This is a genomic window from Fructilactobacillus sp. X2R5C3 (assembly GCF_059901325.1).
The window spans coordinates 1-57,380 of sequence record NZ_JBWXUY010000003.1; the positions used below are offsets into that span (position 1 = coordinate 1).

61 protein-coding genes, 5 tRNA genes, 1 other RNA gene and 1 other annotated feature (1 of these 68 running past the window's edge) are annotated in these 57,380 nt (G+C 39.1%); of the genes, 57 read left to right on the plus strand and 10 right to left on the minus strand.

Annotation, left to right across the window (positions count from 1 at the left end; translation table 11 throughout):
- Positions 1-4: 4 nt before the first annotated feature.
- The 4 genes from AC6UDE_RS04840 (at position 5) to glnA (ending at position 2,186) form a co-directional block, all read left to right on the plus strand.
- Positions 5-77 (plus strand) — tRNA-Asn (locus tag AC6UDE_RS04840).
- Between the two features lie 56 nt (positions 78-133).
- Positions 134-206, plus strand: a tRNA-Thr gene (locus tag AC6UDE_RS04845).
- Positions 207-450: 244 nt separating this feature from the next.
- The gene (locus AC6UDE_RS04850) at positions 451-834 is read left to right on the plus strand and encodes a MerR family transcriptional regulator (RefSeq protein WP_500694500.1); all 384 of its coding nucleotides are present in this window, start codon (positions 451-453) and stop codon (positions 832-834) included.
- Positions 835-845: 11 nt separating this feature from the next.
- Entirely contained in the window at positions 846-2,186 is a 1,341-nt protein-coding gene (gene glnA / locus AC6UDE_RS04855; protein WP_500694499.1) for a type I glutamate--ammonia ligase, read from the plus strand.
- Between the two features lie 35 nt (positions 2,187-2,221).
- On the opposite strand, the gene mscL is transcribed toward glnA, so the two are convergent.
- Entirely contained in the window at positions 2,222-2,596 is a 375-nt protein-coding gene (gene mscL / locus AC6UDE_RS04860) for a large-conductance mechanosensitive channel protein MscL (protein WP_500696900.1), read from the minus strand.
- A gap of 130 nt (positions 2,597-2,726) precedes the next feature.
- On the opposite strand from mscL, the gene AC6UDE_RS04865 reads away from it, so the two are divergent.
- The 4 genes from AC6UDE_RS04865 to AC6UDE_RS04880 all read left to right on the plus strand — a co-directional run bounded on the left by AC6UDE_RS04865 (position 2,727) and on the right by AC6UDE_RS04880 (position 5,273).
- Entirely contained in the window at positions 2,727-4,211 is a 1,485-nt protein-coding gene (locus AC6UDE_RS04865) for a peptide MFS transporter (RefSeq protein ID WP_500694497.1), read from the plus strand.
- A 128-nt stretch (positions 4,212-4,339) separates the two neighbouring features.
- Positions 4,340-4,422 (plus strand) — tRNA-Tyr (locus AC6UDE_RS04870).
- 8 nt (positions 4,423-4,430) lie between these two features.
- Positions 4,431-4,502: transfer RNA gene (locus tag AC6UDE_RS04875), tRNA-Gln, on the plus strand.
- Positions 4,503-4,571: 69 nt separating this feature from the next.
- The gene (locus AC6UDE_RS04880) at positions 4,572-5,273 is read left to right on the plus strand and encodes a GntR family transcriptional regulator (RefSeq protein ID WP_500694496.1); all 702 of its coding nucleotides are present in this window, start codon (positions 4,572-4,574) and stop codon (positions 5,271-5,273) included.
- Positions 5,274-5,314: 41 nt separating this feature from the next.
- Here the strand turns inward: AC6UDE_RS04880 and AC6UDE_RS04885 are convergent, their stop codons facing one another.
- On the minus strand, positions 5,315-6,049 hold the full coding sequence (locus AC6UDE_RS04885; protein ID WP_500696784.1) for a WecB/TagA/CpsF family glycosyltransferase: 735 nt from the start codon (positions 6,047-6,049) through the stop codon (positions 5,315-5,317).
- An 89-nt stretch (positions 6,050-6,138) separates the two neighbouring features.
- Between AC6UDE_RS04885 and AC6UDE_RS04890 the strand changes: the two genes are divergently transcribed.
- The 7 genes from AC6UDE_RS04890 (at position 6,139) to AC6UDE_RS04920 (ending at position 13,765) form a co-directional block, all read left to right on the plus strand.
- On the plus strand, positions 6,139-7,605 hold the full coding sequence (locus AC6UDE_RS04890; RefSeq protein WP_500696785.1) for a nicotinate phosphoribosyltransferase: 1,467 nt from the start codon (positions 6,139-6,141) through the stop codon (positions 7,603-7,605).
- Between the two features lie 10 nt (positions 7,606-7,615).
- Complete coding sequence (nadE, locus tag AC6UDE_RS04895; RefSeq protein WP_500696786.1) at positions 7,616-8,455, plus strand: NAD(+) synthase; 840 nt, start codon at positions 7,616-7,618, stop codon at positions 8,453-8,455.
- A gap of 65 nt (positions 8,456-8,520) precedes the next feature.
- Positions 8,521-10,689 (plus strand): Tex family protein, encoded by a 2,169-nt coding sequence (locus AC6UDE_RS04900; RefSeq protein WP_500696901.1) that lies wholly within the window; start codon positions 8,521-8,523, stop codon positions 10,687-10,689.
- Between the two features lie 12 nt (positions 10,690-10,701).
- Entirely contained in the window at positions 10,702-11,151 is a 450-nt protein-coding gene (locus AC6UDE_RS04905; protein WP_500694492.1) for a SprT family protein, read from the plus strand.
- Between the two features lie 6 nt (positions 11,152-11,157).
- A complete protein-coding gene (thrB, locus tag AC6UDE_RS04910; protein WP_500696787.1) occupies positions 11,158-12,045 on the plus strand; it encodes a homoserine kinase in 888 nt (295 codons plus the stop codon).
- Positions 12,046-12,101: 56 nt separating this feature from the next.
- Positions 12,102-12,187: transfer RNA gene (locus AC6UDE_RS04915), tRNA-Leu, on the plus strand.
- 135 nt (positions 12,188-12,322) lie between these two features.
- Positions 12,323-13,765 carry a catalase gene (locus AC6UDE_RS04920; RefSeq protein WP_500696788.1) on the plus strand — a complete coding sequence of 481 codons (1,443 nt, stop codon included), beginning with the start codon at positions 12,323-12,325 and terminating at the stop codon, positions 13,763-13,765.
- A 64-nt stretch (positions 13,766-13,829) separates the two neighbouring features.
- Here the strand turns inward: AC6UDE_RS04920 and AC6UDE_RS04925 are convergent, their stop codons facing one another.
- Complete coding sequence (locus tag AC6UDE_RS04925; protein ID WP_500696789.1) at positions 13,830-14,987, minus strand: LCP family protein; 1,158 nt, start codon at positions 14,985-14,987, stop codon at positions 13,830-13,832.
- Between the two features lie 189 nt (positions 14,988-15,176).
- On the opposite strand from AC6UDE_RS04925, the gene AC6UDE_RS04930 reads away from it, so the two are divergent.
- Genes AC6UDE_RS04930 through AC6UDE_RS04940 form a run of 3 tightly spaced genes read left to right on the plus strand, consistent with a single transcriptional unit; the run spans position 15,177 to position 17,848 of the window.
- Positions 15,177-16,124, plus strand: a complete 948-nt coding sequence (locus tag AC6UDE_RS04930; RefSeq protein WP_500696790.1) for an AEC family transporter — start codon at positions 15,177-15,179, stop codon at positions 16,122-16,124.
- Positions 16,125-16,175: 51 nt separating this feature from the next.
- Positions 16,176-17,153 carry a DMT family transporter gene (locus tag AC6UDE_RS04935; RefSeq protein ID WP_500696791.1) on the plus strand — a complete coding sequence of 326 codons (978 nt, stop codon included), beginning with the start codon at positions 16,176-16,178 and terminating at the stop codon, positions 17,151-17,153.
- Positions 17,154-17,176: 23 nt separating this feature from the next.
- On the plus strand, positions 17,177-17,848 hold the full coding sequence (locus AC6UDE_RS04940) for a 2,3-bisphosphoglycerate-dependent phosphoglycerate mutase (protein WP_500696792.1): 672 nt from the start codon (positions 17,177-17,179) through the stop codon (positions 17,846-17,848).
- Between the two features lie 91 nt (positions 17,849-17,939).
- Here the strand turns inward: AC6UDE_RS04940 and rpiA are convergent, their stop codons facing one another.
- A complete protein-coding gene (gene rpiA, locus AC6UDE_RS04945) occupies positions 17,940-18,629 on the minus strand; it encodes a ribose-5-phosphate isomerase RpiA (RefSeq protein WP_500696793.1) in 690 nt (229 codons plus the stop codon).
- A gap of 157 nt (positions 18,630-18,786) precedes the next feature.
- Here rpiA and AC6UDE_RS04950 point away from each other — a divergent pair, with 157 nt between their 5' ends.
- From AC6UDE_RS04950 to mprF, 14 genes are all read left to right on the plus strand, one after another.
- Positions 18,787-19,323 carry a dCTP deaminase/dUTPase family protein gene (locus AC6UDE_RS04950; RefSeq protein WP_500696794.1) on the plus strand — a complete coding sequence of 179 codons (537 nt, stop codon included), beginning with the start codon at positions 18,787-18,789 and terminating at the stop codon, positions 19,321-19,323.
- Between the two features lie 15 nt (positions 19,324-19,338).
- On the plus strand, positions 19,339-20,721 hold the full coding sequence (gene radA / locus AC6UDE_RS04955; RefSeq protein ID WP_500696795.1) for a DNA repair protein RadA: 1,383 nt from the start codon (positions 19,339-19,341) through the stop codon (positions 20,719-20,721).
- Positions 20,722-20,808: 87 nt separating this feature from the next.
- Positions 20,809-22,218, plus strand: coding sequence for a cysteine--tRNA ligase (gene cysS / locus AC6UDE_RS04960; RefSeq protein ID WP_500696796.1), 1,410 nt, complete (start codon positions 20,809-20,811; stop codon positions 22,216-22,218).
- A 4-nt stretch (positions 22,219-22,222) separates the two neighbouring features.
- A complete protein-coding gene (locus AC6UDE_RS04965; RefSeq protein ID WP_500696797.1) occupies positions 22,223-22,648 on the plus strand; it encodes a Mini-ribonuclease 3 in 426 nt (141 codons plus the stop codon).
- Positions 22,638-23,390 carry a 23S rRNA (guanosine(2251)-2'-O)-methyltransferase RlmB gene (gene rlmB, locus AC6UDE_RS04970; RefSeq protein WP_500696798.1) on the plus strand — a complete coding sequence of 251 codons (753 nt, stop codon included), beginning with the start codon at positions 22,638-22,640 and terminating at the stop codon, positions 23,388-23,390. The genes AC6UDE_RS04965 and rlmB overlap by 11 nt, the downstream gene beginning before the upstream one ends.
- Before the next feature lie 192 nt (positions 23,391-23,582).
- The gene (locus tag AC6UDE_RS04975) at positions 23,583-24,164 is read left to right on the plus strand and encodes a sigma-70 family RNA polymerase sigma factor (protein ID WP_500696799.1); all 582 of its coding nucleotides are present in this window, start codon (positions 23,583-23,585) and stop codon (positions 24,162-24,164) included.
- A gap of 48 nt (positions 24,165-24,212) precedes the next feature.
- Positions 24,213-24,362 (plus strand): 50S ribosomal protein L33, encoded by a 150-nt coding sequence (gene rpmG, locus AC6UDE_RS04980; RefSeq protein WP_500694478.1) that lies wholly within the window; start codon positions 24,213-24,215, stop codon positions 24,360-24,362.
- 14 nt (positions 24,363-24,376) lie between these two features.
- Entirely contained in the window at positions 24,377-24,556 is a 180-nt protein-coding gene (gene secE / locus AC6UDE_RS04985; protein ID WP_500694477.1) for a preprotein translocase subunit SecE, read from the plus strand.
- A 102-nt stretch (positions 24,557-24,658) separates the two neighbouring features.
- Positions 24,659-25,219, plus strand: a complete 561-nt coding sequence (gene nusG, locus AC6UDE_RS04990; protein ID WP_500696800.1) for a transcription termination/antitermination protein NusG — start codon at positions 24,659-24,661, stop codon at positions 25,217-25,219.
- 124 nt (positions 25,220-25,343) lie between these two features.
- Entirely contained in the window at positions 25,344-25,769 is a 426-nt protein-coding gene (gene rplK / locus AC6UDE_RS04995; RefSeq protein WP_010021774.1) for a 50S ribosomal protein L11, read from the plus strand.
- Between the two features lie 91 nt (positions 25,770-25,860).
- Positions 25,861-26,553: a 50S ribosomal protein L1 gene (gene rplA / locus AC6UDE_RS05000; RefSeq protein ID WP_500696148.1), complete on the plus strand. Its 693-nt coding sequence runs from the start codon at positions 25,861-25,863 to the stop codon at positions 26,551-26,553.
- 56 nt (positions 26,554-26,609) lie between these two features.
- Positions 26,610-26,726 (plus strand) — a sequence feature (ribosomal protein L10 leader region).
- A gap of 26 nt (positions 26,727-26,752) precedes the next feature.
- The gene (gene rplJ, locus AC6UDE_RS05005; protein ID WP_500696801.1) at positions 26,753-27,271 is read left to right on the plus strand and encodes a 50S ribosomal protein L10; all 519 of its coding nucleotides are present in this window, start codon (positions 26,753-26,755) and stop codon (positions 27,269-27,271) included.
- Between the two features lie 38 nt (positions 27,272-27,309).
- Positions 27,310-27,675, plus strand: a complete 366-nt coding sequence (gene rplL / locus AC6UDE_RS05010) for a 50S ribosomal protein L7/L12 (RefSeq protein WP_500694473.1) — start codon at positions 27,310-27,312, stop codon at positions 27,673-27,675.
- 124 nt (positions 27,676-27,799) lie between these two features.
- Positions 27,800-30,385, plus strand: coding sequence for a bifunctional lysylphosphatidylglycerol flippase/synthetase MprF (gene mprF, locus AC6UDE_RS05015; RefSeq protein WP_500696802.1), 2,586 nt, complete (start codon positions 27,800-27,802; stop codon positions 30,383-30,385).
- A 47-nt stretch (positions 30,386-30,432) separates the two neighbouring features.
- Here mprF and nrdF read toward each other — a convergent pair whose 3' ends face one another.
- The 3 genes from nrdF to nrdH all read right to left on the minus strand — a co-directional run bounded on the left by nrdF (position 30,433) and on the right by nrdH (position 33,933).
- Positions 30,433-31,440: a class 1b ribonucleoside-diphosphate reductase subunit beta gene (gene nrdF, locus AC6UDE_RS05020; RefSeq protein WP_500694471.1), complete on the minus strand. Its 1,008-nt coding sequence runs from the start codon at positions 31,438-31,440 to the stop codon at positions 30,433-30,435.
- 17 nt (positions 31,441-31,457) lie between these two features.
- Positions 31,458-33,623: a class 1b ribonucleoside-diphosphate reductase subunit alpha gene (gene nrdE, locus AC6UDE_RS05025; protein ID WP_500696803.1), complete on the minus strand. Its 2,166-nt coding sequence runs from the start codon at positions 33,621-33,623 to the stop codon at positions 31,458-31,460.
- Between the two features lie 79 nt (positions 33,624-33,702).
- Positions 33,703-33,933, minus strand: coding sequence for a glutaredoxin-like protein NrdH (nrdH, locus tag AC6UDE_RS05030; protein WP_500694469.1), 231 nt, complete (start codon positions 33,931-33,933; stop codon positions 33,703-33,705).
- A gap of 159 nt (positions 33,934-34,092) precedes the next feature.
- On the opposite strand from nrdH, the gene AC6UDE_RS05035 reads away from it, so the two are divergent.
- The 20 genes from AC6UDE_RS05035 (at position 34,093) to kimA (ending at position 49,791) form a co-directional block, all read left to right on the plus strand.
- Entirely contained in the window at positions 34,093-34,707 is a 615-nt protein-coding gene (locus AC6UDE_RS05035) for a class I SAM-dependent methyltransferase (RefSeq protein ID WP_500696804.1), read from the plus strand.
- Positions 34,700-35,161 (plus strand): tRNA adenosine(34) deaminase TadA, encoded by a 462-nt coding sequence (gene tadA / locus AC6UDE_RS05040; RefSeq protein WP_500696805.1) that lies wholly within the window; start codon positions 34,700-34,702, stop codon positions 35,159-35,161. The genes AC6UDE_RS05035 and tadA overlap by 8 nt, the downstream gene beginning before the upstream one ends.
- A 50-nt stretch (positions 35,162-35,211) precedes the next feature.
- Positions 35,212-35,298: signal recognition particle sRNA small type (gene ffs / locus AC6UDE_RS05045), an RNA gene on the plus strand.
- Between the two features lie 132 nt (positions 35,299-35,430).
- Positions 35,431-37,239 carry a DNA polymerase III subunit gamma/tau gene (gene dnaX / locus AC6UDE_RS05050; protein WP_500696806.1) on the plus strand — a complete coding sequence of 603 codons (1,809 nt, stop codon included), beginning with the start codon at positions 35,431-35,433 and terminating at the stop codon, positions 37,237-37,239.
- 14 nt (positions 37,240-37,253) lie between these two features.
- On the plus strand, positions 37,254-37,571 hold the full coding sequence (locus AC6UDE_RS05055) for a YbaB/EbfC family nucleoid-associated protein (protein WP_500696169.1): 318 nt from the start codon (positions 37,254-37,256) through the stop codon (positions 37,569-37,571).
- A 14-nt stretch (positions 37,572-37,585) separates the two neighbouring features.
- Positions 37,586-38,185 carry a recombination mediator RecR gene (recR, locus tag AC6UDE_RS05060; protein WP_500694465.1) on the plus strand — a complete coding sequence of 200 codons (600 nt, stop codon included), beginning with the start codon at positions 37,586-37,588 and terminating at the stop codon, positions 38,183-38,185.
- A 37-nt stretch (positions 38,186-38,222) separates the two neighbouring features.
- On the plus strand, positions 38,223-38,441 hold the full coding sequence (locus tag AC6UDE_RS05065) for a YaaL family protein (RefSeq protein WP_500694464.1): 219 nt from the start codon (positions 38,223-38,225) through the stop codon (positions 38,439-38,441).
- Between the two features lie 97 nt (positions 38,442-38,538).
- A complete protein-coding gene (gene tmk / locus AC6UDE_RS05070; protein WP_500696807.1) occupies positions 38,539-39,189 on the plus strand; it encodes a dTMP kinase in 651 nt (216 codons plus the stop codon).
- An 11-nt stretch (positions 39,190-39,200) separates the two neighbouring features.
- Positions 39,201-39,527, plus strand: a complete 327-nt coding sequence (darA, locus tag AC6UDE_RS05075) for a cyclic di-AMP receptor DarA (protein WP_500694462.1) — start codon at positions 39,201-39,203, stop codon at positions 39,525-39,527.
- Positions 39,528-39,539: 12 nt separating this feature from the next.
- Complete coding sequence (gene holB, locus AC6UDE_RS05080) at positions 39,540-40,580, plus strand: DNA polymerase III subunit delta' (protein WP_500696808.1); 1,041 nt, start codon at positions 39,540-39,542, stop codon at positions 40,578-40,580.
- Complete coding sequence (locus tag AC6UDE_RS05085; protein WP_500694460.1) at positions 40,577-40,903, plus strand: DNA replication initiation control protein YabA; 327 nt, start codon at positions 40,577-40,579, stop codon at positions 40,901-40,903. Before holB ends, AC6UDE_RS05085 begins: the two co-directional genes overlap by 4 nt.
- A gap of 5 nt (positions 40,904-40,908) precedes the next feature.
- Positions 40,909-41,790 carry a 16S rRNA (cytidine(1402)-2'-O)-methyltransferase gene (gene rsmI, locus AC6UDE_RS05090; protein ID WP_500696809.1) on the plus strand — a complete coding sequence of 294 codons (882 nt, stop codon included), beginning with the start codon at positions 40,909-40,911 and terminating at the stop codon, positions 41,788-41,790.
- 16 nt (positions 41,791-41,806) lie between these two features.
- Positions 41,807-42,574: an acyl-[acyl-carrier-protein] thioesterase gene (locus AC6UDE_RS05095; RefSeq protein WP_500696134.1), complete on the plus strand. Its 768-nt coding sequence runs from the start codon at positions 41,807-41,809 to the stop codon at positions 42,572-42,574.
- 1 nt (position 42,575) lies between these two features.
- Positions 42,576-43,301, plus strand: a complete 726-nt coding sequence (gene tsaB / locus AC6UDE_RS05100) for a tRNA (adenosine(37)-N6)-threonylcarbamoyltransferase complex dimerization subunit type 1 TsaB (protein WP_500696810.1) — start codon at positions 42,576-42,578, stop codon at positions 43,299-43,301.
- On the plus strand, positions 43,285-43,881 hold the full coding sequence (rimI, locus tag AC6UDE_RS05105) for a ribosomal protein S18-alanine N-acetyltransferase (RefSeq protein ID WP_500696132.1): 597 nt from the start codon (positions 43,285-43,287) through the stop codon (positions 43,879-43,881). Before tsaB ends, rimI begins: the two co-directional genes overlap by 17 nt.
- A 20-nt stretch (positions 43,882-43,901) precedes the next feature.
- The gene (gene tsaD, locus AC6UDE_RS05110; RefSeq protein ID WP_500696811.1) at positions 43,902-44,930 is read left to right on the plus strand and encodes a tRNA (adenosine(37)-N6)-threonylcarbamoyltransferase complex transferase subunit TsaD; all 1,029 of its coding nucleotides are present in this window, start codon (positions 43,902-43,904) and stop codon (positions 44,928-44,930) included.
- Between the two features lie 151 nt (positions 44,931-45,081).
- Complete coding sequence (locus AC6UDE_RS05115; protein WP_010021811.1) at positions 45,082-45,717, plus strand: redox-sensing transcriptional repressor Rex; 636 nt, start codon at positions 45,082-45,084, stop codon at positions 45,715-45,717.
- 144 nt (positions 45,718-45,861) lie between these two features.
- Positions 45,862-46,146, plus strand: coding sequence for a co-chaperone GroES (gene groES / locus AC6UDE_RS05120; RefSeq protein WP_500694454.1), 285 nt, complete (start codon positions 45,862-45,864; stop codon positions 46,144-46,146).
- 34 nt (positions 46,147-46,180) lie between these two features.
- Entirely contained in the window at positions 46,181-47,806 is a 1,626-nt protein-coding gene (groL, locus tag AC6UDE_RS05125; RefSeq protein WP_500696130.1) for a chaperonin GroEL, read from the plus strand.
- A gap of 149 nt (positions 47,807-47,955) precedes the next feature.
- The gene (gene kimA, locus AC6UDE_RS05130; RefSeq protein ID WP_500696129.1) at positions 47,956-49,791 is read left to right on the plus strand and encodes a potassium transporter KimA; all 1,836 of its coding nucleotides are present in this window, start codon (positions 47,956-47,958) and stop codon (positions 49,789-49,791) included.
- A 53-nt stretch (positions 49,792-49,844) separates the two neighbouring features.
- Here kimA and lrgB read toward each other — a convergent pair whose 3' ends face one another.
- Both lrgB and AC6UDE_RS05140 read right to left on the minus strand, forming a co-directional pair.
- Positions 49,845-50,582, minus strand: a complete 738-nt coding sequence (gene lrgB, locus AC6UDE_RS05135) for an antiholin-like protein LrgB (RefSeq protein ID WP_500696128.1) — start codon at positions 50,580-50,582, stop codon at positions 49,845-49,847.
- A 6-nt stretch (positions 50,583-50,588) separates the two neighbouring features.
- Positions 50,589-51,011, minus strand: a complete 423-nt coding sequence (locus AC6UDE_RS05140; RefSeq protein WP_500696812.1) for a CidA/LrgA family protein — start codon at positions 51,009-51,011, stop codon at positions 50,589-50,591.
- A gap of 203 nt (positions 51,012-51,214) precedes the next feature.
- Here AC6UDE_RS05140 and AC6UDE_RS05145 point away from each other — a divergent pair, with 203 nt between their 5' ends.
- Entirely contained in the window at positions 51,215-52,366 is a 1,152-nt protein-coding gene (locus AC6UDE_RS05145; protein WP_500696813.1) for a glycosyltransferase family 4 protein, read from the plus strand.
- A 29-nt stretch (positions 52,367-52,395) separates the two neighbouring features.
- Here AC6UDE_RS05145 and AC6UDE_RS05150 read toward each other — a convergent pair whose 3' ends face one another.
- Positions 52,396-53,028 carry a YigZ family protein gene (locus tag AC6UDE_RS05150; protein WP_500696815.1) on the minus strand — a complete coding sequence of 211 codons (633 nt, stop codon included), beginning with the start codon at positions 53,026-53,028 and terminating at the stop codon, positions 52,396-52,398.
- A 70-nt stretch (positions 53,029-53,098) separates the two neighbouring features.
- On the opposite strand from AC6UDE_RS05150, the gene AC6UDE_RS05155 reads away from it, so the two are divergent.
- The 4 genes from AC6UDE_RS05155 to secA all read left to right on the plus strand — a co-directional run.
- Positions 53,099-54,415: an ATP-dependent helicase ComFA gene (locus AC6UDE_RS05155; protein ID WP_500696902.1), complete on the plus strand. Its 1,317-nt coding sequence runs from the start codon at positions 53,099-53,101 to the stop codon at positions 54,413-54,415.
- Complete coding sequence (locus tag AC6UDE_RS05160) at positions 54,408-55,097, plus strand: ComF family protein (RefSeq protein ID WP_500696816.1); 690 nt, start codon at positions 54,408-54,410, stop codon at positions 55,095-55,097. The genes AC6UDE_RS05155 and AC6UDE_RS05160 overlap by 8 nt, the downstream gene beginning before the upstream one ends.
- An 88-nt stretch (positions 55,098-55,185) precedes the next feature.
- Positions 55,186-55,719: a ribosome hibernation-promoting factor, HPF/YfiA family gene (hpf, locus tag AC6UDE_RS05165; RefSeq protein ID WP_500696817.1), complete on the plus strand. Its 534-nt coding sequence runs from the start codon at positions 55,186-55,188 to the stop codon at positions 55,717-55,719.
- Positions 55,720-55,852: 133 nt separating this feature from the next.
- Positions 55,853-57,380, plus strand: partial view of a preprotein translocase subunit SecA gene (gene secA, locus AC6UDE_RS05170; protein WP_500694444.1) — the 5' portion only. The gene runs 839 nt beyond the window's last position; only the first 1,528 of its 2,367 coding nucleotides appear in the window; it begins with the start codon at positions 55,853-55,855; its stop codon lies beyond the right edge, outside the window.

A 57,380-nucleotide genomic window follows, 5' to 3' on the forward strand; every position in this document is an offset into this window, starting at 1 on the left:
TTATTCCGGCATAGCTCAGTTGGTAGAGCACCTGACTGTTAATCAGGTTGTCGACGGTTCGAGCCCGCCTGCCGGAGCTATGTCTGAGTGCTAACAACAATTGCCGTTAGCACTTTTAATTTATCGTCATTTTGCCGGCTTAGCTCAGCTGGTAGAGCATCGGTATCGTAAACCGAGGGTCACAGGTTCAAGTCCTGCAGCCGGCATAAATCTTTTATTCATTCTTAATGATGATTAAACCTTTGGCATAGCAATAATGGGTGAATAGAATCTAATGGTGTGCTTGAAGATGCACATACATACATGAAGACACAAGAATTTATTTCTTGTGTCTTTTTTTATATTGCAAGTTTTATGTTAAACTTGGATCAGTGTTACGTTTCATAACATAGGTTATTGACGCTTATATCAATAACGAATAGAATGGTGTCATATCAAGGAGATATGCGTATGAGTGAAAAAGTACTGAGGAAATCATTAGCGGTTCTGCCAATGGGAACGGTTATGAAGCTTACTTCCTTATCATCCAGACAAATAAGGTATTACGATGATCATGGTCTTGTTCATTCTAAACGAACATCAGGAAACCGACGTTTGTATTCATTAGATAATGTGGACCAAATTCTTGAGATTCACAACTATCTTATTGAAGGAATGACAATTGCTCAGGTTAAAAGAGTATTTGAGAAACAACGGCGTCGAAAACTTTTACATAGTGGTGATAAATCACTTAGTGATGAAGATGTCCGCGAATACTTGAAAGACGATATTTTAAAAGCTGGACGCTTGTATGATGATTCTGATTTAAAGCAACAGGGTAAGTATTTAAAATAAGGAGACTACTTATGGTACATGATTATACAAAAGACGACATTCGCCAAATGGTAAAAGATGAAGACGTCCGATTTATTCGACTAATGTTTACTGACTTGATGGGCAGCATCAAAAACGTTGAGGTACCCGTTAACCAACTAAACAAGGTTTTAGATGGTAAGATTATGTTTGATGGATCTTCAATTGATGGTTTCGTACGCATTGAGGAAAGTGATATGTACCTGATCCCTGATCTTTCAACGTGGATGGTCTTCCCATGGGGTGACGAACACGGTAAGGTTGCTCGTCTGACATGTAGTGTTCATACATCAGATGGCGAGGTGTTCGTTGGTGATCCAAGAAATAATTTAATGCGTGTTCTGGATGAAATGAAAGAAATGGGCTTTTCTAACTTTAACATTGGCCCAGAACCTGAATTCTTCTTGTTCAAAATGGACGATAAGGGTAATCCAACCACTGAATTGAATGATCATGGAAGTTACTTTGATTTGGCACCAATGGATTTGGCAGCCAATATTCGTCGTGATATGGTTCTTGAATTAGAAAATATGGGCTTTCGAGTTGAGGCTTCTCACCATGAAGTAGCATCTGGACAACATGAAATTGATTTTCAGTACGACAACGCCGTGGTTACGGCAGATCATATTCAAACCTTTAAGTTAGTTGTAAAAACAGTTGCTAGAAAGTACGGATTATACGCCACTTTCATGCCAAAGCCACTGAATGGTATCAATGGATCTGGGATGCACATCAACATGTCATTGTTTGATAAAGATGGTGACAACGTCTTTTATGATAAAGATGGTGACCTGGAATTATCACAAACGGCATACTACTTCTTAGGTGGACTTTTGAAGCACGCTAAAGCATTAACTGCTGTATGTAACCCAATCGTTAACTCCTACAAGCGACTAGTTCCTGGCTTTGAGGCACCGGTCTATGTGGCATGGTCGGCATCTAACCGTTCACCATTAGTTAGAGTTCCAGCTAGTCGTGGTCTTAGCACTCGCCTTGAACTTCGAAGTGTTGATCCTTCAGCTAACCCATACTTAGCAATTGCATCAATTCTTGAAGCTGGTTTAGATGGTATTAAAAACAAAATTGAACCAGGTGAACCAATTGACCGTAATATCTATCATATGGATGGCAAGGAACGAAAATTAGATCATATTGAAAACTTACCTTCCACCCTTCATAATGCGCTTAAAGCATATGAAGCTGATCCACTTATGAAGAAAGCCATGGGACCTCACATGTATCAAAATTACTTGGATGCAAAGAACATGGAATGGAATGCTTACAGACAAAACGTTTCTCAATGGGAACGCGACAGATACCTAGATATGCTATAAAAAAACACCAACAGAGCGTTGGTGTGATTAAGGAATTACTTTTTAAGCAGTTTAACAATTTCAGCTAGATATTGATCAGTAAGGCTCGGTTCTTGAGCCTTCTTTTCTTGCTTTTTTTGATTTTTATTAGTTAATTTGTTGATAAATTTGACCAATAAAAAGACGATGAAAGCAATCAGCAGGAAATTCATGACTGAGTTTAGAAATAAGCCATATTTTATCTTTGCTTTTCCAACGGTGATGGCAAGTGATGAAAGATCGATTTTTCCTAAGAACAGTCCAATAAACGGGTTAAAAATGTTATTAACCAATGAAGTCACGATCGAAGTGAAGGCAGACCCGATGATAATTCCGACGGCCATGTCAACCACATTCCCTCGTGATATAAATTCTTTAAATTCCTTGAACAATGTATTATCCACTTCCTTTTCCTTGATAATCACTATTCTAACAAACTTTTTGTCGAGATATGATTGTAAATGAAAATCAAGAATGGTATTATTTCTGATAATTGTTAAAAGATTGACAGGAGGAGATTTTATGAACGGACAAGGCGAGAAGAGTCTCGACCATGCGTTCTTTGGGCAACCAAAAGGGTTGCAAACACTGTTCTTCACTGAAATGTGGGAACGATTCAGTTATTATGGGATGCGTGCAATTCTTTTATACTACATGTATTTCTCAGTCGCCAAGGGTGGATTAGGATTTTCTCCAACCACTGCAGCTTCAGTTATGGCAATTTACGGTTCACTAGTATTTCTAACGTCGGTGTTAGGTGGTTATCTAAGTGATCGTGTCTGGGGTAGTCGAAAGACCGTTCTGTATGGTGGAATTTTAATTATGTTTGGGCACGTGGTACTGTCGTTACCATTTGGTGCCGGAGCGCTATTTATTTCCATTGTCTTAATCACCGTTGGTACTGGACTATTGAAGCCAAATGTTTCAGAAATGGTTGGTGCCTTATATGGTGAAAATGATCCAAGACGTGATACAGGATTTACCATTTTTGTTTTCGGTATTAATCTAGGATCTTTCATTGCTCCAATCTTAGTTGGGACCGTTGGAATGGACTTTAATTTCCATGCTGGTTTCTCACTTGCTGCGATCGGAATGTTCTTTGCTTTAATTTACTACTACTTCAGTGGTAAAAAGACTTTGAGTATCGATGGCTTATATCCAAGTGATCCCTTAGAACCAGATGATTTGAATCGTTTAGTTCTTGAAATTATTGGTGGCTTAGCTGTATTTGCCGTTATTATCGCGGGGATGTGGTACTTTAAAGTTTTGAGTATTGATAACTTTGTTTTGTTATTGAGTATTATCGCAATTTTAACCCCAATTATTTACTTCGTTGTTATTTTGAGAAGTAAGAAGGTTACTAAGACAGAACATTCACGGGTTCTTGCCTATATTCCATTATTTATCGCTGCTGCGGTATTCTGGGCCATTGAGGAACAAGGATCCGTTGTTTTGGCTTTGTTTGCTGAAAATCAAACTAACAATAACCTTGGATTTTTGCACATTAATGCTACTTGGTATCAGTCACTTAACCCATTGTTCATTATGCTGTACACACCACTGTTCGCATTCTTATGGACATATCTGGCTAAAAGAAAAGAAGAGCCCAGCTCCCCAGTTAAGTTTACGTGGGGAATGTTTTTCGCTGGATTTTCGTACTTATTTATGATGATTCCAATTTTCCTATTTGGTTCATCAGCTAAAGTTAGCCCACTATGGCTAATTGGTAGTTGGGCCATTGTTGAAATTGCCGAAATGTTGATTTCACCAATTGGGCTTTCCGTTACCACCAAACTTGCTCCGAAAGCATTTGAATCACAGATGATGAGCATGTGGTTCTTAGCGGATGCTGCTGGTCAGGCGGTTAACTCACAAATCGTTAAGTTCTACACTCCGGGACACGAAATCGCGTACTTTGGAATCGTTGGACTTGTAGCCATCTTGTTTGGAATTGTCTTATTATTGATGATCAAACCAGTTAAAAAACTGATGGATGGAGTAAATTAAAATCACTATAATGAAAGGCGCTGTAAAGTTAGCGCCTTTTATTTTTTGAAAAAAAGTATTGACTAACATCATGATCCCGTGTAATATAATAAACGTTGATTCGTTACTACGAATTACTCATTTATTATGGAGGGGTAGCGAAGTCTGGCTAAACGCGGCGGACTGTAAATCCGCTCCTTCGGGTTCGGTGGTTCGAATCCACTCCCCTCCATTGATTCTTGGGCTATAGCCAAGTGGTAAGGCAACAGGTTTTGATCCTGTGATGCGCTGGTTCGAACCCAGCTAGCCCAATACTAATTATTGGTGTAAAATCGACTAACAAATGTTAGTCGATTTTTTTATGCCAAGGTAGGAGTAATTATGACAGTACCTGTTTATATTAAAATTCATGATGATATTAAGAGTAAGATCGAAGACGGAAGCTGGAAAGTGGGAACTCGGATTCCATCTGAAAGAAAACTATCCGAACAGTACGGAGTAAGTCGGATGACGTTCAGGCAAGCTGTTCAAGCGCTCGTTGAGGATGGAATATTAAAACGGATTGCCGGCTCAGGAACGTACGTTACTAACCAAAAGGTTCAAGAAAAGATGTCCGGAGTAACCAGCTTTACTAACATTATGCTGGCTCAAGGAAAAAAGCCATCCACCAAAACCTTGTCATATAAGATTGTTGAGCCCACCTTTAAGGAAGCCTCCGTCTTGGGGCTGAGTCAGGATGATCGGGTTTTGCGGATGAATCGGATTCGCTATGGAGACGACATTCCGATTTGTTATGAAGTGGCAGCTGTTAATGCATCGATGGTCGAAGGGTTAAGTGAAGAAGACGTTTCTAGCTCCCTGTATCGTTCTTTAGAGGACAAGAAGGGACTTCGTCCAAGAAGCGCGAAGCAATTTATTTCGGCGATTTTAGCGACTGATCGGATTGCTGATTTACTGGATATTGAGGTTAAGGCACCCATTCTTAAGCTAAAACAGATATCGTATCTTCAAAATCAGCAACCATTTGAGTTTGTTCAGGCTCAGTACGCTGCTGAGCGATTTGAGTTTTACCTAAATAAATAAAAAAGAGCCCTACTAACGAGGGCTCGTAAAGTTGGATGAGATCACTTCTCATCCTTTTTTTGTTTTCTAACTAAATTTAAAAATTCAGGAATGGCTAGCATTCGTTTAAAACGGGTGGGTTCTTTAAAAAGGCGATAGAGCCATTCGATGTGATGATTAATCCAGAACTTAGGAGCTCTCTTGACGTGTCCAGCTAAAACGTCAAAGCTGCCTCCAACCCCAATCCACAGCCCGTTATTTTTGGCTCGATATTTTGCTATGAATTCTTCTTGGCTAGGGAAACCGGTCGCAACAAAAATCATGTCAATGTCGTTGTTTTCAATGTTGTTAATGATGGGAGTATCGTTTTTAAAATAACCGTCCTGCATCCCCACAATTTTTAAATGTGGATAGTTAACGGTTAAGACTTTTCGTAAATCAAATACGACATCGGGTTTGGCTCCCAGAAAATAAGCTGACTTGTTATTTTGGTTTCCCCAAGCTAATAGTGTTTTAAAAATGTCATAGCCGGTAATTCGTTCTGGCATCGAGTCATTTAACATTTTGGCGCCCTTGATAATACCAATCCCATCCGGAACGACGTAAGTAGCCGTTTTTAAAATTTTTTGGTAGTGAGGGTGACGATTAGCATAAACGACGATTTCTGGATTTGCGGTTACCACGAACGTGTTTTGGTGGCCGTCTATTTGGGATTCAATTACTTGCATAAATTCGGTGAAAGTCGTGTTAACAAAGGGGATGGAAGCGATGTCGGTGGTCGGAAATTTGTGCGTCATTTGTTAGCCTTCTTTTTGGTTATTATGTGATATAATGTGCAACGAGTAACAACAATAGTTTAGCCTGAAAGGGCTAGAGGAGATTAAAGATGTCAACATTACAAAGTCCTGATAATTTAACTTTACACACTGACTATTATGAAATCAATATGATGGCAACTTATTTTGAAAAACATATGCAAAATCGTCATGCTGTATTTGAAGTTTTTTTTAGAGACATGCCCTTTGGAAATGGATATGCCGTCTTTGCAGGATTAAAACACATTATTGAATATATCAACAACCTTAACTTCACTGATGAGGACATTAAGTATTTAAAGTCAATTAGCGATTATTCCGATGAATTTTTAGATTATCTTCGTAACTTTAAGTTTACTGGGACAATTCGTTCTGCTGTTGAGGGTGATTTAGTTTATAACAACGAGCCCATTGTTCAAGTTGAAGGAACGATTGCGGAATGTCAATTAGTTGAGACCGCTATTTTGAACATGGTGAACTATCAGACTTTAATCGCTACTAAAGCGGCCCGAATTCGAATGGTGGCTGGAAATAATCCTTTAATGGAGTTTGGTAGTCGTCGAGCCCAAGAGGTTGATGCAGCACTGTGGGGAACCAGAGCGGCATACATTGGTGGGTTTAACGCGACTTCCAATGTGTTAGCCGGTAAGGAATTTGGCATTCCTGTCAGCGGAACGATGGCGCACTCTTTGATTGAATCATTTGGAAATGACTATGATGCATTTATGGCATACGCCCAAACTCATAAGAACTGTACTTTTCTGTTGGACACCTTTGATACCATTAAAAGTGGGGTCCCAAATGCAATTCGAGTTGCAAAAGAAATGGGCAACAAGATTAACTTTCAAGGTGTCAGAATTGATTCCGGTGATATGGCGTACTTATCAAAAAGAGTTAGGGAAATGCTGGATGAAGCTGGCTTTAAGGATGTTCAAATTGTGGCTTCCAACGACCTTGATGAATACACCATTAGTAGTTTGAAGATGCAAAATGCCAAAATCGACTCTTGGGGAGTTGGGACCAAGCTAATTACGGCTTTTGACCAACCCGCACTTGGTGCGGTTTACAAGTTGGTCTCGGTTGAAGATGAACAGGGTCACATGGTCGATACCATTAAACTTTCCAATAACGCCGAAAAGGTTTCAACTCCGGGTAAGAAGCAAGTTTGGCGGATTACTGAAAAAGACGACGGTAAGTCTGAGGGAGATTACATCACACTTGATGGTGAAGATCCACGTGAACAGTCTTCCGTGTACATGTTCCATCCGCATTTCACTTACATTAACAAGACTATTACCAATTTTAATGCTCAACCGCTCTTACAGGATATCTTTAAAGATGGAAAGCAGGTATATCAAATGCCGACGTTAGAGGCTACTAAACAGCATGCGACCGATTCTTTGAAAGCACTCTGGCCAGAGTACAAGCGTCAGTTAAATCCACAAGATTACCCAGTTGATCTTTCTAAGAAATTATGGGACCACAAGATGAGTTTGATTAATGAAATTCATAATGGGGTTGAGCAAAAATTAGAGTAGGTGAATAGTAATGGATGAGAAACAAAAACGACTGCAAAAACAGATTATTAATGCTTTAAGGGTTCAGCCAAAGATCGATCCTGAAACAGAAATTAGACGTAGTGTTGATTTTATTAAGGATTACGTTAAAAAGAATTCGTTCATTAAATCAGTAGTACTGGGAATTTCTGGTGGTCAAGATTCCACTTTGACGGGAAAATTGGCATCGATGGCAATGAATGAATTAAGGGAAGAAACGGGTGATACTGAATATCAGTTTATTGCGGTTCGCCTTCCTTATGGTGAACAAGCTGATGAATCGGATGCTATGGAAGCCATTGATTTTATGGATGCTGATCGGGTTGAACGCGTCAATATCAAGGGTTCAGTCGATTCGATGGTAAAAGCAGTTGAAGCTAACGGTGATGCTGTCTCTGATTTTAATAAGGGCAACGTTAAAGCTCGGACGCGGATGATCGCACAGTTCACCATTGCTGGTGCCAATCAAGGGATTGTACTTGGCACTGATCATGCCGCCGAGGCGGTGACTGGTTTTTACACTAAATTTGGTGACGGTGCCTCTGATATTGTTCCAATTTGGCGACTGGATAAACGACAAGGTCGTGCGCTTCTTAAGTACCTTGATGCACCTAAAAAACTTTATGAGAAAACCCCAACGGCGGATCTTGAAGATGATCGTCCAGCTCTTCCGGATGAAAAGGCACTTGGGGTTAGTTATAAAAATATTGATGACTTTTTGGAAGGCCAGGACATCAGTTCAAGTGCGGCTAATGTGATTGAAAATTGGTATTTGAAAACTCAACATAAGCGACACCTTCCCATTAATGTTTATGATACGTTTTGGAAATAAATTTGATTACAATAACTCCGTTAATTATTTAATGGAGTTTTTATTTGAAAGATTATGGTGAAAAAATGGAAAAAACTTTAATTGATCAAACTGCAAAAGCGTTACCACACATTTCGAAACGACAAATTCAACAAACCTTAGAAATGCTTGAGGATGGTAATACCGTTCCATTTATTGCACGATACCGCAAAGACAGAACCGGTAATTTGGATGAGGTTTCCATTCGGGAACTTGAGGATACTTACCAGCGTTTAGCCAAGCTGAGCCACCGAAAGGAAGAAGTGGTAAAAAAGATTGACGAAGAAGGCCAATTAACCAAGCAGTTAAAACAAGACATCTTAAATGCTGACAGTATTCAGATTGTGGAAGACTTGTATTTGCCATATAAGCAAAAACGAAAAACAAAGGCGATGGTTGCAAGGGAACAGGGATTAGAGCCACTTGCAACTGCAATTTTAAAGTTTCAAAATGAGCCATTAAAACAACTGGCAAAGTCCTTTATAGATGATGATCACGACGTTAGTTCCGTTAATGACGCTTTAGATGGAGCCCGTGAAATCATTACGGATGCCATTGGAAACAACGCTAAGTTTCGGGAATGGATTCGAAACTATACCTTAAAAAACGCTATGCTGGCGGCAAAGGTTAAACCTAAAGGAAAGGTCAATGATGAAGGTGGCGTTTATGGTGATTACTACGATTTTAGTGAGCGAGCCAAAACGGTTCCGAGTTATCGGGTTTTAGCCATTAATCGTGGTGAAAAAGCAAAGGTATTGACCGTGAAACTAGATGTTGATGTTAATGCCATTATGCATTACATTGATTTTCATGTGGTTAGTAATCATAATGGTCCCGCAGTTGACTTTGTTAAAGACGCTTCAAAAGATGCTTATAAGCGCTTCATCGGTCCTGCCATCGAACGTGAAATTCGTTCCACTATGACTGAAGCCGCAGAAAATCATGCCATTGAAGTGTTTGGAAGAAATCTGTATCACCTGTTAATGCAGGCGCCAATCAAGGGTAAGGTGGTTCTTGGTTTTGACCCAGCGTACCGAACGGGATGCAAACTAGCGGTCATTGATGCAAACGGTAAATTCTTGGCAAAGGAAATTATTAAAGCCACTAAACCAGCAACGGAATCACAACAAGCGCGTGCTAAAGAACAGTTGATTGACCTGATTAAGAAGTATCACGTTCAAATGATTGCGATTGGTAACGGAACCGCGTCACGCGAATCGGAACAATTTGTAGCTGATGCAATTAAATCCATTGATTATCCGGTTCACTACGTAATTGTTAGTGAAGCTGGAGCATCGGTATATTCTGCTAGTAACAATGCGCGAAAAGAGTTTCCTAACCTTCACGTTGAGGAACGTTCAGCCATTAGTATTGGAAGACGACTACAGGATCCACTTTCTGAGTTGATTAAGATTGACCCCAAAGCGGTTGGGGTTGGTCAGTACCAGCATGATGTCTCTGAAAGTAACCTTGATGCCCAGTTGGATCGGGTGATTGAGACCGCCGTTAACCAAGTCGGGGTCAACTTGAACACCGCTAGTCCAAATCTACTTGAACACATCTCGGGATTAACTAAATCCACTTCACAAAATATTGTTGAATATCGAGATGAAAACGGTGCTTTTTCTAACCGTAATCAATTAAAAAAAGTTAAACGATTAGGACCAAAGGCTTTTGAACAATCAGTTGGATTTTTACGTATCATTAATGGCAAGAATCCATTGGACAATACTGATATTCACCCAGAAAGTTATCGGCAAGCTAAACAAATCTTGTCAGCATTGAGACTTACAATTGATAATTTTAGTTCTGATGAAGGTCGAAAAAAACTTGAAAAAGCAAATGAAGTTGATTTATCACAATCACTATCAATTGATCAGCAGTTGGTCAAAGATATTTTAGCTAGTTTGAAAAATCCCGGACGTGACCAACGTGATACGATGGCGAAGCCGTTGCTTAAATCGGATGTCATGAAGATTGAAAATTTGAAATCGGGAATGAAATTACAGGGAACCGTTCGCAATGTTACGGATTTTGGTGCGTTTGTCGACATTGGGGTAAAACAGGATGGTCTCGTTCATATTTCAAAAATGAGTGATCGGTTTATATCGGATCCAGCAAAGCTTGTTTCTGTTGGTGACATTGTCGATGTGTGGGTGTTAAGTGTTGATTTAGATCGAAAACGAATTAAACTTTCCATGGTTGGTCCAGAATAGGAGCGAACTTATTTGCATGACGATGAATTACAGAAACTGGTCGAACAAATTTCATTGGAGTCATTTGGGAAACCATTTAAGCACCGCGCATATTTTAATGGTCGATTGAAAACCACGGGTGGTCGGTACCACCTTAAAGATCATGATATTGATATTAATCAAACGATGGCGAAGGGGATCTCTAGAGAAGAACTTGTGGGAATCATTAAACACGAACTCGTTCATTATCATCTTCATTTAGCAGGGTATTCCGCTAATCATCGTTCAAAAGAATTTAAGCAGTTATTAAGAGCTGTGGGTGGTAGTCGTTATGCTCCAATTTTAAAAGCACAATCAGCTTATTATTACCTTTATGAGTGTACTAAGTGTGGCCAATTATATCGGCGAAAGCGACGGGTTAATATCTCACGTTTTGTATGTAGTAAGTGTCGTGGTAAGCTAAAACTAGTTAAGAAGGAGTGAAGTATCATGGAAAAAATTATTGTTAGGGTCCCAGCAACTTCTGGTAATGTTGGTAATGGCTATAATTCGGTTGGGCTCGCTCTTCACATGTATTACACGGTGATCGTTGAAGAAGAAACTGAGAAGTGGCGGGTCAATCATGCGTTTGGCGATTCAGTTCCTCACGATGATAAAAATTTGGTGGTTCAAACGATTTTAAAGGTTAACCCTAAAATCATGCCCCATCAACTAACGGTAATGTCAGATGTTCCACTGGAAAAAGGACTTGGATCTAGTACCACAGCGATTGCTGCGGGAATTAAAATTGCTAACAAGCTTGAAAATATGAATTTATCAGTTAATGACCAAATTAATATTGGGAGTCGAATGGAGGGACATCCCGACAACATTGCATCAGCCATTCTGGGAGACATAACAATCTCTCACTATGAGGATGGAAAGACGGACGTTGTCAAAGCTCATATGCCCGATGAGATGCAAGCCTTGGTTTTCATTCGAAATGAGAAAATTACCCAACAGAGGGGAATGGAACGTTTCCCAAAGGAAATTACGTTTGGTCAAGAGGTACAGACTAGTAGCGCTTCGAACGTTTTTGTCGCTGCATTAATGCAAAATGATTGGAATAAAGCGGCCCGAATGATTGAAGCTGATAGTCTGGTTCGCACTGGACAGGGTAATGATTTTAAAGACTTCAAAGTAATTAAACAGACTGCTCATGAACTAGGAATCTACGGAACTTACATTAGTGGAGTGGGTTCATCGATTATCACGCTAGGAGATTATGACCAACTCACCAAGTTACAACAGAATATTGAAAGTAACGATCAATTGGATGGAGTATGTAAGTTAGTTGACCTTGATAGGGATGGTGCCACGATTCGTGGTGAAGAATAATTAAAAAATTCATTGCGCTATCTCGTTAAATTTGCTATGATGTTTATTGTAGCAATGCGGCCATGGCGGAATTGGCAGACGCGCAAGATTAAGGATCTTGTCGGGATTTATCCCGGTGGAAGTTCGAGTCTTCTTGGCCGCATCATTTAATTCAAGAACACCATATCATTTTAAGATATGGTGTTCTTTTTAATTCTAAGTCTCTTTTGTTGACATTAAGTTGTGCACGATTAATCTAAGAAGTGAACGATTAATTAACAAGGATGGTGTGATAATTATGTCAGATAAATTAACAACCGAAGCTGGTCAACCGTGGGCTAACAACGAACATTCTCAAACAGCTGGTGTTCGTGGTCCTGTTTTGATGCAGGATTATCAATTACTAGAAAAGTTAGCTCATTTTAATCGTGAGAGGATTCCAGAGCGAGTCGTTCATGCTAAAGGTGCTGGTGCCAAGGGCGTTTTTAAACTTACACATGACATGAGTAAGTACACTAAAGCTGATTTATTCAATGGTGTGGGCAAAGAAACCCCAATGACCATTAGAATCTCGCAGGTTGCGGGTGAAGCTGGTTATCCTGACACCGTTCGTGATGTTCGTGGATTTGCGTTGAAATTCTACACGCAAGAAGGCAATTACGACATTGTTGGTAATAATACTCCGGTGTTCTTTGTTAACGATCCACTTAAGTTTCCTGACTTTATTCATTCCCAGAAGCGTGATCCTAAGACTCATTTACGTTCACAAGAGATGCAGTGGGATTTCTGGTCTCATTCACCAGAATCAGTTCACCAGGTCACCTACCTGATGGGTGATCGTGGTAATCCGGCTAGTTATCGAACAATGAATGGTTATGGAAGTCACACGTATAAGTGGGTTAATAAAGAAGGGACTCCATTTTGGGTTAAGTATCACTTCATTAGTCAACAAGGGGTTAAGAACATGACTAATGAACAAGCTTCAAAAGCAGCAACTGAAGATACCGATTATTTAATTCATGATTTATACGATGCAATTGAACAAAAGAACTATCCAACATGGAAAGTTTATGTTCAGATTATCCCTTATCAAGCAGGAATTGATTACAAACCAGATATTTTTGATGTAACTAAGGTGGTTTCTCATAAGGATTACCCACTACAAGAAGTTGGGGAATTTACCTTAAACCAAAATCCAACTAACTATTTTGACGATGTGGAAGAATTAGCTTTCTCACCCGCTAACCTAGTCCCTGGGATTGAAGCAAGTCCTGATAAGTTACTTCAAGGACGGTTGTTTGCGTATAAGGACGCTGAAAGATATCGTTTAGGCGCTAATTATGAACAATTAAAGGTCAACCGTCCATTAGACAAGGTTGAAAATTACGAACGTGATGGTCAAATGGCACAAGGACAAGACGGATCGGTCAACTATGAACCAAACGGTAAGGGTGGTCCAGTTGAAGATTTGAGTGCTTCAATCAGTCCCGATAAAGTGGAAGGTGAAACCGGAGCTTTTAAACCATATGACACTGACTACTATAGTGCCGCCGGAAAGTTGTATCATGTAATGAAACCGGAGGAACGTGATCGCCTGATTAATACGATCAAAGAAACGCTTGGTTCCGTTGATAATCATGAGATCCAAATCCTAGAAACCAGACAATTTTATAAGGCTGACCCAGAGTATGGGACTCGAGTAACAAAGGCTCTTGGTCTTGATTTAAATGAAATTAGATAAAAGATCCCATAAATAAAAATAGACTTGCAAGATAGGTTATTAGCCCTATTCTTACAAGTCTATTTTAATATGCTGGAGTCATTGAGTTTGGATCGGTACTCCCTGATGAATCATTGGTAGCAGTATTGTTGTTGGATGGATCACCATTACTAGGGGAATTGGTTTCTTGTTGTTTAGGTGTTAAACCCTTAGCTTGCGGTAAATTCAGGGTGGTTCGAATATGGTTTGAGACGTTCATCAATTCGTCTGGTTGGGCGACTTGATAACTGATTCCGTTAATTATTGCTTCATTCCCCTGAAGGGTCTCAGACTTGATGTGATGAGTGGCTGGACCATACTTAGATCTAATGGCAATCATGTCATCAAAGGATAAATCGGTTTTGAGGTTTCCATTTAATGATTCAAGAATTTGTTGGTACCTGGGAATGGAAGAAATTCCCATTCCTTTCATCACTAATTTTTCTAAGACTTGTCGTTGTCGCTGTTGGCGACCGTAGTCACCTTTCGGATCATCATCCCTCATTCGGGAATAATCAAGGGCCTGATCACCATCTAGATGGGTCATTTTGCCCTTAACTACATTGGCATTCCCATACTTAAACGTCAATGGTGGCTTCACTTCGACACCCCCAACGGAATCAACCATCTGTTTTAAGCCACCCATGTTAACGATCGCAAAGTAGTCGATGGGAACGTTTAAGAGATGCTGGACAGTTGAAATGGCAGTCTTTGGACCACCGATGGTGTAAGCAGCGTTGATTTTTTCGTATGGCTGTGAGTCACCGTCGACCACGACTTTGGTATCGCGGGGGATACTGGTTAAGTAAGTGGTCTGCTTTTGCGGGTTAACGGTAGCGACGATAATGGTGTCGGTGCGGCCAACGTCGTGTCTACCAAGGGCGCCCGTGTCGGTTCCCATTAGTAAGATTGAAAACGGTTTTCGTTTCTTTAGAAGATTTGAGACGTTTCTTGATTTTCCAATTCCATCGTCTTGAAACGTTCCTCCAAAGGAATGACGAGCCTGGGTGTAAGCACGGAAACCAAAAGCAAGGGCAATGATGACAATCAATAAGATGATACCCATAAAAGTCCAGGCAACTGGATGGTGCGGCTCGTTATCATAGTCAACGGCTGGCTCTGACTTTGGTTCGGAAAAATGTGGATTACCAGCTCGCCGGCTATATTCGCGATTGTCGTCATTATTATTATCGTATTTTGACATTATTATTCCCCGCTTATTTATTAATACTGCCCCAAATTATATAGCAGTTATGGCAGCTAACGCTAGTTATTTCTCAACTTTTTAGTAGATTTTAATATAACCGTATTATTCTTATTGGGGCAATTTCTAGTGGTGTAAAATCGTGTGGTACAATAACTTAAGTAAAACTTACAAGAATAGGATGATCAAATGGGTATTTTTTTTAAGAGTATATCAGGGATATTAATTGTACTGATCATGATCGTGCTCGGTTTTGTTTTGGCTAAACGGCACTGGTTTAATGATGATTCAACTAACTTAATTGTTAAACTGGTTATTGACGTAGCCTTGCCGTGTTACATGATCTATACGATTGGTCGCGATTTTACGACCGACACGTTACTTTCAACGTTGCCAGACTTAAGATTTCCGGTCGTTAGTATGTTAATCATGTTTGGGATTTCGGTGGCAATTGCGCGGGTGATTCGAATTAAAAAGTATCATCGGGGGGTGTTTGAATCGATGTTTTTAAATTCAAACACCGTCTTTGTCGGATTGCCGGTTAATATGGCTCTGTTTGGGGCCAAAAGTTTACCGTACGTGTTAGTTTACTACATGGCTAATACGACCTTTTTTTGGACCATTGGTGTTTACTTAATCCAACGTGATGGGGACGCTAATTCCAAGTTTGACTGGAAAAAGACCGTTAGTAAAATTTTGTCACCACCACTGCTGGGATTTATCTTTGGGGTGATTTTGGTTTTACTGCGAATTAAAATTCCTGATTTTTTAATGAGTGATTTTCAATATATTGGTGGGTTAACCATCCCACTTTCAATGATGTTCATTGGAATTTCGATGGCAAATATCAACTTTAACAAATTTGACTTTAGTGCCTCTAATTGGGGAATTTTACTGGGTCGATTCATTATTTCACCAATTTTAATGGCACTGTTGGTTATTCCAACCGGGATGCCAGTTTTGATGAAACAGGTCTTCATTATGCAGGCTGCCATGCCGGTTATGACTAACGCACCGGTGGTAGCCAGAAAGTATGGTGCGGACGCAGATTATGCTTCACTGATGGTCGCTGAAACCACGATCATCAGTTTAGTTGTTTTGCCCATTTTAATGGTGATTGTGCAACAAATCCATTAAGACGAGTCAATTGAAAAATAGACAAGTAAAGAATGGGAGTAGTAGCTTAAAGTGAAAAAATCAGTGATTTATGTGTTAATTTCGACGTTAATGTTTAGTTCAATGGAGATTGCCCTAAAGGTGGCAGGAAGTGAGTTTAATCCAATTCAATTGAATTTACTTCGTTTCTTCATTGGTGGAATTGTTTTATTGCCGTTCGCTTTCTATGAATTACATAAACGACGACGCAAAATCAACTTAAAGGATTGGAAGACGTTTGCGTTTACCGGTTTTGCGTGCGTGGTAATTAGTATGACCCTGTACCAGTTAGCGATTGTGTACGATAAGCCAGCTATTGTGGCCGTCCTGTTTAGTTGTAATCCGGTCTTTGCCGTAATCTTTGCGTACTTCATTTTGCATGAACGAATTGGACGGGCCAACTTAATCTCATTAATCATTTCGGTCATTGGCTTAATTGTGATTGTTAATCCATTTAACTTAACTAATCCAGTTGGAATTATTTTGTCACTCTTATCGGCTGTTACTTTTGGCTTTTACAGTATTTTGTCGCAGTATTGCTCGGTCAAAAGAGAATTAGATGGAGTTACCATCACTTGTTTCACTTTTATTGCTGGTTCTTTGGAGTTATTTGTTTTATCATTGATTACCAATATCCCGTTTGTTTCAAGTGGGATGAAATCGGTGGGATGGTTGAGTCAACTTGCATCCATTCCGATCTTAAGGGACGTTAATTTACAAAATTTCTGGATTTTATTCTTTATCGGAGTCTGTGTAACCGGCGGCGGTTTTGCGTTTTATTTTTTAGCGATGCAAGAATCAGGGGTCTCAATTGCGTCCCTAGTATTCTTTATTAAGCCAGGTTTGGCTCCAGTCTTAGCAATGATTTTTGTGGGCGAAAAGATTAATCTGCCTACCATTATAGGAATTGTGATTATCCTGATTGGTTCGGTGGTTACGTTTGTAGGTGAGCGTTATAAAGAGACCGATTCAACCATGTTAGACGATCAGACGATTGAAGAAGGTAAATAAATTTAGTTTATTGAGGCGGTTGTATGAGTAAGTTAGTAATTATGAGACATGGCGAAAGTGTCGCAAATCACACTAATACCTTTACTGGATGGAGTGATGTTCCACTGACTAAGAAGGGCGTAGAAGAGGCAATTAAGGCCGGCAAACGCTTAAGTCAGACCGGGATTCAGTTCGGTGATGTTCATACATCAGTCTTAAAACGGGCGATTGTCACCGCTGACATTGTTTTGGACGTGATCAATCAGGATTTTATTCCTGAACATAAGACGTGGCGCTTAAATGAGCGACACTATGGTGCTCTTAGGGGTCAAAATAAAGAGGAAGTTAGAAAGCGGGTCGGAGACGAACAGTTTATGAAGTGGCGCAGGAGTTTTTACGCTGTTCCCCCTAAATTAGATCAGGTGTCCCCGATTCGAAAATATCGGCGCTTAGGTGTAATTGAGCCACCAGCTGAAAGCCTTAAAATGGCTTATGACCGGATGATTCCGTACTGGCAGGATTCGATTGCCCCCAAATTGCTGGATGGTAAAAATCAACTGATAGTTGCTCACGGAAGCACACTGCGAGCTTTAATTAAATATTTAGAAAATATCAGTGATAAAGGAATTGATGGCGTGGAAGTTAAAAACGGGAAGCCGATCATTTATACCTTTGACCCAGATTTAGATATTTTAGATAAGACCTACCTTAAATAACAAAAGGACGAAAACTTAATCAAAGTTTTCGTCCTTTTGTTATTTAGATTTTGATGATAGTTGCGTAGTTATTTTTGGGTCGGTTAAATCATTAGCGAGCTTCAATTGTTTCCGGTCCGTCGGGATGTTCTACGATAATGGTATTTACGATGTTCAAGAACAGCCCATGTTCCACAATTCCTGTCATACTATCAAGTTTTTTGCCCAGTTGAACGGGAGTCGTGATTTCAGGTAAGCCTAAGTCAATAATGTAGTCACCAGAATCGGTCGTTAATTTCCCTCCATTCGTGCTTTGACGAAATTTCGGATGAAGTCCCATCCGATTGAGACGACGATATAGTTGGCCACTACCATAAGGGATTACTTCGAGCGGAAGTGGAAAATTGAGTTTTTTAACCATCTTACTTTCGTCAACAATCCACATGTTACGATCAGAATTAATGGCAACGATTTTTTCCATCAGGTGAGCGGCTCCACCGCCTTTAATTCCCTGAAAATTTTTGTCAATTTGGTCGGCCCCATCAATGGTTAAATCAATGTGGTCGACTTCGTCAACATCCTTAGTAGTGATGCCTAAGCTTTCCGCGTGACGCTTAGTTTTACTGGAAGTGGGCACACCGATAATATCTAGATGTTCATTTTTGATGCGCTCTCCCAGTGCGTCTACCATGTACTTGATGGTGGTACCAGATCCAAGACCCAGTACCATCCCATCCTTAACGTGCTTAACAGCTTCTTTTCCAACGTGTTTCTTTAATTCTCGCTGATCTGCTGAATTCATTTGATTGTTCCCCTTCAAATTAAGTCGTTACTTTTAGTAACTTGACCACTATTATTAATTTTCAATGGTCTTTATGATTTTGTCAAGCAATGTCAAAATTTAAGAAATACTGGTAAAATAATAGTAGGAATTTTTGAGAATAAAGAGGTATTAGAAGATGCAAAGAGGCTTTGAGATTGTTTCAAAATATCAGAAGGACGGCTTGACTTTGCCAAAACGAGCAACTGAAAAGGCTGCCGGATATGACTTTGCCAGTGCCGTTGACATGGTTATTCCGTCAATCTGGAAAACTGGTTTAATTCGGTCATTTGGTATCATTAAGGCTAGAAGAAAGTTAGATCAACAAGATATCATGGATTCAGAGAATGCTTTAAAGCCCTTTTTGGTTCCAACGGGAATTAAGGCTTACATGCAGCCAAATGAAGTGTTGATAATCGCGAATCGCTCAAGTAATCCTTTGAAACGAAACTTAGTAATTCCGAATGGGATCGGTGTTATTGACGCTGATTATTACAATAATGAAAGTAATGAGGGTGAAATTTTTGTCCAGATTCTAAACTTTGGAATCGTCGGCCGTAAGATTAAAAAAGGTGATCGAATTGGACAAGGAATCTTTATGCCTTATTTACTTGCGGATCAAGATGAGGGACCAAAGCTGACTCGAAATGGGGGATTTGGTTCTTCTGGCAAATAGTTAGGAAATGATTTAATGGCTAAAGCAAAAACGCAATATGTTTGTTCCAACTGTGGATATATATCACCACGATATCTAGGTCGTTGTCCTAACTGTGGTGAATGGAACACGATGGTTGAACAAACGGTCCAAAAAAATGATACCAAAAAGGCGAACGTGAGTCGGGTTTCACTGAGCGGGACTAAGTCGCGACCCCAGCTAATTAGACAAGTTAGCGCTGAAAGTGCTCCGAGGATTCAGGTTGATTCAAATGAACTGAATCGGGTGCTTGGCGGAGGCGTTGTCCCTGGTTCAATGGTTCTAATTGGTGGTGATCCGGGGATTGGTAAGTCAACGTTACTTCTCCAAGTCTCCGGTCAATTAGCAGCCTCAGGACAAAAGGTACTGTACGTCTCAGGAGAAGAGAGTGCCGATCAAATTAAGATGAGAGCGGATCGCCTCAATGTTTCTGAAAAAGGAAACTTATACCTTTATCCAGAAACGGATATGACTTCAATCAGGAAGGCAATTGAAGAAGTGAAGCCGGACACCGTTATCATTGACTCCGTTCAAACCATGCAAGAAGATGAGATCCCGTCTGCGATTGGGTCCGTTACGCAGGTCCGAGGCGTTACCTCGGATTTAATGAACATCGCAAAAACCAATGGTATCACCATTTTCTTGGTGGGACACGTTACTAAGGGTGGTACGCTTGCCGGCCCAAAGACTTTAGAGCACATGGTTGACACCGTTCTTTATTTTGAGGGGGACAAACATCATTCTTATCGGTTACTACGGGCCGTTAAAAACCGATTTGGATCTACGAATGAGCTCGGAATTTTTCAAATGGATGAAGATGGGCTAAAAGAAGTCAAGAATCCATCTGAGATTTTTTTAGAGGAGCGTTTGAAGAACGCTACCGGATCAGCAATTGTGGTAGCAATGGAAGGAACTCGTCCGATTCTGGTTGAACTTCAAGCCTTAATTGTTCCCTCGGTTTTTGGGAATGCGCAAAGAACTGCGTCTGGACTGGATCGAAATCGTGTTTCACTGATTATGGCGGTTCTTGAGAAACGGGCTGGATTGATGTTACAAAACCAGGATGCTTATTTAAAAGCTGCTGGTGGGGTCAAACTTAATGAACCAGCCATTGATTTGGCAATGGCAATTAGCATTGCGTCAAGTTATGAGAATATTGGAACCGATCCAAAAGAGTGTTACATTGGTGAACTTGGTTTGACTGGTGAGATTAGAAGGGTCAATCGAATTGAGCAACGCGTTATTGAGGCCCAGAAACTAGGCTTTAAGCGCGTATTGGTTCCTAAATATAATCTAAAGGGATGGACTCCACCTAAAAATATTCAGGTCATAGGAGTTTCAACCATTACCGAAGCTCTCAAAACAGCATTAAAAAAGTAAAATATTTTCATTTCAATTGGTCTAGTTCATAATGAACTGAAGGGTTAATTATGATGTTAATATTGAACAATTATTAGGAGGTTGGACATGTTAAAAGTTTATAATTCACTTACAAATGAAAAAGAAAAGTTTGAACCAATCACACCCGGTGTGGTTAACATGTATGTCTGTGGTCCAACTGTTTATAACTATATTCACATTGGCAATGCGCGAAGTGTAGTGGCATTTGATACCATTCGTCGTTATCTTGAATATTGTGGTTATAAGGTGAATTATGTGTCTAATTTTACCGATGTTGATGATAAAATGATTAACGAAGCCAAAAAAGAGGGAACCACGGTTTCCAAATTAGCCGATAAATACATTGAGGCTTTTATGGAAGATACGAAAGCGTTAAACGTGCAACCTGCAACCGTGAATCCGCGTGCCACGGATAACATTAAGGAAATTATTGCCTTTGTTTCTGACTTAATTGAAAAAGGGTATGCTTATAACGTTGACGGAACGGTTTACTATCGGGCTCGTAAGTTTAAATCTTATGGCTTACTAGGACACGAAAACATCGATGACCTTGAGAGTGGTGCAAGTGAGCACGTTTCAAGTGAAGAATTAGCCCAAAAAGAAGACCCGATTGATTTTGCACTTTGGAAAAAAGCTAAACCAGACGAAATTTCCTGGGATTCCCCGTGGGGAAAGGGCCGTCCCGGTTGGCACATCGAGTGCTCGGTGATGTCAACTAAGTACCTTGGTAATACCTTTGACATTCACGGTGGCGGGATTGATTTAGAGTTCCCTCATCATGAAAATGAACGGGCACAGAGCGAGGCCAAAACGGGTCAAAAGTTTGTTAATTACTGGCTTCACAATGGTTTTGTGACCGTTGGTGATGAGGACGAGAAGATGAGCAAGTCAAAAGGGAACTTTGTTACAGTCCATGAGTTACTTAAAAGGGATAATCCTCAAGCACTGCGGTTTTTGATCTCAACGACCCAATATCGCCGGCCAATTCGTTTTAGCCAGCAGGGAGTTGATGAAGCTGCCACCAATCTGCAAAAAATACAGACGGCTTACGATAATTTGAACTATCGGTTAAAAGACGCTGATCTTTATAACGATCCGAAATTAGATCAAGAGATTCGTCAAATTCAGGCTGATTTTCAGGATGCCATGGATGATGACTTTAACGTTCAAAATGGGATTGCCAAGGTCTATGAGTTGGCTAAGCTTGGAAACGTTTATGCGGAACGACCAGTGGTTTTTAAGGATTCGATCAAGTTACTTATGAAACGGTTAGAACAGTTGTCCGCTATCTTTGGGATTAAACTACAAAGTAGTGAGTTAAATGACGACAAAGTTAAGAAATTAATTAAGCAAAGAAACGATGCGCGAGCTAACAAGCAGTTTGCTAGAAGTGATGAAATTCGGGATGAATTAAAAAATAAGGGTATTATTTTAGAAGACACACCACAGGGGACCCGATTCAGAAGGGAAAATTAGTTTAATGAGTGAAGCGGACGATAATATTCAATATCGACAGTTAAATGGTATTGTACTAGCTTATTTAGGTGATGCGGTTTATGAGGTATACGTGAGACGGCATTTGATTGACGAGGGCATCGCTAGACCAAATCAATTGCAGCATTTTGCTACTAAATATGTGTCAGCCAAGGCTCAGGCCGGATTGATTGCTTTGATGAATCAGGATGCAATCTTAAGTGATGAAGAAGAGTACTTTTTTAAACGGGGACGTAACGCCAAGAGCTATACTCACGCCAAGAATACGAGTGTTGTTACTTATCGGATTTCCACTGGCTTTGAAGCCCTCTTTGGTTTTCTGTCCCTTAGTGGCCAAGATAAAAGGCTCAATGAACTGGCGCAGTGGTGCATTGATCAAGTTGATTCTGGGAGGGTTGAGTATGAGAGATAATGAAGATTTTATTATTGGGAGACACCCGGCAGTCTCAGCACTGCGCAATGAAAATCAAGAAATTAACAAGGTGTTTTTACAAAATGGAGTCAGTCAAGAAGATGACACCATTAAGGCGGTTATTCGTTTGGCCAAGGGTCGTCATTTAGTAATTTCTAAGGTGCCAAAGCAAAAGTTAGACTTGATGTCAGACCACCAGAATCATCAGGGAGTCATGCTATCAATTGCATCCTTTAATTATGCATCGATTGATGATTTATTTAAAAATGCTGAAGCAAAGGGTGAACCACCATACTTCATTGTTCTGGATAACATTGCCGATCCTCATAATTTGGGGTCAATTATTAGAACCGCAGATGCTGCCGGCGTTCATGGGGTGATCATTCCCAAGCGTCGTGCTGTTGGATTAACATCAACGGTAGCGAAAACCTCTGCGGGGGCAATTGAACGTGTTCCGGTCGCCAGAGTAACTAACTTGGTCAACACCGTTAAAGAATTAAAAGAACGTGGGTTGTGGATCTTTGGTACTGATATGAAAGGAACTGATTATCGGCGCTGGGATGCTAAAAGTCCGAGTGCTCTTATCGTTGGCAGTGAAGGCAAGGGGATTTCGCCTTTACTTAAAAAACAGGTTGATGAAACACTTACCATTCCAATGGTGGGGGATATTCAGAGCTTGAATGCGTCGGTTGCTGCCGGATTAGTTATGTATCAAGGTTTTAACTCGCGCCATCCTTTATAATGAAATGACTGAACTAAAGAACAATGCCAGCACATTGTTCTTTTTTATTGGGCCGTTTAATATCGTAAATTCGATATTAAAAATTGGTTAGCAGATAATATCACATATCGAACGTTTGTTCGCTTGTTTGAGCTCAACTCGTTTCGATACGATACTAAGTGTTAATTAATTGATTAAGAGGAGGGCCAATTGATGAATAAAGAAGAGAAACGGGCTAAAGAATTAGAAATGGTTGAGGATGCAAAAAAGAACGACGTCGGTTTCATCAAATTGTTTAAAAAATATGCGCCAATTTATCTAAAGTTGTGGAACGATTTCTACTTATCAGGTATGGAACTCTCAGATTGGAAACAGGAAGCGGCCATTGTGCTTAGTCGAACAATTATTAGGTATGATGCCAGTCGTAAGGTTACCTTTGGCAGTTACTATAAAGTTAACTTAAAAAACCGCTTATATGATATTTTAAGAAAAAAGCGAGCTCAAAAGCGCGTGCCCGATTCTAAAAAAGCTTCTCTTAGTGCGTATTTTCAATTTTATTCTGATACCATTGCCGATATTCATGCTGCCAGTCCAGAACGCGTTCTTTCAATGTATGAGAATTTACAAGGCTTAATGAAAAGGAGTTCGGTAGTTGAGAGAATGGTGATTATTCGTTCGCTTGAGAATTATTCGTTTGAAAAAATGGCCCAGGTTTCTGATGTGAAGGTTGTGAAGTTGAAAAATGCGATCGCACGTTGTCGGCAGAAGTACTATAGATTTAATAAAATTGACTAACGTTGAAATTGATGATACGATTAGTTAGTTATTAAGGAGGTGCAGCTTATGGCACAGAAAAAGGTAGCATTAGCTTGTTCTGTATGTGGTTCAAGAAACTACACCATTTCCAGCAATCCGAATCGCGTCAAACGATTGGAAGTAAAGAAATTTTGTAAGCATTGTGGAAAATATACGTTGCACCGAGAAACTCGTTAAGAGGGGAATTTTACATGAAACGATTATGGAACTTTTTTAAGAGCGTTATTGCAGAGATGAAGGTGGTTGTTTGGCCGAACGCTAAGCAAACTAGAACCGATACTTCAATCGTTATCTGGACGACCATCTTTTTTGCAATCTTTCTTGGTGTAATTGATTGGGCAATTCAAACCATTTTGAAGTTACTAGCCTAAACTAGATTAGTGTGATAATTTCTGTTATAGTTAGTTTGATGATAAGAACTTCGTTTACGCGAGGTTTTTTTATTTTGCTTTAAGTTAAAGGAGATAATCATTGTGGTAGAGACTGCAGAAAAGCAATGGTATGTACTACATACATACTCTGGCTATGAAAACAAAGTTAAAATGAATCTTGAATCTAGAAAAGAATCCATGGGAATGGAAGACTATATTTTTGACATCGTTGTTCCAGAAACTGAAGAACACGAAGTTAAAAACGGTAAAGAAAAAGTGGTTATGAATAAGACCTTCCCAGGATATGTGCTGGTTCAAATGGTAATGACTGATAGAGCCTGGTATGTCGTTCGAAATACCCCTGGAGTGACCGGATTTATTGGTTCTCACGGTCAAGGTTCAAAGCCCAACCCATTGTTACCCGAAGAGGTTGAAAACGTTATGTCAACGATCGGGGTAAAGAAGCGAGTTAAACCATTGGATAGCCGGGTTGGTGATACGGTCACCATCGTTGAAGGGGCCTTTAAGGGACTTTCTGGCAAGATCACTGAGATTGACAACACTAAGGGTAAACTCAAAGTTAATATTGACATGTTTGGTAGAGAGACTAGTACTGAACTGGAATTTGACCAAGTTAAGCCCCTAGAAGCCGATTCTGAGTAAAATATTCATTGTCACGTTTCAATAAACGTGGTATATTTAACTAGTATGCGTATTGCATAAATTAACGTGGGAGAAGAAATTTTGATCTTCATTTACCACACACGGACTTAAGGAGGTATGTCTCGTGGCTAAAAAAGTAGCTAATGTAGTTAAACTACAAATACCTGCGGGTAAAGCAACACCCGCTCCTCCAGTTGGACCTGCTTTAGGTCAAGCTGGAATTAATATTATGGGATTCACTAAGGAATTTAATGCACGTACTGCTGATCAAGCAGGAATGCTGATTCCAGTTGTGATTACTGTTTACGAAGATCGTTCATTTGACTTTGTAACCAAGACCCCTCCAGCCGCTGTCCTATTAAAGAAAGCCGCTGGTGTTGAACACGGTTCCGGTGAACCTAACACTAACAAGGTCGCAAAAGTTACCAAAGACCAAGTTAAGCAAATTGCCGAAACTAAAATGCAAGATCTAAACGCAGCTGATGTAGAAGCAGCTATGCGCATGGTTGAAGGTACGGCACGTAGTATGGGATTCACTGTTGAAGGTTAATTTCACTATGCCCGGACAGCACAATGTCGAAAGATAATGTGCTAGTGGGAGGAAATTCCGTTATAACCACAATTGCAAGGAGGAAGACACAATGGCTCGTAAGAGAGGTAAGAAGTACGAAGATGCTTCAAAGCAAATTGACAAGAGTAAAAAATACGCTGCTCAAGATGCTGTAGAATTAGTTCAAAAATTAGATTCAGTAAACTTTGATGACACTATCAGAGTTGTTTATAAATTAAACGTTGATACTAAACAAGCTGATCAACAATTACGTGGTGCCGTGGTTTTACCTAATGGTACTGGTAAAGATCAAACAGTTGTAGTATTTGCCAAGGGTGAAAAGGCTCAAGATGCTAAGAACGCAGGTGCCGATTTTGTCGGTGATGACGACTTAGCTCAAAAAATTCAAGACGGATGGCTCGACTTTGATGTCGCAATTGCTACTCCTGACATGATGGCTCAAGTTGGTCGTTTAGGTCGTGTTCTTGGACCTAAGGGATTAATGCCAAACCCTAAGACTGGAACTGTTACCATGGATGTTTCAAAAGCGGTTTCTGATGCTAAGGCCGGTAAGGTTACTTACAGAACTGATCGTGATGGAAATGTCGCAGTTTCAATCGGTAAAGATTCATTTGACGCAGACAAGTTGGCCGAAAACCTTAACACCATCAACGATGTGATTGTTAAGAATCGTCCAGCATCTGTTCGTGGAACTTACATTAGTAACATTTCAGTTTCATCAACAATGGGACCTGGTGTCTCAGTTGATCCTGAATCATTTTAGTTACTAACTAATTAAATAATCCCTAATTGACTAATTTTTATCATTATGATAGATTATTAGTTGAATATGATTCGCCTAAGACTCAGGTGGTTTTTGACCTCAATGATGCCTGCCGAGGAGTAATACACTCTTTCTCTATGTTTTGGCGAACATAGGGATTTTTTATTAAGTCCCAAAATACATTGGGAGGTGAAATAATATGCCAAAAAAAGAAGTTATTGATACTAAAGCCAAAAAGGTTAATGAAGTTGCTGACCAATTTCAAAAAGCTGTATCAGCAATTGTTGTTGATTACCGAGGTTTAAGTGTTGCTCAAGATACTGATTTACGTAAACAATTGCGTGATAATGATGTCTCAATGAGTGTTATTAAAAATAAAATTTTAGAGCGTGCTGCTGATAAAGCAGACGTTAAGGATTTGAAAGATACTTTTGTTGGACCTACTGCTATTGCATTTTCTGATGAAGACCCAGTTGCTCCAGCCAAGATTTTGAAGAACTTCGCTGATGATAATCCTGAACTTGAAATCAAGGGTGGAATTATCGAAGGGAAGATCGCTTCACTTGATGAAATCAATGAATTTGCTGCTCTACCAAGCCGTGAAGAATTGCTTTCAACTCTTGCTAACATCTTGAAAGATCCTATCCGTAAGGTTGCTTATGCTGTTAATGCCGTTGTTGATAAAGATGACAATGGTGACGATAGTGATGCAGCTTAATAAAAATAGATTAAATGTCCTAATAGGAGGAAATTAAAATGGCTTTTGATAAAGATAATATTATTGCTCAATTAAAAGAAGCTTCAATCACTGATTTAAACGACTTGGTTAAGTCAATCGAAGATGAATTTGATGTTTCTGCTGCTGCTCCAGTTGCAGCTGCAGGTGCTGCTGGTGGTGAAGGTGCTGCTAAGGATTCATACGACGTTGAACTTACTGAAGCAGGTCAAGAAAAGATTAAGGTTATCAAGGCAGTTAGAGATATCACTGGTCTTGGTTTGAAAGACGCTAAGGACTTAGTTGATGGCGCTCCTAAAGCTATTAAAGAAGGCGCTTCAGAATCAGATGCTAACGACATCAAGGACAAGCTTGAAGCCGTTGGTGCTACTGTAACTCTTAAGTAGGCGATGACTAAAAAGAACGTGCTTTTGCACGTTCTTTTTTTTGCCTTAATATTGTTTAAATAAAGTTGTTTTATGTCATAAAAATTGAGAGAATGAAGTTAGCCGATTTTTTGGGGGTTAACAATTGAAAAAAGCATTTAATAAAGTTATGGATTTCTATAACAAATATTCTGCTTGGATTAAGGGGATTTTTGTCACCCTGGTCCTTGTGTTTGTTGTTTACGAGGCGACCCACGTGCTTTCTGAGATTAATGGAAAGGAAATGCGAGCGAGCCTTGCATCACAGTCACCAACGACGTTAATTATTTTAACGATCTTAGGATTTGTGGCTGTGTTACCAATGTTAATATATGATTTTACTATTACGGAGTTTCTTCCTGGCAAGTTTAAACCGTCCTACATCGTCAAGAGCGGGTGGATTGTTAACACATTTACCAATATTGCTGGGTTTGGTGGCTTTCTTGGGGCCAGTTTGAGAGCGATGTTTTATAGTAAAAATGCTAGTAAGAAACAGGTATTATATGCCATTTCTAAGATTGCCTTGTTCTTACTGGCAGGACTTTCCACCTATTGTTTGGTTTCGTTAGTTTTGATCTTTGGATTTGGCATTGGATCTCAGTATGCAAAGGATTGGATTTGGTTAGTAGGTGGAGGAGTTTATTTTCCAGTGATTTTCCTAGTTACTAGATTCAGTAATTCTGAGTTTTTTAGTGATTTGACCTTAAAACGGGAGTTTCAACTGATCCTCGGTTCCTGCCTCGAATGGGGGAGCTGTGCCATGTTGTTTTTAATTATTGGATACTTCATGAAACTTAACATTAACCTTTGGGACGTTTTCCCCATTTTTATTGCTGCTAATGTTTTTGGAGTTGTCTCAATGCTTCCGGGTGGTCTTGGGTCGTTTGATACGATGATGATTGGTAGCCTGAGTTTACTTGGGGTGTCACCGACAATTGCTGCCGTATGGGTGCTATTGTACCGAATTTTCTACTATTTTCTCCCGTTTTTCGTGGGGGCCTTTCTCTTTTTCCACGAAATGGGAGCACGAATTAACAATTTTCTGGATGATATTCCGAAAACGATTGTTCATAGGTCGGCCCAGCTGGTCATTACGATTTTTATGTACTTTTCGGGAATCATGATGATTTTGTATGCGACTATTCCTAATTTGGCTCTTGTTAATCCACTCTATTTATCACTGGCACCATACACGCTGTTCTTTTTAGGACAGTTGTCGAACGTGATTATTGGGATTTTACTAATTGGATTAGCACGTGGGGTAGGATCAAGAGTCCACAAAGCTTTCTGGCCGACCGTTATCATTTTGTTGTTTGCCATTGCTAACACCCTGTGGAAAGAGGACTTTCCACTAAAATTAACGTTACTGTTAGGATTTATCATTATTTGTTTGTGGTTATCAAGAAAGGGCATGTATCGGCAAAAACTCACGTACTCGTGGGGAAATGCAATTTTTGACGGCATCATTTTTATTGGAACTTTCTTAATGTATTCCATCATCGGAATCTACATGAGTAATCATAACTTGTCTAGTAGACACGCTCCCATCAAAATGATGAATGTGTATCTTTTACCATCTGAACAGGTCTGGTTAACCGGATTTGTGGGCATTATCATTGCCTTTATTATCCTGTTTATGTTGTACAAGTACTTAACGTACGCTCGCATCCCATGGTTGAATCAACCCTTTGATGAAGTTAGAATTCGCAATGTTATTCGCAAATTTGGTGGAAACGAAGTTAGTCACTTAGTCTTCTTGCGTGATAAAAAGGTTTACTTCTACGCTGAAGATAGTGAAGACGAAGTCATTTTCATGTATAAACAGAAGGCGAATAAGTTAATTGTGATGGGTGAACCAATTGGAAATCAGGATAAATTAGATCCAGCGATTGACCAGTTCATGAGTGATGCTGATAAAGCCGATTTCTCCCTGGTATTTTACGAAGTTGGAGAATCACTAACAATGCTACTTCACGAAAAAGGCTTTGACTTTATTAAAGCTGGAGAGGAAGGTCACGTTGATTTAACGGATTTTTCGCTTACCGGTAAGCGACATCGAGGTGAACGGGCGTTAATGCACAAGTTCGATCGGGAAGGCTATCATTTTGAGGTTTTAGATCCACCATTTTCTAAAGAACAGATGGGTGAATTTAAACGAATTTCTGATGAGTGGCTCAATGGACGTGATGAAAAGGGCTTCTCTCTGGGCTTCTTTGATCCATATTACTTAAACCAGGCTCCAATTGCGGTCATTCGCGATAAAAATGATGCGATTGTAGCTTTTGCTAACATCATGCCAACGGGTGATCGAGTGATGACTTCGGTTGACTTAATGCGGTCGGGAAATGATGCTCCGTCTGGAATTATGGATGGAATCTTCATTCATCTCTTCAGGTATTCAAAGGATGAGGGTTACAAGTGGTTTAACTTAGGAATGGCACCACTAGCTAATGTTGGTGAATCAAAGTTTAGTTTCATTAACGAAAAAATTGCTCACTTAATTTATCAGTACGGTGATGCCTTCTATAGCTTTCAAGGATTGCGGTCTTATAAGCAGAAATACGTCGATAACTGGGTGTCCAAGTACTTCGTATACCGCAAGGATAATTCATTGGTATTCACGATGCTACAGCTCTTATCGGTGGTTAGTGAACGTCCCACGATTGAAAATGTTGAGGAAAATATGCCATAAAAAAGAGGTTTCAGAATTAATTCTGAAACCTCTTTTTAGTTGAACAATTATTTTGGGTTCTTTTTATTACCAATATCGTAGTCGGAATCGCTCATTGCTTCAACGTTACCAAGTCGATAACCGTTACCGACTTGGGAGAAGAAGTCATGATTGACCGTAGCGGTGGAGATTCCGTTCATAACGATTGGGTTAACGTCTGCTTCAGTATCAGGGAACATTGGATCTTGTCCTAGATTCATGAGGGCCTTATTGGCGTTATATCTAATGAAAGTTAAAACATCTTCAGACCATCCCACTTGGTCGTAAAGCAAATGGGTGTACTTTTCCTCATTTTGATAAAGGTCGTACAAGAAGTTATACATCCAATCCTTTAAATCATTTTGTTCATTTTCACCTAATTGGTTGAACTGAACTTGGAATTTATAGCCAATGTATGTTCCGTGGACCGATTCGTCACGAATAATTAATTTAATGATTTCAGCAACGTTTGGAAGCTCGTTATGACCGAGGTACCAGATGGGAGTATAGAATCCAGAGTAAAAAAGAAAAGTTTCAAGGAACACACTAGAAATTTTCTTTTTTAATGGATGACCATCGTCATGGTATAACGAATAGATCTTTTTCGTTTTGTTTTGGAGGAATTCTTCTGTATCACTCCAATGAAAGATTTCATCAATTTCATCAGGGGTGTTTAAAGTTGAAAAAATGGATGAATAGCTTTTGGCGTGAACGGATTCCATAAACTGAATGTTATTTAAAACCGCAATTTCATGTTGGGTAACAGCATCATTTCTAAGGGCGGCCATTCCGTCTTGAGACTGTAAGGTATCCAGTAAAGTTAAGCCACCAAAAACGTGACCAACAATCCATTTATGATCATCGTCAAGCGAACGCCAATCCTTTAAATCATTTGACAAAGGAATTCTGGTATCAAGCCAGAACTGTTCGGTTAGTTTTTCCCAGGTGGCTTTATCAATCTCGTCGCCAATGGAATTCCAATTAATGGCCTTGTAGTTTCCCTGTAACTTTCCGGTTAAAACTTTATTAATGTCCATAAATTCCCTCCTAAAGATTAAATTACACAGCTTTCACACTCGTTAGCACCAACTTCAGTGTTGTCATCGGTAAATGTCCGAACATAGTAGAGCGATTTAATTCCCTTTTTGTAGGCGTAATTGCGAAGGATCGTTAAATCTCTGGTGGACATTTTGTTACTTCGACCGTCTTTCCATTCGTATAGTCCTTCAGGAATGGTTGAGCGCATGAAGAGAGTCAAACTCATTCCCTGATCGACGTGTTTTTGAGCGGCGGCGTAAACGTCAATCACCTTTCGCATGTCCGTGTCGTAAGCTGATTCGTAGTAAGGAATGGTGTCATTAGAAAGGTAGGGGGCCGGATAGTAAATTGTTCCGATTTTGGACTCTTGTCTGGCTTCAATTTTTTGAACAATCGGGTGCAGGCTAGCGGTAGCATCACCGATGTAAGCGGTGGAACCGTTTGGAGCAACTGCCATTCGGTTTTGGTGGTACAAACCATATTCCATGATTGACTTCTTTAAATCTTCCCAATCTTTTTCAGTTGGAATAAAGACACCATCAAACAATGACTTGACTTTTTTGGAAGTTGGCGTCCAACTTTTATTTACGTATTGATCAAAATAAGAACCGTCAGCGTACTTACTCTTGTCGAAGTTATGAAAGACCTTACCGCGATCCTTGGCCATTTGATTTGAGGCCTTTAAGGTCCAGTAATTTAATAACATGAAATAGGTGCTGGTAAATTCAATGGATTCTTTTGAACCATAATACATATGATTTTTAGCAAAATAAGAGTGAAGACCCATAGCTCCTAAACCAATTGAGTGACTTAATTCATTGCCACGTCTGACTGATGGAACAACGTTAATTGATGAATGATCGGTCACAAAAGTGAGAGCTTTGACCATGGCTTCGACTGATTTACCGAAGTCGGGAGAAGCCATCAAATTGACAACGTTCGTTGACCCTAAATTACAAGAAATATCGGTTCCAAGCTGTTCGTAATTTTGTTCATCATCAACAATTGACGGGGTTTGGACTTGCATAATTTCAGTACATAAGTTACTCATGACGATTTTGCCATCAACTGGATTGTCGCGATTGGCGGTGTCGATATTGATAATGTATGGGTAGCCGGACTCTTGTTGTAACTTACCAATTTCTGTTTCTAGTTCACGTGCCCTGATCTTCTTTTTGCGAATATTCTTGTTGTTGACCATGTTGTCGTATTCTTTAGTGATATCGACGTAAGAAAAGGGAACGCCATACTCACTTTCAACGTCGTACGGACTAAATAAGTACATATCTTCATTGTTTTTAGCTAGTTCATAGAATTTATCTGGGACAACTACACCCAGGGAAAGAGTGTTAACCCGAATTTTTTCGTCGGCATTTTCTTTTTTAACCCCTAAGAACTCGATGATGTCGGGATGGAAGACACTTAAATAAACAACCCCAGCACCGTTTCTTTGGCCTAATTGATTAGAATAGGTAAAGCTATCCTCTAGTAACTTCATTACTGGAAGAACGCCGCTAGCTGCTCCTTGAATGTGTTTAATGGGGTCGCCGGCCGCTCTAAGGTTAGAAAGGTTGATCCCAACTCCACCACCAATTTTGGATAACTGAAGGGCCGAATTAATGGTACGGCCGATGGTATTCATGTTATCGGTGGTTTGAAGTAGAAAACACGAAATCAACTCACCCCGACGTTTCTTTCCAGCATTTAAAAAAGTTGGAGTGGCTGGTTGAAAGCGTTGATGAATTAATTCATCAGCAAGATCCATGGCAAGCTTTTGATCGCCATCAGCAAGAAACAGGGCGTTCATTGCGGTTCTGTCTATGTAGCTTTCTAAGTACATGGAATTGTCATCAGTTTTCATGGCGTATTGAGCATAAAACTTGTATGCAGCCATAAATGATTTGAAGTGAAAATCTTGTTTTTCCAAATACTTGTATAATTTTTCAATGAATGAAAAGGGATATTTATTTACAAAATCCTCTTCAATGTAATTATGCTTAATTAGATAATCAAAACGATCTTTTAAAGAATCAAACTTAACGGTATTTGGATTAACGTTTTCTTTGAAAAAGGCTTTTAAAGCTTCCTGATCTTTTTCCAATTGGATTCTGCCATCGACAGGGATATTAATTTCATTATTTAGTTCGTAATACGTAACATCGTGCAAATCTTTTAAAGACATATTGGATTACTCTCCCTTAATCGTGTCGTACAAAATATCTGAAACGTTGGTTTTGTACTATACTATAAATATGAAAAATTTAACCAACTAGTTTCTTTAATTGGTCAGGTTGAAACCCACTAAATGCTTCAAGTGCTTGACTCTCAACAACTGGAACAGCTTGAAAGCCTTCACCTTTCAGGTAAGCGACGTATTCCGGATTTTCGGATGTGTTTTTTTCAACGAAGTCAACGTTGTGTTCGCTAAGGAAACGTTTTGTCATCTTGCATTGGATACAATTGTTCTTGGTAAATACAGTAATTTTTTTCATTTTGTTTCATCTCCTTGATATCTTTCACTTGATGAGTTTACTCTCAAAAAGTGAAATTTTCAACAGAAAAAAACACCATATATAGTGAAATTGATAGGAATTAGACGCTATATATAGTGTTTATGGTTTAAATATTATTTTTTTAGGATGTGATTAATTTTGAACGACTTTTATTATACCGCAAATCCTGATGTTAAACATGAGGAAAAACATTGGAACTTTTCTTTACTTAAAACCACGCTAAGTTTTGTGACAGACAACGGTGTGTTTTCTAAAAATACCGTGGATTATGGTTCGAGGGTGTTAATTAATAACGTGGATGTTAATGAAATGCCTCAGGGAGCAATCTTAGACATGGGATGTGGTTACGGCCCGATTGGTCTGTTTTTGGCCAAGACAAATCCAGAACGGCATTTTACTATGGTAGACGTCAATAATTTAGCATTAAAACTGGCTAAACAGAATGCAGATCTCAATCAGATTGATAACGTAGATATTTTTGCTTCTGATGGGTACCAGAATATTTCCCAAAAGTATGCGGGCATTATAACTAATCCGCCCGTTCGTGCCGGAAAAAAAGTTGTCGATGAAATGATTACAGGTTCTTACAATCACTTAATTAATGATGGAACGTTAACGGTTGTTTTACAAAAGAAACAGGGAGCGCCTTCGGCTAAAAAGTTAATGAATAAGGTTTTTGGTAACGTGCAAATCGTTAAACGGGATAAGGGATATTACATTTTAAAGAGCAGAAAGGAAGTCGTAAATGAATGAAAATGATGCGTATTTTATGGACCAAGCTTTAAATGAAGCTAATCATGCTTACGTCATTGGGGAGGTGCCGATTGGAGCAGTGATCGTTAAGGACGGTCAAATTGTTGGAAGGGGACATAATCTGCGTGAACACACGGAGATTGGAACCGAGCATGCTGAAATCATTGCGATTGAAGAAGCGTGTATCAATTTAAAAAGTTGGCGTTTAAATGATTGTGAGATGTACGTGACGGTTGAACCCTGTTTAATGTGTGCTGGTGCGATCATTAATACCAGAATTAAAAGGTTAGTATATGGAGCAAAAAATGAAAAAGCAGGAGCCGTTGAAAGTCTTTATCACACCCTGAATGATTCAAGACAAAACCATCAGGTTCAAGTGACAAGTGGATTGAAAGCCAGCCAATCTGGTAATATGATGAAGAAATTCTTTAAAGATAAACGCAAATCACGGTAATATTCCTAGACATTTGTGGATTTTTCGGTTATGATAATTAATGCCGTAAGGCCCTGAAGCAAGGGCAGACTTACGAACCGTGTCAGGTCCGGAAGGAAGCAGCACTAAGTATCTTTTGCCTTGTGCTTCTCGTTTTTAGAAATTAAACTCCTAGTCGTTTGACTGGGAGATTTTTTTTGGACAAAATGTCGTTTAAAGTTATTAGCATTTCGTCAATTTTCAAGATATAATAATTAATGGTATCAATTTTCAGTGAAAGGAAGCATTTCATGAGTTATCAAGCACTATATCGGACCTGGCGTCCACAAAGATTTGATGAAATTGTTGGGCAGCCAGTCATCACTAAGACTTTAAAAAACGCATTGATAACTAACCAGATTAGTCATGCGTATTTATTTACGGGTCCGCGTGGAACAGGAAAGACTTCCGCCGCTAAAATTTTGGCCAAGGCAGTTAACTGTCCTAATTTAAAGGATGGAGAACCCTGTAATGAGTGTGAAACGTGCTTAGCAATTAATAAGGGTGCGTTTAATGATGTCATTGAAATTGATGCTGCTTCTAATAATGGGGTCGAAGAGATCAGAAATATTCGCGATAAGGCGAAGTATTCCCCAACGGAAGGTAAATATAAAGTTTATATCATTGATGAAGTGCATATGTTGTCGACGGGGGCCTTCAATGCCTTGCTTAAAACACTAGAAGAGCCGCCGGAGCACGTCATTTTCATATTGGCTACCACTGAACCCCAAAAGATTCCTGCTACCATCATTTCGCGAACACAACGTTTTGATTTTAAGCGAATCAAGGCTAGTGATATCCTGCAACGAATGGAATACATCCTTTCAAAAAAGGGCATTGAGTACGATGACAAGGCGCTAAAGGTAATCGCTAAAAGTGCTGAGGGTGGGATGCGTGATGCACTTAGTATCCTTGACCAAGCTCTTTCCTACAGTAATGATAAGGTGACATATGAAAGTGCCTTGTCAGTCACTGGTAGTGTCACCAGGGATCGAATTCAGTCGTACTTTGAGGCCGTTTTTAATTCAGACGTTTCGACGGGTTTAAAAATGGTTCAAGAAATTCTTGATGACGGCAAAGATGCTAATCAGTTTATTGAGGACTTAATTGATTATTGTCAGAACATTTTGTTATATCATCAGGATCCAGAAATGGTCCAAAAGAGCGAACTTGGACTTTTAGGCGACAATTTTAAGACGATTGCTGATAAGGTGGATAGTAATCTAATATATCATTACGTTGAAATTATGAGTGACGTTCAAAGTCAGATGCGTTATTCGTCTCATCCCGATGTTTATTTGGATATTTTAACGGTTAAACTGGCAAATCAAAAAGAAAGTGACCCAGATAACGAATCAAAAAGCGATGATAAGGATACGAAAGTTTTAAAAAAGCAACTGTCCGAACTGCAAAATCAAGTTAGTGAGTTAAGGTCGGAACTGGGAAATGCTTCGACTATAAAACAGTCAACTAATGAGGATAAGCAATCCAAGTCCACTAAATCTAAGCCAATCGCTGATTCTTCTCATTATGATTCCACCAAACAGGTCCGAGTTAATTTGACGAAAGTTTACGATATCCTAGAAAAGGCCACTAGAAAAGATCTGACTACCTATCAGGATATCTGGCAGGAATTACTTCAGTCGTTGTCGGTCACGCAACGAGCCGTTATGCATGTCTCAAACCCAGTTGCTGCGAGTGATAAAGGAGTTGTTGTTGCCTTTGATTATGGTTTTTTGTATCAGAAGGCTGGAACCGATGGTGATTTGATGGATGCACTTCAAAATGGCCTTGATCGTATTTTAGGATTTGTTCCAATGGTGGTGTTTGTACCAAATGATGAATGGCCACAACTTAGAAGTGATTACCTTAAAAATCACCGGTCTCATAATGAAAAAAATCGTTCAAACTCCAAGTCAGAAAAGATGACTTCTAATACGAATAAAGCTTACGAAAAACAAGAACAAACTGAGACGACCAAAGATAAAGATAACAATGATTCGGTTAATACTGCCAAGCAGATGTTTGGTGATGATATAATTGATGTTAAAGATGATTAATTAAAAGGAGAATAATTATGAACGGAATGAACATGGGAAAGATGATGCAAAAAGCTCGTAAGATGCAACAACAAATGCAAAATGAACAAGAAGAAATTGAGAAGAGTGAATTCACTGGAAAAGCTCCAGAAGATATGGTGACCGTTACCTTTACTGGTGACCGCAAGATGAAGGACATGAACGTCAAACCAGAGGCCATTGATCCAGACGATCCAGACATGCTCTCAGATCTAGTGATCAGTGCGGTTAACGATGCACTTTCACAGATTGAAAAGACCACTCAAGATAAGATGGGAAAGTATACCAAGGGAATGAATATTCCAGGTATGTAGAAGAAGGGATTTAAATGCAATACCCAGAACCAATTGCTAAGCTAATCGATAGTTACATGCATTTGCCAGGAATTGGCAGAAAGACCGCCACTAGATTGGCATTTTATACGGTTGATATGAATAAAACCGATGTAAAAAACTTTGCGGATGCCTTAACTTCAACTAAGAATGATTTGCGTTTTTGTTCAATTTGCGGCAATATCACCGAGACCGATCCCTGTGAGATCTGTACCGATGAAAGTCGTGATCAAAGTAAGATTATGGTAGTGGAACAGTCTAAAGATGTGATGACGATGGAAAAAATGAAGGATTATAATGGTCTTTATCACGTTTTACACGGAGTGCTTTCCCCAATTGAGGGGAAGGGTCCTGAAGACATCAATATCAGCTCTTTAATCAAACGACTGCAAAAAAACGAAGAAGTTAAAGAAGTCATCATTGCTACTAATGCCACTCCCGAGGGAGAAGCAACGGCAATGTATTTGGCAAAGTTAATTAAGCCAGCAGGCATTAAAGTTACCAGATTGTCTCATGGACTGTCAGTCGGAAGTGATATTGAATATGCAGATGAGATGACCCTTTCAAAGGCAGTTTCTGGACGCACCGAAATGTGAGGGATGAACGATGTTTTCATTATTTAGATATAGTTCTATGAAGCAAAATTATGATGACCAATTGCTTGATACCATCAATTTTTTAAAAAATGATTGGGATCAGGCTGTGCAAACTGAACAAGCTGTTTCCGAAACGGACAGTCACTTATTTGCACAAACGATGCTTACAAAGCAAAAATACATGTTTATGTATCGGCAAGCACGAAAACGAAACATTAAAAATGATCGGATTCAACCGTCAGTATATGAAAACTAAACGTAAGCCAGCTAGATCCTAGCTGGCTTTTTAAATAGACAATAAATATAACTTAAAGTACAATGAAAATAGCAAAAATGCTGGGACTGAATCTAATATGAATGGACAATTTATTACATTTGAAGGCACTGATGGTGCTGGAAAAACCACCGTTTTAAATCAGGTGGTTGATAAAATTAAACCAATGCTTAAAGACCAATTGCTAACTACTCGTGAACCAGGTGGGAACCAAGTCTCCGAGCAAATTCGGCAGATAATTTTGAATAAAAACGAGTCAGATATGGATGACCGTTGTGAGGCGCTTTTGTTTGCGGCGGCCAGAAGAGAGCATTTAGTTAAAACTATTTTGCCAGCTTTAAAGTCCGGTCAATTAGTTTTGTGCGACCGCTATCTTGACAGTTCAATTGCGTATCAAGGAGCGGGCCGAGAACTTGGTGAAAGCGCCGTTTTATCAATGAATCAGTTTGCTACTGAGGGTTTAATGCCCGATACCACCATTTATTTTGACGTCCCAGTGGACGTTGGATTAGATCGCATTGCTGAACATCGGAGTGGGGAAGTTAATCGTTTGGATCTTCAAGAACACGATTTTTATGTTCGGGTTCATGAAGCTTATGATGAAATTGCTAAGCAGGATCCCAAGCGGGTTATTAAGGTTGATGCTACTAAGCCAATTGAACAAGTAGCAGATCAGGTCATTTCCGTATTGTATAAGAGAGCAGCTAGATATTTTAGCGAAAGTAAATAGGAGGATCAGTTATGAAGTTAATTATTGCAATTGTCCAAGATAAGGATGCAGCCAAATTACAATCTGAATTCATCAAACATAAGATCCAAGCAACCCAATTATCCACTAAAGGTGGATTCTTGAAGGCTAAAAACGTCACTTATTTGATTGGAGCTAAAGATGATAAGGTCGACGAGATTTTGGATATCATTAAAACAACCTGTGAAACTAGAAAACAATACATGACACCACCGGTTAGTTTAGCTGGAAGCATTAGTGAGACGTCTTATCCGGTTGAAGTTCAGGTTGGAGGAGCAACGGTTATGATTTTGCCAATGGAATCATTAAATCGCTTCTAGTTAGTTAATATAATGGTAGAAGAAACTTTAGCTCAGACCATAATTAAACAGGCTACCCAAAAACAAGCTACTTTAACACAACACTTTATGGGCGTTATTTCGGCTCAAGATCTCAGTCACTCGTATCTTTTTTCGGGTTCGGATGGTTTGGGAAAATTAGCGGTTGCAAAGACGATTGCAATGCGTTTGTTTTGTAATAACGTTCAAAATGGCATGCCATGTGGCATCTGTAATGAGTGTGTCCGGATCGCAGAAGACGAACATCCTGATGTGGTGATGATCAAACCCGATGGCAGAAGTATCAAAGTTGATTCAATTCGACATTTAAAACATGAATTTTCTAAAAGTGCGGTTGAAGGAAACAAGAAGGTTTTCATTATTGACGGGGCCGATACGATGACTACTAGTGCTGCTAATAGTCTTTTGAAGTTTATCGAAGAGCCAAATGGGCAAGTTAATTCCTTTTTACTTACCAATGACTATCGAAAGATATTACCAACCATCATATCTAGAACGCAGTTAGTAGAATTTCCAAAAATTAACGAAGATAACTTGATTAAGTACGTAACTGATAGAGGGTTATCGAAAACGTCTAGTAATCTTATTTTAGAATTAACTGAGGACTTATCTTCAATTGATAAAATGCTTGAAGACGGTTGGTTTAACAAGGTTAAAGAGATAGTTGAGCACTGGTTTAATGAATTAGTTAATGATGATTATCGCGCTTTTACGAGCGTTCAAATTAGCTTTATGCCTAATATAACGGGTCGGTTTGAACAACAGATGACTTTAAAAATGATTTATCAAATTTTTAAGGATGTCTTTGATGTCAAGTTTAGGGAATTAAAGCCTGATAGTTTAGGGTTTGGTGATCAGTATTCCCTTTTGAAACAGATGGCTAACCGGTTATCAGATGATCAATTAATTGAAATCATCACAACGGTCTTGAACAGTGCCAAAAAACAAGATCTAAACGTTAGCTTCCAAAATATTTTGGAGGTTATTACCCTGAAATGTTTAGCAGTCATTGAAGGAGGAGCAAAAGTCGATTGAAAGAATCAGATGTTAACGAAGAATTTAATAATTTGGAATCACAATCGGAATTAATGAGTGAAAAAATTGGTGATCTTCGGGATGAAATTGATAAAGTCATCGAGGAAAATTCAGAACTGAAGATTGAAAATGAACATCTTCGAGAGTTAATTTCGGGAAAAGATGGGAAAAACAAAAAGAAGCAGCAACTTTCGATGTCCAAGAAAAACTTGGAAAAATTGTATAACGAAGGATTTCATGTTTGCACACAGTTTTATGGAAAACGGCGTAACAGTAATAGTAGTTGTATGTTTTGTACCGATATCATTTACGGAGAAAGGTAATTCCATTGGATTTATCAGTTCAAAAAAGTTTTGCAGATCATAACAAGGGCAGTTTATATCTGGTTCCTACACCAATTGGTAATCTTGATGATATGACGATTAGAGCCATCAATATTTTAAAAGATGTTGATTTGATTGCCGCTGAAGATACGAGGAATACCCAGAAACTTTTAAATCATTTTGATATTACGACCAAACAAATTAGTTTTCATGAGCATAATACTGAACAACGAGCACCTGAATTAGTCGAAAAATTAATCAATGGGATTTCAATTGCACAAGTCAGTGATGCAGGAATGCCTTCAATTAGTGATCCTGGACGTGAATTAGTAAAGCAGTGCATTGAACATGATATTTCCGTGATAAGCATTCCGGGACCAAACGCTGGCCTTACTAGTTTAATTGCTTCAGGACTTAAACCTCAACCGTTTTTGTTTTATGGATTTTTAAAACGGAAACCCAAAGAGCAGGTTGATGAACTAAAGATTTTAGCACAAGAATATCCGACCTTGATTTTTTATGAAGCGCCTCATCGACTTAAAAAGACGCTCTTAAACATGCAAAAGGTTTTTGGCAATCGGCAGGCAGTGCTTGCAAGAGAGCTCACTAAAAAGTTTGAAGAATACGTTCGTGGTGGTCTTGACGATTTAGTGGAATGGTCCAAACAAAATGAAATTAGAGGAGAGTTTGTCATTCTAGTTTCTGGGAATCCAGCCGGGTTTAAACTTCATGAAGAGAAGCAAAATGAAGCTCAATTGTCGGTTTACGAGCAGGTTGATCAATTAATTAGTAACGGTGAAAAGCCAAATGGCGCGATTAAGCAAGTCGCTAAGCAAAATGGGTTAGTCCGTCAGGATGTTTATAATCAATACCACCACATAGAATAAGATAAGAGGAATTAAGATGACTGGAGATATTTTTTCTGAAGATCATGTAGTTGAGTACTATGAAACCAATTTACTGGGTAACATTACTCTTTCAATGTTAATTGACGTGATCATTATGATTTCACAGGACCAAGCAAAAGCACTCGGTGTAAGTACCAGACATGTGATTGAACATGGCGTAACTTGGGTTGTTGTTCAAACCGACATGGATATTACGCGTCTTCCTAAAGTTCATGAAAAGATTCAGGTTCAAACGAGGGGAACTTCGTACACTAAGTACTTTGCGTACCGTGAATTCTGGGTTAGAGACGTTGACGGCAATGAATTAGTTCATGTTGGCAGTTTGTGGGTTATGATGGACATTAAATCTAGGAAAATGGTTCGATTAGAGGAAGATATGATTACTCCTTATCACTGTGATCGAGTAAGAAGGATTCAACGGTTAAGAAAGATTCCTCAAATTCATGATGAACAAAATCTTATGAAGACTGAGTATCACGTTCGTTTTACTGACATTGATTGGAATTCTCATGTCAATAATGCCAAATACATTGGATGGATGGTTGATGATTTATCCTATGATTTTTTGGCAACTCACGTTCCAAAGCAAGTAAGTATTAAGTATGAAGATGAAGTTACATATGGTGATCCGGTCGTAAGTCGAAGCAAACTCATTAAGACCGGTGATCAAATTCAATCGATCCACGATATTTCGGTCAACGATGATACTAAATCGATTGCCGAAATTAAATGGAAGAAGCTGAATAAAGAAGGAAGTAAATGATATGCACGTTTTAGCAGTTGATACCTCTAATCAACCATTAACTGTGGCAGTTTTAAAAGACGAACAGGTGCTAGCAACAACCACGATGACAACGCATAGAAAACATGCTGAATACTTAATGCCGGTGGTTGAAAAGTTGGTTAAGTATGCCAATTTAACTCCACAAGATCTGGATCGGGTAGTCGTAAGTAATGGTCCTGGTTCATACACTGGGATTAGAATTGCCACCACGGTTGGAAAAGTTTTGGCCGATACATTGAATATTGATTTGGTTGGCATTTCAAGTCTCATGGCGCTTGTTTTAAACGTGCAAAAACACGACCAGTTGGTAGTGCCCTTATTTGATGGTAGAAACGATAATTTGTTTACTGGTCTGTACCGGACTTCCGATCGTGGTCCCGAGTCGGTAATTAAAGATCAACACGTTAATTTTGATAAGTGGATGACCGAACTGGACAAGTTTGATGAGCCCATCGTATTCGTTGGAAGTGATGTTGATCATTTTTCCGAGCGCTTAAAACAACATTTCGGGAAAGATTTCAAATATATGACTGGAATTGATAACCTGCCACAGGCAGCTAAAATTGGTATCTATGGGGAAAAGCAAGAACCAGTTGCTGATGTTAACAATTTTAATCCCAATTATCTTCGTTTAACCAAAGCACAAGCAGACTGGCAAAAGTTAAACCCGGGGAGGGAAAACGAGTCTTATGTTGAAGAAAATTGAGGCATGGTTAAAAAAGAACGTTAAAAAAAAGGAAGAAGCTAAGATTCAGCGTGGACTTCAGATTAAAAATCACATTGTTGATGTGAATGGAGTCGATTACTATTTTGGCAAGGGTTCTATTACTGACATCCCTGACATTGTGAATGTTGAAGAAGAGGTTTACGACAAAAAGGCAGCTTGGGATCGAGAACGTTTCCTAAATGATCTAAAAAAGCACAAAAACAGTTTATACTTGGTAATTAGGAAAGCCGACGAATTGATTGCTTTTGTCGGTTGTTCGATTTCTCGTGATAGTAAGAATTGTCACGTTGAAAATATTGCGGTGTTACCCAAATTCCAAAATCGCGGATTGGGATATTTTTTGCTTACCATGGTTATCAGAAGAGCCCGACTGATGAGACTTAAAAGTGTTTCAATCGAAATTCGATTAGGAAATATTAAAGCTCAAGATTTGAATCGGGATCTTGGGTTTGTTCAGGTTGGAATTGATCCAGATTACTATAATGATGGTGAAGATGCTGTGGTAATGAAACTGGATTTATCCAAGCAAAAAGTGGCACCAAATAATTTTGGAAGATAGTTAGAGACGGGTGAGTATTAATGCAAGATAATAGTGTGATCTTGGCGTTTGAGAGTAGTTGTGATGAAACAAGTGTTGCTGTTATCAAGGATGGTAAAGAAATTTTATCAAACGTCGTTGCAACTCAGATTAAAAGTCATCAGCGATTTGGTGGTGTGGTACCAGAAGTGGCTAGTCGTCATCATATTGAAGAGATTACCATTTGTATAAATGATGCTTTGAAACGTGCAAACGTCACATACGATGATTTAACGGCGGTAGCTGTGACCTATGGCCCAGGATTGGTTGGGGCACTTTTGATTGGAGTCACCGCTGCCAAAGTGGTAGCTTGGGCTCATCATCTACCCCTCATTCCAATTAATCACATTGCAGGACATATTTATGCTACTAACTTTATTAAGCCAATTGAGTTTCCGGCAATGGCACTTGTGGTATCTGGTGGTCATACGGAGCTTGTTTTTATGCCCGAAGAAGGTAAGTTTGAGATCATCGGTGAGACTAGAGACGATGCCGCAGGTGAAGCGTTTGACAAAATTGGGAGAGTTTTAGGAATTAATTATCCAGCTGGTCCAACCGTTGACAAAATGGCTCAAAAGGGAAAGGATACTTTTAATTTTCCACGCGCGATGGAATCAGATGGTAATTATGATTTTAGTTTTAGCGGACTTAAAAGTGCTTTTATCAATATCGTTCACCATGCCGATCAGATTGGAAAGACTCTAAATAAAAACGATTTAGCTGCTAGCTTTGAAGCTGCCGTAGTGGACGTTTTGGCAAAAAAATCACAAAGTGCGCTTGAAAATTATCCTGTAAAAGAGTTTATTTTAGCTGGCGGAGTTGCCGCGAATAAGGGCATTAGAAATCGACTAGATGCGATTGCCAGTAAGGAAAATGTGGAATTTGTCAAGGCTCCGCTTAAGTTGTGTGGAGATAATGCAGCCATGATAGGAGCTGCTGCAGCGGCAATGCAGCACCATCAGGAAAAAGGAAAAGCTTCACTAAATGCTGATCCAGGATTAGAATTTGAGTGGGCTCAAAATGAAAAATAAATCGTTAACAACAAATTATTAAATTAATTTATCCTGCCCTGTGGGGCTTTTCAGCTGATTTCATTTTTATATTATTTCACAAACAATTTCTTTATGTTAGAATTAATTTTGTGACTTATTAATCTCGACAATAATAATAGGAGATTTGAAAATGGCTGAGACAAAAATTCCACGTGCAACCGCGAAACGATTGCCGCTTTACTATCGTTATTTAAATATTTTACATGACGGTGGAAAGAAACGAATATCATCAAATGAATTGGCCGACGCAATTCAAGTGGATTCTGCTACAATTCGTCGTGACTTTTCATATTTTGGTGCCCTTGGTAAGCGAGGTTATGGATATGACGTAGACAGTTTACTAGAATTTTTCAAGAAGATCTTGAACCAAGATCAATTAACCAATGTAGCATTGATTGGTGTTGGTAACTTGGGTCATGCCCTTTTGAATTTTAACTTCCACATGGATAGTAATATTAGAATTTCCGCTGCTTTTGACGTTAATCCTAAAAATGTTAATACCATTCAAGGTGGGGTTCCAATTTACCCAATGGATCAATTGGTAAAACAGCTTAAAGATCAACAAATCAGCGTTGTGATTCTCACAGTTCCTGGTAAAGTTGCTCAACAAGTTGCTGATCAAGTTGCCAAAGCGGGTGTAAAAGGAATTTTAAACTTCACATCAGTCCGATTATCGGTTCCAAAGGAAATTAGAGTTCATAATGTTGATTTAACTAATGAACTGCAAACATTGATCTATTTTATTGATCATTATGATAAAGATTAAGCATCCAATTCTGGATGCTTTTTTATTTTTATCGGGCAAAGTTCTTGCATTAGTTGTGAAAAAATAATATATTAAGAATGTAAGTTAGCACTTGATAAGTGCAAGTGCTAAAATTTAATAAAGATATTTATTGGAGGGATTAACGTGTTAGAACCATTAGGAGATCGCGTAATTGTCGAAGTGCAAGAACCAGAAGAAAAAAACGTCGGTGGAATTGTTTTAGCAAATAACGCTAAAGAAAAACCACAGATGGGTAAAGTTGTCGCTGTAGGCGAGGGTCGAGTTCTTGATAACGGACAAAAAGTTGCCCCTTCTGTTAAAGAAGACGACATGGTCATGTTTGATAAGTATGCAGGGACAAAGGTTGAATATGATGGTACTCCATACCTTGTAATGCACGAAAAAGATTTGCTTGCAATCGTTAAATAATAAAAAATAAATTAATTAATATGAGGTGATAATATTGGCTAAAGAAATTAAGTTTTCTGAAAATGCTAGAAATTCAATGTTAAATGGTGTTGACAAGTTAGCTGACACTGTAAAAACAACTATGGGTCCAAAGGGACGTAACGTTGTTCTAGAAGAAAAAGCTGGAGATCCAACAATCACAAATGATGGTGTTACCATTGCTAAAGCAATTGACCTTCCAGATCACTTTGAAAATATGGGTGCTAAGTTAGTATCTGAAGTTGCTTCTAAAACCAATGACGTTGCCGGTGATGGTACTACTACTGCTACTGTTCTTGCCCAAGCAATCGTTAAAGAGGGTATGAAGAACGTTACTGCTGGTGCTAATCCCGTTGGAGTTCGTCAAGGAATCGAAAAGGCTACTAGAACAGCCGTTGACAGTCTTCACAAGATGAGTCACCAAGTAACTAGCAAGGAAGATATCGCTCAAATTGCTTCAATCTCATCAGCTAACGAAAAGGTTGGTAATTTGATTGCCGACGCAATGGAAAAAGTTGGTAATGATGGTGTTATTACGATTGAAGAATCACGTGGTGTTGACACTAGTTTAGACGTTGTTGAGGGTATGGAATTTGATCGTGGATACATGTCACAATACATGGTTACCGACCAAGAAAAAATGGAAGCTAACCTAGATAATCCCTACATTTTAATTACTGACAAGAAAATCACTAATATCCAAGACATTTTGCCATTACTTCAATCAGTCGTACAACAAGGTCGTTCACTCTTGATCATTGCTGATGATATTGGTGGAGAAGCTCTTCCAACCTTAGTTTTGAACAAGATGCGTGGAACCTTTAATGTTGTAGCTGTTAAGGCTCCCGGCTTTGGTGATCGTCGTAAAGAACAACTCCAAGACATCGCTACTTTGACTGGTGGTACTGTAATTACTTCTGATCTTGGATTAGATCTAAAAGACACTACCATTGATCAGTTAGGTCAAGCTAATAAGGTTAACGTTACTAAAGACAGCACAACTATCGTTGAAGGTAAGGGTAGCAAAGAAGCTATCGACAAACGAATTGATGAAATCAAACAACAAATTGATGCCACTGATTCTGACTTTGACCGTGATAAGTTGAAGGAACGTTTAGCTAAGCTGGCTGGTGGAGTTGCTGTTATCAAAGTTGGTGCAGCCACTGAAACTGAACTTAAAGAACGTAAGTACCGAATTGAAGATGCTTTGAATGCTACTAGAGCCGCTGTTGAAGAGGGATTTGTGCCCGGTGGTGGTACAGCCTTTATCAACATCTTGAATGACGTTGCTAAAATCCCCGCTGAAGGTGATGAAGCAACTGGAGTTAACATTGTTGTTAAAGCCCTAGAAGCACCAGTAAGACAAATTGCTGAAAATGCTGGGATTGACGGTTCAGTTATTGTTGATCATTTGAAAGACGAAAAACCAGGCATTGGTTACAATGCATTGACTGGCAAGTACGAAGACATGATCAAAGCTGGTGTCGTTGACCCAACTAAGGTAAGCCGTTCAGCACTTCAAAACGCTGCATCTGTTTCAGCTCTTCTATTAACTACTGAAGCTGTTGTTGCCGAACAACCAAAAAATGATAATGATCAACCAGCTGCTCCACAACAACCTGGAATGGGTGGAATGATGTAATTTAAGTTTTAATAAAAAAGAGTCCGAATGGACTCTTTTTTATTTCCAATTATGATGAATTATCTAGTTTAATGTAGTACAATTGCATTTGACTTTAAAATTACGGTTTTACTAGGTTAAATATGACATATTAAAGGAGTATGGATTAAATGTGGCGGTATTTAAAAAGATTAATTATTGGACGTCCGCTTAAGACAACGGAAGGCTCTGGTCAATCTCTCACTAAGTTCAAAGGTTTAGCTTTGCTATCATCTGATGCCTTATCATCAGTTGCTTATGGTACTGAACAGATTACTGCCGTTTTGATTACCTTATCGACCGCGGCATTAATGTATCAAATGTGGGTCGCACTACTAGTGTTGGTTCTGTTAGCCGCAATCACATTATCTTATCGACAGATTATTTATGCTTATCCATCTGGTGGAGGTGCCTACGTTGTTGCTCGAACCAATTGGGGTGACACTGCTGGTTTAGTTGCTGGTGGGTCCCTATTAGTTGATTATATGTTAACGGTTGCCGTTTCAACGACTTCTGGGACTGAAGCGATTACTTCTGCCATCCCTGCGCTATATAATTATCAGGTTCCGATTGCAATCTTAATTGTAATATTTATCATGATTTTGAATCTTCGTGGAATGCATGATTCAGCTTCATTCCTGGTTATTCCAGTGTATCTATTTATTGTGATGATTATCATTTTAATCATTGTTGGTGCTTATAATATTTTAACTAATAAAATTACTTATCATGCGTATGCTCCACTGAATACCTCAGTTAAGGGAATGACCTTGGTATTATTCTTTAAGGCATTCTCATCTGGTTCAGCATCGTTAACTGGAGTTGAAGCCATTAGTAATGCGGTTCCAAACTTTAAACAACCAAAACGAAAGAACGCTGCCAATACATTAGGTATCATGGCCATTATTTTAGGAATCTTCTTTGCTGGGATTACCTTTCTAAGTTACTACATGGGAGTTATTCCTAACGCTAAAGATACCGTCTTATCACAGATTGGTACCAATGTCTTTGGTCACGGAATCATGTACTACTTACTTCAGCTTGCAACTGCCTTGATTTTAGCTGTTGCTGCTAACACTGGTTTCTCTGCCTTTCCAATTTTGGCCTACAACATGGCTAAAGATAAATATTTGCCACATGCCTACCTGGATAAGGGTGACCGACTAGGTTATTCAAATGGAATTATTTCGTTAGCTTTAGGTGCGATTGTTTTAATTGTCCTCTTTAAAGGTAAAACTAATCTCTTAATTCCACTCTATGCTGTTGGTGTGTTTGTTCCATTTACGTTGTCTCAATCTGGAATGATTGTTCACTGGTTCAGAAATAAAGATGGCTTGTGGCCGGTGAAGGCTGTCATTAATTTTATTGGAGCGTTCATCTCAGTGATGTTAGTCTTCTTCCTGTTTGCACTTCATTTTGCAAACGTTTGGCCATATCTCATTATCATGCCGTTGCTCCTTTTGATGTTTTATAAAATTCATCTTCACTATCAGCGAATTGCTGAGCAGCTTCGTATTTCAACTGATCCGAATTATGAGAATCATACCTATGCTGGTTCAACGGTAATCGTGTTAGTGGGAAATGTTACCCAAGTTACTAGACAAGCAATTAACTATGCGAGATCGATTGGTGACAATGTCATTGCCATGCACGTTTCGTTTGCCGATAATCCGCAAAAAGAAGAGAAAATTTCAACGAAGTTTAAGGAAGAGTATCCAGACATTCGATTTGTCGATATTCATACTTCGTATCGTTCGGTTGTCGATCCAGTGCTTCGTTTCTGTGATGTTATTGCGAAACAGGATGAGGATCGCAATTATACTACGACGGTTTTGGTTCCTCAGTTTGTACCAAAACACTACTGGCAACAAGTCCTTCATAATCAGACCGCTGTTCGATTAAGAAGTGCCTTGAATTCACGTCAGGACATCATTGTATCGACGTATAACTATCATTTAAGTGAATAATAGAACAAAAAGCTAGGCTATGTTAAACATAGCCTAGCTTTTTTGATTTGGATTTAAAGGTGCACAATATGAGCAAATAGTGGGACGATGATATCAACGACCACCGAAATAATGACCACCGCAATCGCAGCCATGGAGCCCTGAACTTCACCAAGTTCAAGGGCTTTAGCTGATCCAAGGGTGTGTCCTGCCGTTCCAAGCCCCAATCCAATTCCGATGGGGTTCTTCAATCTGAATATTTTAATGATCCAGTCGCCAAGTGCGTAAATAATAACAGCGTTTAAAATACATGCCATAGCGGTAATTGCTGGCACACCGTTAATGCCTTGGGCGATTGGCATTGCAACTGCGGTAGTGGCAGCCTGCGGAAGCATGGAAGCAATTTCCGACTTGTTTAATCCAATTAACTTGGAGACAAAGTACATGATGATTACCGAAATGGTTAAACCGATTATTAGTGATAACAAAATTTCAAACCAGTACTTTTTCACGATGTCGTTTCGCTTGAAGAGTGGGACTGCGAAAGCAATCGTGGTAGGGAAGAGGAACCAAAAAATAATATCACCACCTGGCTTATACAAGTTGGTGTAAATCCAGGTAATGTTAATCCCCGTTGCTTTGCTCATTAACCAGAGAACAAAAATTCCGAGCACCATCCCAACAAATAATGGTTGAAAAAGAAAAAAGCCGTTAAATTTTTTAAATAGAAATGATCCAATCAGATAGACCACCAATGATAGAGCAATTCCAAACATTGGATTGCCTAAAAATTTTAATAGTTCCGTTTGCATATTTGGTTACTCCTTATCAATGTCTTGTTTTTTGCCAAAAATTTTATTGCGGGCCCATATCAAAAAAGTAGCAACTAAAGCCACCGACACCAACATGACGACTGTCGAAATAATGATCATAATCACTAGTTTGACGCCAGAATGTTTCATAATGTCGAGGGAGGCCGCTAATTGAATTCCAGAAGGGACGAAAAGGAATCCTAGGATTCCAATAAAAAATGATCCGACCTTTTCGACCTGTTCTGGTTTAATGACTTTAAAGGTCAATAACAAATATAATATCACCAACCCAATTACTGGGGTTGGAACTGGAAAGTTGGCTGGAAAGAGTGCTGAGATTAGACTTGAGACGAATAAAATGACCCCAAAGATACCGAGTTGAGTTAACAATGGAGCATCTTTTTGAGATTTTTCTTCTTTATTTTGCATGTTTGACTCCTTTCAAAAGTATGTGATTGATTTAGCTATTTCTATATTTAATATAATATATGAAATGAACTAAAAAACAAACCAAAATTTTAATTGTTATCATTAGATTTAATTATCATTAAATTAAATAAAGGGAAGCTTGTGTTTGTTATTTTCCGTTTGTATAATTGAATATAAACTTAATCGTGGAAGGCCATACTTAATTGAAATTTGAAATATTCGTCTATTTGTTTGCAACGATGATAATGTCGGCGGTTTTAACCCCTTTTATCAGAATTTTAGCATTCAAAATTGGCGCCATTGATAAACCGAATAAAAGACGTGTAAATAAAATTCCAATGCCAACGTTGGGTGGTCTGGCAATTTTTATTGCTTATACCATTACGACTTGCGTTTTTTTGCGAAACCAAATTCCATCTAGTAAGTTGTGGGGAATTCTGGGCGGAGAAATTATTATCATTATGACGGGGGTCATTGATGATATTTTTGAATTGAAGCCACGACAAAAGGTGATTGGGATCTCACTAGCAGCACTATGGGTGTACATTTTTGCGGGCATTCAGATGAGTTCTATCACGCTCCCATTCTTTGGTGATGTTAGTCTGGGATGGTTAAGTCTACCAATTACCTGGATATGGATTCTCGGGATTACGAACTCAATTAATTTAATCGATGGACTGGATGGACTAGCAACGGGGATTGCCATTATTGCTCTGACTACCATGGGAATCATTGGCTTATTCTTTTTAAACGTCGGTAACGTTTACGTGTCAATCATGATTTTTACCTTTGCCGCTTCCTGTTTGGGTTTTTTACCGTATAATTTTTTCCCAGCTCGAATCTATCTAGGGGATACGGGATCCCTATTAATTGGCTTTATGATCTCGGTTTTTTCCTTACAAGGTCTTAAAAACGCCACCTTCATATCAGTCATTATTCCCGTTGTGATTTTGGGAGTTCCAATCTCGGATACCGCTTATGCAATTTTACGGCGGATTTTGAACAAACAGCCTATCTCTCACGCTGATAAGCACCATTTACATCATCGGTTGATGCAGATTGGCTTGACCCATCGACAAACGGTTTTGGTGATTTACGGAATTGCGTTAATTTTCGCTTTCATCTCTTTACTCTATCCATTGTCCAGTTTCTGGGGATCAGTGTTGTTGACGGTTGCCACTTTGATTGGGATTGAGCTTTTTGTGGAAGCCATTGGATTAGTCGGAAAGAACCGGCAACCCTTGCTTAATTTGATTAAACGCGTTGTGACTGGAACAACCAGTAAGGCTAATCACGAAACCGAAATCACTAAAACCAAGGCAAAACATAAAACTAAACCAAACAAAAAAGAGTAGTTCATTGAAGTTGAACTACTCTTTTTAGACTAAATTGGACTCTCAAAATAGGCTTCCTTACCAATCTTGAATTGAACGTCTCCTGCAAGCAAATTGTTGATTTTTGTTTTGAAATTATCAATCGTATGATTTGAAATAGCGGTACTTACTTGAACACTAGTGCCATATTCAACGTTAGTAATTGGTAAATTATTTTGTTTAAGAAAATATTGGAGTTTATCATTTAACTTATAGGATACTGAAATAGTAAGTGCAGTTTTAAGCGTCATTTTACTAATTCCAACCCTTTCAATCACATCCGATGCCGAGTTACTATATGCTCGAATTAGGCCACCAGCACCTAGTTTGATGCCACCAAAGTACCTTGTTACTACGATTACTGTGTCGTGAAGCTCCATGTTTTTAATGGCATCCAGGATTGGAATCCCGGCAGTCCCACTGGGTTCGCCGTTGTCACTTTCTCGCTGGACATCATCATTTGGGCCAATAACATAGGCAAAACAATTGTGGTTGGCCTTTTTATTTTGGTTTTTGATACTGGCGATGAATGCTTGAGCACTCGCTTCGTCCGTGACACGAGATACGGAAGCAATAAACTTTGATTTTTTGATAATAATTTCATTTTGACCAGCTTGTTTAATGGTTAAAAAAGAATTTTGCATTAAATTATTCCTGTTCTTCGTATTTAAAAATGGAGGCGGATAGTCAATGATCAAAGATCAAAAAGAACTAATGGGAAGACTTACGCCAAGCACTTTGATTGATCCAATACTTTTAAGTGATCCACTTCTTAATTTTGAATTAGCGGTAACGGTTAATCAAACTACTATTCATTGTAACCGATGTGGATTCAATTGTGAAAAATCAAAATGTGAACTTCCCAATCATATTTTTTACTGCCCCAATTGCATCGAAATGGGGCGAATTGATTCGTCGATGAAACTGGTTAGTGTCCTAGAAACAAATCGTTTTGTGGTTCCAAGTAATGTTTTGACTTGGGATGGGACGCTAACTGTAAATCAAAAAGACTGTGCGTTAAGGATGATTGAATCAGTAAAACATCACCGTGATCATCTACTGTGGGCGGTTACTGGCGCTGGTAAGACCGAGATGCTTTTTCCGGTATTAACATGGGCAATTAAACGTAAATTTCGAATTGCCATTGCTTCTCCCAGAGTTGACGTGTGTTCGGAACTTTATCCGCGTCTTAAAGCGGCTTTTTCTAACCTTGATATGGTTTTATTACATGGTAAAAGTAAGGATGATTACCGATATTGTCAACTAACTGTCTGTACGACCCACCAACTCATGCGTTTCTTTCATGCTTTTGATTTATTGATTATTGATGAAGTTGATGCGTTTCCATTCGTTAACAACGTTAGCCTGGAGTTTGCCGTAAAGCATGCCTTAAAGACTACGGGACAAAGAATCATGTTAAGTGCCACTCCAAGTAAACGACTGAGAACCCAAATCACGCGTGGAAATGGAGATATGAGTTATTTGCCGATCAGGTTTCATGGTCATTTATTGCCCGTGATTAAAGTTCACTTGTCAAGAAAATGGCGGATGCAATTATCAAAGGGAAGGTTACCCCATCAATTAATTAAAATGTGTCAGCGTAACGTTGCAATTAGAAGAAGATTTTTATTGTTTGTTCCTAAGATTAAAGATTTACCGGTGGTTGATCGGATTTTAAGCAAACAAATCCGTGGTCCAAAGGTATGGGAATGTGTTTATTCTGCTGACAAGAAACGAATGGAAAAGGTTCAAGCCATGCGTAACCAGCAAGTGTTATTTTTAGTGACTACGACCATCTTAGAACGAGGAGTGACGTTTCCAGATATTGATGTAATGGTACTGGGGGCTGACGATGAGGTCTTTTCTACGTCGTCATTAGTTCAGATGGCAGGAAGAGTGGGTCGAAAAAGGACCAGACCGACCGGTAACATTGATTTTTTTGTGGGCAGTTTTTCAAGACGAATTACTAGCGCCCAAAATGAGATTAAGGCTATGAATCGCAGAGGGATGAAATTAAAAAGTCATGAATAAATGTGTATGGTGTAATCAAATTATTAGAAGTGATGTGAGCATTTCCTTTATTTTAAGTTTTCGTTCCTTTGTCCCGCCAATTATGTGTGATGAATGTCAAAAACTTTTTTGTCCCATTGATTTAAAAACGGCGTGTCCAGATTGTGGCAAGCAGCAAGCAAAATTAGAGTTGTGTGATGATTGTAAGATTTGGGAAGATCAATCTGGTCCCAAATTAATTAACCACGCGTTGTTTCCATACGATGAAGTGAATGATTACATGGCTCGGTACAAGTTTCAGGGCGATTATCGGTTAAGGCGACTATTTCAAAGTCAGTTTCAGTCTTTTATATTTGCCCATAACGACGGCGGTATGATTGTTCCCATCCCAATTAGTAAGAAAACGTTTGAAGTGCGAAAGTTTAATCAGGTTGAGGGCTGGTTAACTGGTATAAAATATCAAAGGGTCTTAGGAGCGGTGTCAAAAAAGGGCTTACCCCAGTCTAAAAAAGATAAATTTGATAGGATGCACTTAAAACAACCATTTTACGTTGAGCCGGAGTGGTCAACTAATAACCTACGTGGGAGAAAGGTTTGTTTGATTGATGATGTGTATACGACTGGAACCACCCTGCACTTAGCGGCCAAACTGTTATATTCGTATGGGGTTAAGAAAGTCTCAAGTATTACCCTTGCACGTTAGTATTGATTGTTATTTAATCGATTAGAATTTATAATAGTTATAAGAGATTCGTTTGAAGACAATGATACTAAGCATAGGAGAGATTAAAATGCTTGAAACTAAATTAAGAGGTGATGATGTTGAAATCACCAGTGATCTCCGTGATTACATTAATCATCACGTCAAAACAATTGATAAACGTTTTGATGCAAACGTGAAAGGGACTGCTCATGTTGATCTCATGAACTATTCTAACGAACGAATCAAAGCTGAAATCACTATTATCCTACCGAACTTCTTACTGCGAGGTGAGGGCAACTCTGATGACATTCACGAAAGCATTGATATCGCGATTCACGATATCCAGCAACAGATCGATAAATATGGCTCAAAGGTAAATGAAGAATTAACTGAGCATAAGTTATCCCACGTTTTTAATGATCCCGATAAACGATTAGCTGAATCTAAGATCGTTAGGAAAAAGCGGATTCCTTTACAGAAGATGACTTCGGAAGATGCCATTATTCAGATGAATTTGATTGGGCATGATTTTTTTGTCTATGTTGATGTCACCGATGGCACCACTGATATTGTTTATCGAAGACATGATGGGGACTATGGGTTAATTAAAACCGATCGTTAGAAAAAACAGAAATATCATATTTCTGTTTTTTTGTGATGAATTTTTAATTGATTTGATAAAATGTTAGAATAAGAAAATAGACTGAGAATTCGAGAAACAAAAACGGTTTAGACACTAGAGGAGAAATCAATCAATGGCAACAAACCTTTTAAAGAAATGGGTTGAAAGCGACAAAAGCGAACTGAAACGATTAGGAAAGCTCGCCGATAAGGTCAGCTCATACTCAGAACAATATCGAAAATTAAGTGATAAGGAATTACAAGCTAAAACTCCAGAATTTCAAAAGCGTTATCAAAATGGTGAAAGCTTAGATGACATGTTACCTGAGGCTTTTGCGGTTGCCCGTGAAGGTGCCAGACGAGTGCTCGGACTAAATCCATTTCGAGTCCAGATTATGGGTGGAATTGTCCTTCATGAGGGTAATATTGCTGAGATGAAGACTGGTGAAGGGAAAACGTTAACGGCTACAATGCCCGTCTACCTGAATGCTTTATCAGGGAAAGGTGTTCATGTCGTTACGGTTAATGAATACCTATCACAACGTGATGCCACTCAAATGGGACAGTTATACAATTGGCTGGGCTTAACGGTCGGGGTGAACTCGGCTGATAAGAATCCGGAAGAAAAACGAGCTGCCTATGATAGCGACATCACTTATTCAACTAATAGCGAGATTGGATTTGATTATTTAAGGGATAACATGGTGGTTTATAAAGAAGATCGGGTTCAACGCCCACTTAATTTTGCCATCGTCGACGAAGTTGATTCGATCTTAATCGATGAAGCCAGAACCCCATTGATCATTTCTGGTGAAGCTCGTGGGTCAAACAAGCTTTACATGCAGGCAGATAAATTTGCTAAGACACTAAATCCTAAAACGGATTTTAAAGTTGATTTAGAGACTAAAACGGTCTCTTTGAAGGATGTTGGAATTGAAAAAGCTGAAAAGTACTTCAATTTAAATAACCTTTACGATACGGAAAACACTGCTTTAACCCACCATTTGGATCAGGCTTTACGTGCCAATTACGTGATGGAAAAGGATAAAGATTACGTTGTCTCAAAAGACGAGGTTTTAATCGTTGATTCCTTTACCGGAAGAATCATGGAAGGTCGTCGTTTTTCAGATGGGCTTCACCAAGCACTTGAGGCTAAAGAGGGTGTTACCATCCAAGAAGAAAGCAAGACGATGGCTAACATCACCTATCAAAACCTATTTAGACAGTACAGTAAGTTAGCTGGAATGACTGGTACCGCTAAGACAGAACAGGATGAGTTTCGAGAAATTTACAACATGGATGTCATTGCGGTTCCAACCAATAAACCGGTTGTTAGAATTGATGAGCCAGATGTTTTGTATCCAAGTTTGGAATCAAAATTTGACGCCGTTATTGCCAAAATTAAAGATTTACACAAACGGGGACAACCAATCCTGATTGGTACGGTTGCGGTTGAAACTTCTGAATATCTTTCAGAGCGACTTGATGAAGAAAAAATTCCTCACGTAGTTTTGAATGCAAAAAATCATGCCAAAGAAGCTGACATTGTTGCTAACGCCGGTCAAAAGGGAGCTGTTACCATTGCAACCAACATGGCCGGTCGTGGAACTGATATTAAGCTTGGACCTGGAGTGGTCAAATTAGGTGGATTAGCGGTTATCG

Excerpts from the sequence above, each read along its gene's own strand:
- AC6UDE_RS04930 (WP_500696790.1), top strand. The coding sequence starts at position 15,177 with ATGGGTATTTTTTTTAAGAGTATATCAGGGATATTAATTGTACTGATC.
- nadE (WP_500696786.1), top strand. The coding sequence starts at position 7,616 with ATGGATGAGAAACAAAAACGACTGCAAAAACAGATTATTAATGCTTTA.
- holB (WP_500696808.1), top strand. The coding sequence starts at position 39,540 with ATGGTAGAAGAAACTTTAGCTCAGACCATAATTAAACAGGCTACCCAA.
- AC6UDE_RS04965 (WP_500696797.1), top strand. The coding sequence starts at position 22,223 with ATGAGTGAAGCGGACGATAATATTCAATATCGACAGTTAAATGGTATT.
- darA (WP_500694462.1), top strand. The coding sequence starts at position 39,201 with ATGAAGTTAATTATTGCAATTGTCCAAGATAAGGATGCAGCCAAATTA.
- AC6UDE_RS04950 (WP_500696794.1), top strand. The coding sequence starts at position 18,787 with ATGCAAAGAGGCTTTGAGATTGTTTCAAAATATCAGAAGGACGGCTTG.
- kimA (WP_500696129.1), top strand. The coding sequence starts at position 47,956 with ATGTGGCGGTATTTAAAAAGATTAATTATTGGACGTCCGCTTAAGACA.
- cysS (WP_500696796.1), top strand. The coding sequence starts at position 20,809 with ATGTTAAAAGTTTATAATTCACTTACAAATGAAAAAGAAAAGTTTGAA.
- tadA (WP_500696805.1), top strand. The coding sequence starts at position 34,700 with ATGAATGAAAATGATGCGTATTTTATGGACCAAGCTTTAAATGAAGCT.
- rplA (WP_500696148.1), top strand. The coding sequence starts at position 25,861 with ATGGCTCGTAAGAGAGGTAAGAAGTACGAAGATGCTTCAAAGCAAATT.
- rimI (WP_500696132.1), top strand. The coding sequence starts at position 43,285 with ATGTTGAAGAAAATTGAGGCATGGTTAAAAAAGAACGTTAAAAAAAAG.
- tmk (WP_500696807.1), top strand. The coding sequence starts at position 38,539 with ATGAATGGACAATTTATTACATTTGAAGGCACTGATGGTGCTGGAAAA.
- AC6UDE_RS04865 (WP_500694497.1), top strand. The coding sequence starts at position 2,727 with ATGAACGGACAAGGCGAGAAGAGTCTCGACCATGCGTTCTTTGGGCAA.
- glnA (WP_500694499.1), top strand. The coding sequence starts at position 846 with ATGGTACATGATTATACAAAAGACGACATTCGCCAAATGGTAAAAGAT.
- AC6UDE_RS05095 (WP_500696134.1), top strand. The coding sequence starts at position 41,807 with ATGACTGGAGATATTTTTTCTGAAGATCATGTAGTTGAGTACTATGAA.
- AC6UDE_RS05115 (WP_010021811.1), top strand. The coding sequence starts at position 45,082 with ATGGCTGAGACAAAAATTCCACGTGCAACCGCGAAACGATTGCCGCTT.
- recR (WP_500694465.1), top strand. The coding sequence starts at position 37,586 with ATGCAATACCCAGAACCAATTGCTAAGCTAATCGATAGTTACATGCAT.
- secE (WP_500694477.1), top strand. The coding sequence starts at position 24,377 with ATGAAACGATTATGGAACTTTTTTAAGAGCGTTATTGCAGAGATGAAG.
- nrdE (WP_500696803.1), bottom strand. The coding sequence starts at position 33,623 with ATGTCTTTAAAAGATTTGCACGATGTTACGTATTACGAACTAAATAAT.
- AC6UDE_RS04880 (WP_500694496.1), top strand. The coding sequence starts at position 4,572 with ATGACAGTACCTGTTTATATTAAAATTCATGATGATATTAAGAGTAAG.
- AC6UDE_RS04920 (WP_500696788.1), top strand. The coding sequence starts at position 12,323 with ATGTCAGATAAATTAACAACCGAAGCTGGTCAACCGTGGGCTAACAAC.
- AC6UDE_RS05150 (WP_500696815.1), bottom strand. The coding sequence starts at position 53,028 with ATGCAAAATTCTTTTTTAACCATTAAACAAGCTGGTCAAAATGAAATT.
- AC6UDE_RS04900 (WP_500696901.1), top strand. The coding sequence starts at position 8,521 with ATGGAAAAAACTTTAATTGATCAAACTGCAAAAGCGTTACCACACATT.
- AC6UDE_RS04885 (WP_500696784.1), bottom strand. The coding sequence starts at position 6,049 with ATGACGCACAAATTTCCGACCACCGACATCGCTTCCATCCCCTTTGTT.
- thrB (WP_500696787.1), top strand. The coding sequence starts at position 11,158 with ATGGAAAAAATTATTGTTAGGGTCCCAGCAACTTCTGGTAATGTTGGT.
- nrdF (WP_500694471.1), bottom strand. The coding sequence starts at position 31,440 with ATGGACATTAATAAAGTTTTAACCGGAAAGTTACAGGGAAACTACAAG.
- AC6UDE_RS04940 (WP_500696792.1), top strand. The coding sequence starts at position 17,177 with ATGAGTAAGTTAGTAATTATGAGACATGGCGAAAGTGTCGCAAATCAC.
- AC6UDE_RS05140 (WP_500696812.1), bottom strand. The coding sequence starts at position 51,011 with ATGCAAAATAAAGAAGAAAAATCTCAAAAAGATGCTCCATTGTTAACT.
- lrgB (WP_500696128.1), bottom strand. The coding sequence starts at position 50,582 with ATGCAAACGGAACTATTAAAATTTTTAGGCAATCCAATGTTTGGAATT.
- dnaX (WP_500696806.1), top strand. The coding sequence starts at position 35,431 with ATGAGTTATCAAGCACTATATCGGACCTGGCGTCCACAAAGATTTGAT.
- hpf (WP_500696817.1), top strand. The coding sequence starts at position 55,186 with ATGCTTGAAACTAAATTAAGAGGTGATGATGTTGAAATCACCAGTGAT.
- rplL (WP_500694473.1), top strand. The coding sequence starts at position 27,310 with ATGGCTTTTGATAAAGATAATATTATTGCTCAATTAAAAGAAGCTTCA.
- AC6UDE_RS04890 (WP_500696785.1), top strand. The coding sequence starts at position 6,139 with ATGTCAACATTACAAAGTCCTGATAATTTAACTTTACACACTGACTAT.
- radA (WP_500696795.1), top strand. The coding sequence starts at position 19,339 with ATGGCTAAAGCAAAAACGCAATATGTTTGTTCCAACTGTGGATATATA.
- nrdH (WP_500694469.1), bottom strand. The coding sequence starts at position 33,933 with ATGAAAAAAATTACTGTATTTACCAAGAACAATTGTATCCAATGCAAG.
- AC6UDE_RS04925 (WP_500696789.1), bottom strand. The coding sequence starts at position 14,987 with ATGTCAAAATACGATAATAATAATGACGACAATCGCGAATATAGCCGG.
- rpmG (WP_500694478.1), top strand. The coding sequence starts at position 24,213 with ATGGCACAGAAAAAGGTAGCATTAGCTTGTTCTGTATGTGGTTCAAGA.
- AC6UDE_RS04975 (WP_500696799.1), top strand. The coding sequence starts at position 23,583 with ATGAATAAAGAAGAGAAACGGGCTAAAGAATTAGAAATGGTTGAGGAT.
- AC6UDE_RS05155 (WP_500696902.1), top strand. The coding sequence starts at position 53,099 with ATGGGAAGACTTACGCCAAGCACTTTGATTGATCCAATACTTTTAAGT.
- AC6UDE_RS05160 (WP_500696816.1), top strand. The coding sequence starts at position 54,408 with ATGAATAAATGTGTATGGTGTAATCAAATTATTAGAAGTGATGTGAGC.
- rpiA (WP_500696793.1), bottom strand. The coding sequence starts at position 18,629 with ATGAATTCAGCAGATCAGCGAGAATTAAAGAAACACGTTGGAAAAGAA.
- AC6UDE_RS04850 (WP_500694500.1), top strand. The coding sequence starts at position 451 with ATGAGTGAAAAAGTACTGAGGAAATCATTAGCGGTTCTGCCAATGGGA.
- tsaB (WP_500696810.1), top strand. The coding sequence starts at position 42,576 with ATGCACGTTTTAGCAGTTGATACCTCTAATCAACCATTAACTGTGGCA.
- rplJ (WP_500696801.1), top strand. The coding sequence starts at position 26,753 with ATGCCAAAAAAAGAAGTTATTGATACTAAAGCCAAAAAGGTTAATGAA.
- rlmB (WP_500696798.1), top strand. The coding sequence starts at position 22,638 with ATGAGAGATAATGAAGATTTTATTATTGGGAGACACCCGGCAGTCTCA.
- tsaD (WP_500696811.1), top strand. The coding sequence starts at position 43,902 with ATGCAAGATAATAGTGTGATCTTGGCGTTTGAGAGTAGTTGTGATGAA.
- AC6UDE_RS05065 (WP_500694464.1), top strand. The coding sequence starts at position 38,223 with ATGAAGCAAAATTATGATGACCAATTGCTTGATACCATCAATTTTTTA.